The following is a 57,671-nucleotide window of genomic DNA, read 5'->3' on the forward strand; positions in this document are numbered from 1 at the left end:
TTTGCAGGATCAGCTGGATGAAATAGCATAACTGCAATGCCTGCCAGAACGTTTTTGGCGGTTCATGGGCGATCACATCGCAGTTTTCCGCCATGGTCAGCAGTTCATCTCGACGGCTGGTGCGGGTTTCCGTGGACGCCATTTTACGCGCCAGCGCGGCAAAGCGCTCAATGTGAAGACTGACGGCTTCCAGCACGATATCAATCGCTTTCAGGAACTGATCGCCATGGAGGTCTTCCAGACATGTCAGATTGATGCGGGAGCGACGTTCATCGACTTTGTGACGCAGGCCGTCGAGACCTTTTTCCAGCAGCAGCGGGAAGTTTACCGCCAGGTGTGCGTCGCCGGAGGTCATGTTACCTTCGGCTTTGATAATACCGGTTTCCAGCAGCCCTTTCTGCTCATCAGTGAACATCCCGTAGCAGCGATCCTGCACGGTTTGACCACGCCACCATGGGCACACCTCATGTAATACACGTTTGTTCTCTTCGCTTACCGCAAAGCCTGCGCCCGGTCTGTCGGCGAGGTCGTCGATCTCTTTTTCAATCCAGGAGACGGTGTATTCCGGGAAGATAGGCGCGGCACGCACTTCGCTTGCCTGGTTACCAATGATCAGTTCGTCATGTTTGATCCAGATGGTGCGTTCCGCCAGATGATGGGCTAGCGCCAGTGCGCGACGTACCGGGATAGGCTTATCCAGGTGTTGCTGATACATCTCGGTATAGTGCTGGGCGCGCTCGGTACAAACCGGTGGTTTCACGATGTGGATCAGGGCCGTTTTATGCGCTTTGATACGGTCGCTGAGTGTGTCCAGTTTCAGAGTGGTCATGGCAATTATCCTCGTAGGGTCGCAGTTAAACCTTTAAGGCTGGCGTACTGCTGGGCAAATTCGAGCAGTGCTGGCGCATCAAGCGGTTTATCCGGTGCGTTGTAGGGTTGACTGAGTAAGTGGTATTTGTTGATGCCCAGGGTGTGGTAGGGCAAAAAATGGATCTCACCGACGTGAAGCTCATCGGCGGCAAAATCGGTAATGGCCTGAATAGCGGCTTCGTCTGCGTTGAATCCCTGAATCAGCGGTACGCGGATAATCATTTTTTTACCGGCGGCAGCCAGTTTTTTTAGATTTTTCAGTACGCGAGAGGCACGCCCATCGGTCCATTGTTTAAACGGCGCATCTGCAACGTGTTTTAGATCTGCCAGAAACAGATCGACGTCAGGTAATGATGGTTCAATATACTTCCACGGGACATGCAAACAGGTTTCCACCGCGGTATGAATGCCTGCGTCGTGGCTGGCTTTGAGCAAAGCAGCTGCCAGCTCTGGCTGCATAAACGGTTCACCGCCGGACAGGGTGAGGCCTCCGCCACTGCGGTCGTAAAACGGTTTATCTCGCAATACGGTCGCCATGATATCGTCCACGCTTTTTACCTCTCCGCAGACGGTTAACGCCTGAGTCGGACAGCAGTCGGTCAGTACGGTGAGAGCGTCATCGGTCAGTTTTTCGCGATGAATAAGTAATCCGCCCAGCGCCCGTTCAATCACCGTGGGTGCAGCCTGAGCACAGAGATCGCAACCGTCGAGGCACAAACGCGCGTCATAAAGCAGGTCCTGCGTGCGGGCGCGGCTTTCCGGATTCTGGCACCACCGACAGCCCAGGGAGCATCCCTTAAGGAACACCACGGTACGAATACCGGGGCCATCATGCGTGGAGTAGCGCTGGATATTGAAAATCATAAGCGACCTCTTTTCTTTCGTATAAAGATTAAATTACTTTCGAATGAAAGTTATATTGACATGCGTCAACTAACCGTGAGGTTTCGCCGTGCTACCTTTTATTCATGCTAATTATTCGTTTGAGGAAAGGTTATGGAACTCTATTTAGATACGTCTGATGTTGATGCGGTAAAAGCTCTGGCGCGCATTTTCCCGCTGGCAGGGGTGACCACTAACCCGAGCATTGTGGCGGCAGGGAACCAGACGCTGGAAGTACTACTGCCGCAACTGCAGGAAGCGATGGGAGGGCAAGGGCGTCTGTTTGCTCAGGTGATGGCGACCACCGCCGAAGGGATGGTCAGCGATGCGCGTAAGCTGCGGGCAATCATTGCTGATATCGTGGTCAAAGTGCCGGTGACAGCAGAAGGTCTGGCGGCTATAAAATTGCTGAAAGAAGAAGGGATCCCGACGTTAGGTACTGCGGTATACGGTGCAGCTCAAGGGTTATTGGCTGCTCTGGCGGGTGCGGAATACGTTGCGCCATACGTTAACCGCGTGGATGCGCAAGGAGGGGATGGCATTCAGACGGTGGCCGACCTGCAGACGTTACTGAAAATGCATGCCCCGCACGCCAAAGTACTGGCAGCCAGTTTTAAAACACCGCGTCAGGCACTGGATTGTCTGCTGGCGGGCTGCGAGTCCATCACGCTACCGCTGGACGTTGCTCAGCAGATGATTAGCTCTCCGGCGGTTGATGCTGCCGTCGCGAAGTTTGAGCACGACTGGCAGAGCGCATTCGGTCGCACGTCGATCTGATGCTGTTGCCGGGTGGTGCTAACGCTTACCCGGCCTACGTTGGAGCTGTTGTAGGTCGGGTAAGGCGAAGCCGCCACCCGACTTTTTTACTGCCCGCAAACCTCACACCCCGGGTTGCGCATCAGCTTCATTTCGCGAAACTGGCAGGTCATGGCATCGTACATGACGATTTTTCCGGATGCCGGTTTACCGTAGTTTGCCAGTAGCTTAATGGCTTCCATCGCCTGTAACGATCCGATCACGCCGATCAGCGGGGCCATCACTCCGGCTTCTACGCAGGTCAGGGCATTTTCACCGAACAGACGACTCAGGCAACGGTAGCAGGGCTCACCGTCCTGGTATGTAAATACGGTAATTTGTCCTTCCATGCGAATAGCTGCACCGGAAACCAGCGGGACTCTGGCGGCAAAACATCCGGCATTCAACTGATTGCGGATGCTGACGTTATCCGTACAGTCCAGCACCAAATCGTGTTCGGCAATAAGCGCGTGAATCTCGCTATCGTCAAGCAGCGCATTCACCGGCGTAATGGCGATATAAGGGTTAATCCGCGCTAGCGCGTCACGGGCGGATAGCACTTTGGGTTGCCCGACGGTTGCATCGCTGTGCAGCGTCTGGCGTTGGAGGTTCGACACGGAGACCGTGTCAAAGTCGAGCAGGGTTAAATGCCCGACGCCAGCGCCCGCAAGGTACTGAGTTGCTGCGCATCCCAGTCCCCCCAGACCAACGACCAGTACCCGCGCATCTTTGAGCGCTTCCTGACCTTCGAAATCGAAGCCGCGCAGAATGATTTGCCGGTTATAGCGCATCATCTCCTGGTCGCTGAGTTCCGCCATTACAGGCCTCCAAACAGTGCGTTAAACGGCTCGACCTCAACCCATTCTCCAGCCTCAACGTTACCGCGATCGCGCTCCAGCACGATAAAGCAGTTGCCCTGGCTAAAGGAGCTAAAAATATGCGAGCCCTGGTGTCCGGTGGTGGTGACTTCCAGTTCGCCTTCCGCGGTACGCTGCAATACACCACGTTGAAAATCCAGGCGCCCTGGCGTTTTCTTCAGGCGTGAGGCTGTGCGCACGCGCTGGCGCGGAGGTAACCCACAGGCGGTGTTTCCGCTGAGTTTCGCCAGCAGCGGTTGCACCAGTTGATAAAAGGTGAGGGCCGCAGAAACCGGATTACCCGGCAGGCCGCAAAACCAGCTGTTGCTCAGTTTACCAAACGCGAACGGTTTACCGGGTTTGATGGCCAGCTTCCAGAAGGCAATTTCTCCCAGCTCTTCCAGAATGGTTTTGGTGTAATCCGCTTCGCCTACCGAAACGCCGCCAGAGCTGATGACGACGTCGGCCTGGCTGTCGGCTTCGATAAATGCGGCTCGCAGCGCGTTTGGATCGTCGCGAATAATTCCTAAGTTGATCACTTCGCAGCCCAGCTGCTGCAGCATCAGGTGAACGGTCAGACGGTTTGTGTCATAAATCTGCCCGTCGCCCAGCGGTTGACCCGGCAGTTGCAGCTCATCACCGGTGGAGAACAACGCCACGCGAACTTTGCGAACGACCGGTACTTCGGCAATGCCGAGCGAGGCCAGAACAGGAAGCTCGGCAGTTGTCAGACGAGTTCCGGTAGGGAATACCACCGCGCCGTTTGCAATATCTTCACCGCGCAGACGAATATTTTGTCCGCTGCGGACCTCGGCGGTAAAACGTACACCGTCGTCAGTTTGTTCCGTTTGCTCCTGCATCACCACCGCTTCACAACCGGCAGGCACCGGGGCACCGGTCATAATGCGGATGCAGGTTCCCGCAGGCCACTCGCCGTGGAATGGTTGACCAGCAAAGGCTTTACCAGCCACCGCAAGAGGCTGGTCTGATTGTAAATCGGCTAATCGCACCGCATAGCCATCCATTGCCGAGTTATCGAATCCCGGCACATCAATCGGGGAGATGACGTCGGTGGCCAGAATGCGGCCAAAGCATTGAACCAGCGGCAGCGTTTCGACGGCGGTGAGTGGGGTAATACGCGAAAGCATCTGAGAGAGAGCCGTTTCAAGCGGCATCAGTCCGGCGGTAAATTCCATGAGAAGACTCCTGCGGGGCAAAATCGAATCCGCTCATTATGTCAGAAAATGGACGCGGACAGTATGCTACCTCAGGCTTAGGATCCGATCTGAGACAGGTTTTCTGCCAGAGAATAGCGCTACAGGAAAAATGCAGTATAGACTCATTATTTCTGCTTTTTTCCAGGAGGCTAAATGGCTGCGACTATCCCGAATTCAATTCGACAACAGGTGAATGCCGCCAGTGCACTGATTGCGCGGATTATAGAGGGCGACCTGGTTGCTGTTCATTTATATGGCTCTGCTGTTGAAGGTGGCTTAAAGCCCCAAAGCGATATCGATTTACTGGTTACCATTAGGCAGCCACTGAATACCCGGCAAAGAAAAGATCTGATGCAGGGTTTTCTGGAAATATCAGCACCGCCTGGCAGCGTTGATAGCTATCGGGCGCTGGAAGTGACCATTGTGGTCTATTCACAACTTGTGCCGTGGCGATTCCCACCGTCAAGAGAAATGCAATTTGGCGAATGGTTGCGTGACGATATTCGCGCGGGAATTGTTGAACCGAGACAGGTGGATCCTGATCTTTCGATCCTGCTGACCCAGGCCCGGCGCGCCAGCGTAGCGTTGTTCGGTGAACCCGCTGAGACGTTATTCAACGTCATCCCTTTTAGCGATGTCTTGCAAACGTTTCGGCATATCCTTGATATGTGGCAGAAACCGGGCGATTTAGAGGGTGACGAGCGAAATATCATCCTTACTCTGGCGCGTATTTGGTACAGCGTAGTTACGGGCAATATTGTCGCTAAAGATGAAGCTGCCTCCTGGCTTATACCGCAATCACCCGATGAGTATGCTGATACGCTGCAAGCCGCACGTGCAGAATACCTGGGGTTAACCAAAAAGAACTGGGCTGCGTCTATGCCATCTGTTGAACGCTTTGTGTTTTATGCAAAAAAACAGATTGCCGATCGGCTTGAATAATATATTCAACGATGTTGGAAGATACTCTTTCTGTTTAACTCATCTAAATAACCTGATGGGATGGGGCGTGAGGTACGGGCCTTTACCTTTACATGACGTCTGCATCTTTCTATATTCAAAAATCGAATCAATAAGTCACAGAAATTCTGATATTTATAACCCCGGTACCTGCCACCTGATGGACGAAAAAAATGGGTAAAGCAGTCATTGCAATTCACGGCGGCGCAGGGGCTATCACCCGTTCGCAGCTGAGCCAGGAGCAAGAGTTGCGTTATATACAGGCGCTGTCGGATATCGTTGAAACCGGCCAGCGGATGCTTGAAGACGGTCGTAGCGCACTGGATGTGGTGACCGAAGCCGTGCGCTTACTGGAAGAGTGTCCGTTGTTTAATGCCGGAATTGGCGCGGTATATACCCGTGATGAAACCCATGAACTGGATGCCTGCGTGATGGACGGTAACACGCTGAATGCGGGAGCCGTCGCCGGAGTCAGCCATTTACGCAATCCGATTCTCGCGGCGCGCCTGGTAATGGAACACAGCCCACACGTCATGATGATCGGTGAAGGGGCTGAAAACTTTGCCATTGCGCAGGGTATGGAGCGCGTATCAGCGGATATTTTCTCGACGCCAGAACGCTACGCTCAACTACTGGCGGCGCGAACAGCGGGTGAAACGGTGCTGGACCATAGCGCGAGCCCGCTGGATGAAAACAACAAAATGGGTACCGTGGGGGCGGTCGCGTTAGATATGTTTGGCAATCTGGCGGCCGCAACATCGACCGGGGGGATGACCAACAAATTATCGGGGCGGGTGGGTGACAGTCCGTTGGTCGGCGCAGGCTGTTATGCCAATAACGCAAGTGTGGCAGTCTCCTGCACCGGAACCGGGGAAGTCTTTATTCGTGCGCTGGCGGCCTATGACATTGCGGCGTTGATGGACTATGGCGGCCTGAGTTTATCCGAAGCGTGTGAACGCGTAGTGATGGAAAAATTACCGGCGCTTGGCGGCAGTGGCGGTTTAATTGCTATCGATCATGAGGGCAATGTCGCCTTGCCGTTTAATAGCGAAGGCATGTACCGCGCCTGGGGATATGCAGGCGATACGCCAACCACCGGTATTTATCGGGAAAAAGGAGATAGCGTTGCCACACAGTGATGAGCTTGATGCCAGCGACGTGCTGGCAGTCAGCAATCTGAATATTGCCTTTGAACAGGAACAGCAACGTGTCAGCGCAGTGCGTAATCTGTCATTTCGCCTGAAGCGTGGCGAAACGCTGGCGATTGTTGGTGAGTCCGGTTCAGGAAAGTCGGTAACGGCCTTGTCGCTGATGCATCTGATTGAACAAGCAGGCGGCGAGGTAAGCTGCGATGAAATGCTGCTGCGACGCCGCAACCGGCAGGTTATTGAGCTGGGTGAACAGAGCGCATCACAAATGCGTCACGTGCGCGGTGCGGATATCGCGATGATCTTCCAGGAGCCTATGACATCGCTCAATCCGGTGTTTACCGTGGGCGAGCAGATTGCCGAGTCTATACGCTTGCACCAGGGCGCCAGTCATGAAGAGGCGATGGTAGAAGCGAAGCGGATGCTCGATCAGGTGCGTATCCCCGAGGCGAAGGCGATTTTATCGCGTTATCCACACCAGCTTTCCGGCGGTATGCGCCAGCGGGTGATGATCGCCATGGCACTGTCGTGTCGCCCTGCGGTTTTAATTGCCGATGAGCCGACGACCGCGCTGGATGTCACCATTCAGGCGCAGATCCTGCAACTGATAAAAGTGTTGCAGCAGGATATGTCGATGGGAGTGATCTTCATTACCCACGATATGGGCGTTGTGGCGGATATTGCTGACCGCGTGCTGGTGATGTATCAGGGCGAGGCGGTAGAAACCGGCAGCGTTGAACAAATTTTTCACGCTCCCCAGCATCCCTATACCAAAGCGCTGTTGGCAGCCGTGCCGCAGCTTGGGGCGATGAACGGGCATGAGCTTCCGCGCCGTTTCCCGCTCATTTCATTGCACGATCCCAGTCATGTAGAACCGCAGACCGAGCAGGACACCGTGGTTGAAGGCGAGCCTATTCTGCGGGTACGCAATCTGGTGACGCGTTTTCCTCTGCGCAGCGGCATTCTAAATCGCGTGACTCGCGAGGTGCATGCAGTGGAAAACGTCAGTTTTGACCTGTGGCCAGGAGAAACGCTCTCACTGGTGGGGGAGTCGGGCTGCGGGAAATCCACCACCGGGCGGGCGCTGCTGCGCCTGGTTGAGTCTCAGCGTGGGGAAATCATTTTCAACGGACAGCGTATTGATACCCTTGCTGCCAGCAAGTTGCAGCCGCTGCGTCGGGATATTCAGTTTATCTTCCAGGATCCGTATGCCTCGCTCGATCCGCGCCAGACCGTGGGATATTCCATTCTGGAGCCGCTACGGGTACATGGGTTATTGCAGGGCGATGCGGGATCAAAACGGGTTGCATGGTTGTTGGAACGCGTAGGCTTGCTACCTGAGCATGCCTGGCGCTATCCGCACGAGTTTTCCGGCGGTCAGCGTCAACGTATCTGTATTGCACGGGCATTGGCGCTCAATCCCAAAGTGATTATTGCCGATGAATCTGTCTCGGCGCTGGATGTTTCAATTCGCGGGCAAATCATCAACCTGATGCTCGATCTGCAGCGAGAATTGGGTATCGCATACCTGTTTATTTCCCACGATATGGCGGTAGTGGAACGGATCAGTCATCGTGTGGCGGTAATGTATCTGGGGCAGATCGTTGAGATAGGCACCCGACGGGCGGTGTTTGAAAATCCGCAACATCCGTACACTCGCAAGCTGATGGCAGCAGTTCCGGTCGCCGATCCATCCCATCACCGTCCCCAGCGCGTGCTGTTGTCGGACGATATCCCCAGCAATATTCGTAAACGTGGCGAAGAGATTTCCCCCGTATCACTCCAGTTAGTTGGTCCGGGGCATTATGTTGCGCGTCCGCTACCAGAAAATGCGCTTTCGCGTTTATAACAGGCAGGCAGGGTTTAAGGAGAATAACATGACAAAAATTGTTGCTCGAAAATGGCTGGTTGCTGTGGGAGTGGTCTCTGCACTGGCCGCATCGCCTGGCTGGGCCGCCAAAGATGTGGTGGTAGCCGTGGGGTCCAATTTCACGACGCTCGACCCCTATGACGCGAATGACACGTTGTCGCAGGCGGTAGCGAAGTCGTTTTATCAGGGGTTGTTTGGCCTTGATAAAGAGATGAAACTGAAAAATGTGCTCGCGGAGAGTTATACGGTTTCTGATGATGGGCTGACCTATACCCTTAAGCTGCGCCAGGGCGTGAAGTTTCAGGATGGTACCGACTTCAATGCCGATGCGGTAAAAACTAACCTCGATCGGGCCAGTAACCCGGAAAACCATCTGAAACGTTACAACCTGTATAAGAATATCGATAAAACCGAAGTCGTCGATCCGTCGACGGTGAAGATTACGCTGAAACAGCCGTTCTCTGCCTTTATCAATATTCTGGCGCACCCGGCAACGGCGATGATTTCTCCCGCCGCGCTGGAGAAATACGGTAAGGAGATCGGTTTCCATCCTGTGGGGACCGGGCCGTACCAGCTTGATACCTGGAATCAGACGGATTTTGTGAAGGTTAAGAAGTTCGCGGGCTACTGGCAGCAAGGGTTGCCAAAGCTGGATACGATTACCTGGCGTCCGGTGACCGACAACAACACGCGTGCGGCCATGCTGCAAACTGGGGAAGCGCAGTTTGCCTTCCCAATCCCTTACGAGCAGGCGGCGTTACTGGCGAAGAACAAAAACCTGGAACTGGTGGCCAGTCCGTCTATTATGCAGCGTTACATCAGCATGAACGTCACGCAAAAACCGTTCGACAACCCAAAAGTGCGTGAGGCGCTGAATTATGCCATCAACCGCCAGGCGCTGGTGAAAGTGGCTTTTGCTGGTTACGCAACGCCGGCAACCGGCGTTCTCCCCCCGTCGATAGCCTATGCGCAAAGCTATACGCCGTGGCCCTACGACCCGGCGAAAGCGCGCGAACTGCTGAAAGAAGCAGGTTATCCGAACGGTTTTACCACTACGCTATGGTCTTCGCATAACCACAGTACCGCGCAGAAAGTGCTGCAATTTACCCAGCAGCAGCTGGCGCAGGTGGGCATTAAGGCTCAGGTTACAGCGATGGATGCCGGTCAGCGCGCCGCGGAAGTTGAAGGGAAAGCGCAGAAAGAGAGCGGGGTACGGATGTTCTACACCGGCTGGTCGGCGTCTACGGGGGAAGCTGACTGGGCGCTGTCACCGCTGTTTGCATCACAAAACTGGCCGCCGACACTGTTTAATACGGCGTTCTACAGCAATAAGCAGGTGGACAGTGATTTAGCGGCAGCGTTGCAAACTAACGATCCGGCGCAGAAAGCGAAGCTGTACAAAGACGCGCAGGATATTATCTGGAAAGAATCGCCGTGGATCCCGCTGGTGGTGGAAAAACTGATTTCGGCGCACAGTACCCGGTTGACCGGGTTCTGGATTATGCCGGATACCGGATTTAGTTTTGATGATGCGGATTTAAAATAAGCTATGCATTCGGCCCCTTAGCACAGGGGCCGACGAAGGGAGCCTGATGCTTAACTATGTTTTCAAGCGCCTGCTGGGGTTGATTCCAACTCTGTTGATTGTTGCGGTGCTGGTATTTTTATTTGTTCACCTGCTACCCGGCGATCCGGCCCGGCTGATTGCCGGACCGGAAGCTGACGCCGAGGTTATTGAACTGGTGCGCAAGCAGCTGGGTCTTGACCAGCCGCTGCATGTTCAGTTCTGGCATTACATGACTAACGTGTTGCAAGGCGATTTTGGCACCTCGATGGTTTCTCGTCGCCCGGTATCTGAAGAGATAGCCAGTCGTTTTATGCCATCACTATGGCTAACTATTGCCAGTATGGCGTGGGCGGTATTGTTTGGTATGACGGCGGGGATCATTGCTGCCGTATGGCGAAATCGCTGGCCGGATAGATTAAGCATGACGCTGGCGGTCACCGGGATCTCGTTCCCGGCGTTTGCGCTTGGCATGCTGCTGATGCAGATATTCTCCGTTGAACTCGGTTGGTTGCCTACCGTGGGCGCAGACACCTGGCTTCACTACATCCTCCCGTCTATTACGCTGGGCGCGGCGGTGGCTGCGGTGTTAGCCCGATTTACTCGCGCCTCGTTTGTTGATGTGCTTAGCGAAGATTATATGCGCACCGCGCGGGCTAAAGGGGTGAGTGAAACCTGGGTGGTGTTAAAACATGGTCTGCGTAATGCGATGATCCCGGTGGTCACCATGATGGGACTACAGTTTGGCTTTTTGCTTGGTGGATCAATCGTGGTTGAGAAGGTGTTCAATTGGCCCGGGCTTGGGCGGCTGTTGGTGGACTCCGTCGAAATGCGCGACTACCCGGTGATTCAGGCCGAGGTGCTGTTGTTTTCTCTGGAATTTATTCTTATTAACTTAATGGTGGATGTGCTCTACGCTGCCATTAATCCGGCTATCAGGTACAAGTAAGGATGCGATTTTTTAACTGGCGCCGACAGGCGATTTTAAATGCGATGCCCCTTGTTAAGCCAGAGCAGATACGCACACCGTGGCATGAGTTCTGGCGTCGGTTCCGTCGACAGCACATGGCGATGGTCGCTGGGCTGTTTGTATTGCTCCTGATCGTGGTAGCGATTTTTGCCCGCTGGCTGACGCCATTTGATGCCGAGAATTACTTCGATTATGACCGTCTGAATGATGGGCCGTCGATGCTGCACTGGTTTGGCGTTGACTCACTGGGACGGGATATCTTTAGCCGCGTGCTGGTTGGGGCGCAAATCTCGCTGGCGGCAGGAGTCTTTGCCGTATTTATTGGCGCGGCGATTGGTACAGTACTGGGGCTGCTGGCGGGATACTACGAAGGCTGGTGGGATCGACTGATCATGCGAATCTGCGATGTGCTGTTCGCCTTTCCGGGGATATTGCTGGCGATAGCCGTGGTCGCTGTGCTGGGCAGCGGTATTGCTAACGTGATCATTGCCGTGGCCATTTTCTCCATTCCAGCCTTCGCGCGCCTGGTGCGTGGGAATACGCTGGTGCTGAAGCAACAGACGTTTATTGAGTCTGCGCGTAGTATTGGTGCCAGCGATGCGACCATCATCTTCAACCATATTCTGCCTGGAACGGTCTCATCGATCGTGGTCTTTTTTACCATGCGAATTGGCACGTCGATCATCTCTGCCGCAAGCCTGTCATTTCTGGGATTAGGCGCACAGCCGCCGACGCCGGAGTGGGGGGCAATGCTTAATGAAGCGCGCGCTGATATGGTGATCGCGCCGCACGTGGCGATTTTCCCGGCGGTAGCGATATTCCTGACGGTGCTGGCGTTTAACTTACTGGGAGATGGTCTGCGCGACGCGCTGGACCCGAAGATAAAAGGATAAACCGTAGGCCTGATAAGACGCTTCAGCGTCGCCATCAGGCATTGCCGGATGCGGCATAAATGCCTTATCCGGCCTACGTTGGGTTACGCTAATTAAACGCGGGTGCCCCACAGATCGTATTCATCTGCGTTTTCGACCTTCACGCGGATGATATCGCCAGGTTTCACCTTGGTTTCACCATTCAGGTATACCGCGCCGTCGATTTCTGGAGCATCAGCCATGCTACGACCAATTGCGCCTTCTTCGTCAACTTCATCAACGATAACCAGAATCTCGCGGCCCACTTTCTCTTGCAAACGTTCAGCAGAGATCTGCTGCTGCAATTGCATAAAGCGGTTCCAGCGTTCTTCTTTCACCTCTTCCGGGATTTGATCCGGCAGGTCATTAGCGCCAGCGCCTTCTACCGGGCTGTATTTAAAGCAGCCCACGCGATCCAGACGCGCTTCCTTCAGGAAGTCGAGCAACATCTGGAAGTCTTCTTCCGTTTCACCCGGGAAACCAACAATGAAAGTGGATCGCAACGTCAGTTCAGGGCAGATTTCACGCCACTGCTTGATGCGCGCCAGCTGTCTGTCCACGGAGCCCGGGCGTTTCATCAGTTTAAGAATACGCGGGCTGGCATGCTGTAACGGGATGTCCAGATACGGCAGGATTTTGCCTTCCGCCATCAGCGGGATCACATCATCAACGTGCGGGTAGGGGTAGACGTAATGCAGACGCGTCCAGATCCCCAGTTTTGATAACTGTTCGCACAGATCAACCATGCTGGTTTTGACCGGCTCGCCGTTATGGAAACCGGTACGATGCTTCACATCTACACCGTACGCTGAGGTATCCTGAGAGATTACCAGAATCTCTTTCACGCCAGCATCGACCAGACGCTTGGCTTCGCTAAGGACGTCGCCAATCGGACGGCTCACCAGATCGCCGCGCATGGAGGGAATAATGCAGAACGTGCAGCGGTGGTTACAGCCCTCGGAAATCTTCAGATAGGCGTAATGGCGAGGAGTCAGCTTGACGCCCTGCTCAGGAACCAGACTCTGGAACGGGTTGTGTTTTGGTTTTGGCACATAGTGGTGAACGTGCTCCAGAACCTGTTCATAGCTATGCGGCCCGGTGATTTCCAGCACCTTCGGGTGGACTTCACGGATCTGATCGACTTTCGCGCCCAGACAGCCGGTGACGATCACCTTACCGTTCTCGTTCAGCGCTTCGCCAATTGCTTCCAGGGACTCCTGAACCGCACTGTCGATAAAGCCGCAGGTATTAACGATAACCATATCCGCGTCGTCGTAGCTTGGCACAACATCATAGCCTTCGGTACGAAGTTCGGTCAGGATGCGCTCAGAATCGACGAGGTTTTTCGGACAACCTAGTGATATAAAACCAATTTTTGCCATTTTCTTATACTGTACATTGCTCGTAATCGGGGGATTATACAGATGCCTTCACGGTACATCTATATCTGATCAGCATAAGACGGAGAGAATAAAGAGCGATACCTATAAAGAGTAGATCGGTCAGTGAAAGGTGTTTAGTGAGTCTAATTCCGGCTTTAAGTGCCGCTTCTTGGCTATAGGCACTCATTATCGTAAATTTTATCTCGTCGAGCGTTACTAATGAGGTTAAATTTGAAAGATATTGTTTTGAAGTCGAAACTTGAAATGGCTAAAACTCTTTATGCTAATGGTGTGAGTTTATATTATATCTCGCTTGCCACAGGCTTAAGTTGGCGTGTATTAATGACAGAATTAACATTTATCGCCAGTCATGAAAATATTCGACAAAAAGCTAACGCTCACGTACCCAAACTTTAAATAATTCACCTGTCTATTACCATCCTGCAAAATTTGAAAGGTAACGTTAATATGTATATTTCGCCACTTCCGGTCGTCACGAACTCTGATGTTGATAAACTTAGAGATGATATTGCTAATAAACTTTTATTCATAATTGGCAAAGATCCCGCAATCGCCACGAAACGGGAGTGGCTTAATGCGACATTATATGCGGTACGCGATCGGATGGTCGAGCGCTGGCACCGTTCTAATCGGGCGCAATTCTCTCAGGATGCGCGCCAGGTATATTATCTGTCGATGGAATTTTTAATTGGTCGTACGCTATCCAATGCATTGCTCTCTTTAGGTATTTATGACGAAGTCAGAAGCGCGCTGGAGGCAATGGGGCTTGAACTGGAAGAACTGATTGACGAAGAAAACGATCCCGGATTAGGTAATGGTGGTCTCGGTCGTCTGGCGGCCTGCTTCCTTGATTCACTGTCGACGCTTGGGTTGCCGGGATGTGGATACGGTATTCGTTATAACTACGGTATGTTCAAACAAAATATCGTTAACGGTGTACAAAAAGAGTCGCTCGATTATTGGCTGGAATACGGTAATCCCTGGGAGTTTAAACGTCATAATACGCATTATAAAGTACGTTTTGGCGGGCGTATTCAACAGGAGGGGAATAAAACCCGCTGGCTTGAAACCGAGGATATTCTGGCCGTGGCGCATGATCAAATTATTCCAGGTTATGCGACGGACACGACTAATACGTTGCGCTTGTGGAACGTGCAGGTGAATAGCGAAGTTAATGCGGGCAAACTGAATCAGCAGGACGACTTTGCTACTGAAGTGGAAAACAAATACCACTTCGATCGTATCTCGCGGGTTTTGTACCCGGATGATTCCACCGATGCGGGGCGTGAATTGCGTTTACGCCAGGCCTATTTCCTGGCCTCGGCGACGATTCAGGATATTCTGAGTCGTCATTATCAGTTGCACAAAACTTACGACAATCTGGCCGATAAAATTGCGATTCACCTTAATGATACGCATCCGGTACTGGCGATCCCTGAGTTGATGCGTTTATTGATTGATCATCATCAGTTTAGTTGGGATAACGCGTTTGACGTGACTTGTCAGATTTTTTCTTATACCAACCATACGTTGATGAGTGAGGCGCTGGAGACCTGGCCAGTAGAAATGCTAAGTCGAATTTTGCCGCGCCATTTGCAGATTATTTTTGAGATTAACGATCGTTTTCTGAAGACCTTACAGGAACGTTATCGTAATGACAGCGATCTGCTAAAACGTGTGTCGTTAATTGATGAGTCCAATGGTCGTGTGGTGCGTATGGCCTGGCTGGCGGTAGTTGTCAGTCATAAGGTAAACGGCGTGTCGGCATTGCATTCAAAACTGATGACCGAATCACTGTTTGCAGATTTTGCGAATATTTTTCCCCTGCGTTTCACCAACGTAACCAATGGTGTGACTGCGCGTCGTTGGCTGGCGCTGGCGAATCCACCGCTTGCCAAAGTGCTGGACGAAAATATCGGTGACAGCTGGCGGACTAAATTAATGCAGTTGGGCGAGCTGAAGCAGTTTATAGATTATCCGTCGGTGAATGAGGCTGTGCATCGTGCGAAACGTAAAAATAAGCAGCGACTGGCGCACCATATTGCCACCCACTATGGCGTGGTGGTGAATCCTGATGCGCTGTTTGATGTGCAGGTGAAACGCATCCACGAGTACAAGCGGCAACTCATGAATGTGCTCCACGTTATTACACGCTATAACCGAATTAAAGCCGCGCCGGATGCCAACTGGGTACCGCGAGTGAATATCTTTGCCGGAAAAGCAGCCTCCTCTTATCACATGGCAAAACAAATTATTCGCTTGATTAACGATGTGGCGCAGTTAGTCAATAACGATCCGCAGATTGGCGGCAAACTGAAAGTAGTGTTTATCCCGGATTACAGCGTCAGTCTCGCTCAGCTAATTATTCCGGCAGCCGATCTGTCAGAGCAAATTTCCCTGGCCGGGACGGAAGCCTCCGGGACCAGCAATATGAAATTCGGTATGAATGGTGCGCTCACTATCGGTACGCTCGACGGTGCGAATATCGAAATGCGCGAATACGTTGGGGAAGATAACATCTTTATCTTTGGCAATACGGCGAATCAGGTTGAAACTCTGCGACGTGATGGCTATGACCCGAGGCACATCTTTGAAAAGGATGAGGAACTTCATCAGGTGCTGACGCAAATCGGTACGGGGATGTTTAGTCCGCAGGAGCCAGGGCGTTATAGGGAGGTGTTGGATTCATTGATTAACTTCGGCGACTACTATCAGGTGTTGGCAGATTACCGCAGCTATGTAGATTGTCAGGATGCGGTGGACGAGTTGTATCGTACTCCCCGGGAGTGGACGACAAAAACCATGCATAATATTGCTAACATGGGGTATTTCTCGTCGGACAGAACGGTTCAGGAATATGCCGACCATATCTGGCGCATAGCAAAAATTCGCGTGTAGCCAGTATTTCTAACGCTCAGCCTCTCTGGTTTTCATAACAGGGAGGCTGTTTGCAAATCAGCCAGAATAGGTGAGAGGATTTTGTGGGTATTACTTTCTTTGCGCGATGAGGCAAACACGCTAAATTGTGGCAAGGGAAACGGAGTGTTTATTTTTTTTAGTCCATACAGGTGAGCGTGTGTTTCAAATACCTTTTCCGGGATTACCCCTAAACAATGTGTATTGGACACAATCGTCAGAATCGCCGTAAACGATGAGGTAAGCAGGCAGCGTTCTCCGGTTCTAAATTTTTTATCTACAATACTGCGATGATAAATGATTTTCTCATTCTTAGTATTGTAACCGACCAGGTTAGCGTTTCTGAATTGAGCTTCACTGATGGTGTTACCATATAAAGAATTATTCTGCGAGGCCGCCAGCACCAGGCGCATATCGCATATTTTCTGGCATGAAAGACTTGCTGACTCTACAGAAAAGGTAGAAAAAACGGCATCTGCCTGACGCATATTCAGCAGTTCAATAATACTCTGTTCATTCAGGTCGGCGGTAAGGTGCAGGAGGCTGATATCGGCGTCAGTCTCGATTATTCTGGCGGTGACATCTGGAATAACGATAGGGGAAATAAAAGATTCCGTATAAAGCGTTAACCTTTTTTTGGTGGCAGGCGTGGAAAGCGGCATCAGCGTTGACAGCTTATCGATAATTGGGATTGTATTATCATACAGTTCATCAGAATAGACCGTCGGTAACAGTGCATTCCCGCTACGGACAAACAGATTATCCCCCATCATTTCGCGCAGTTTTCTTAATGACTGGCTGACGGCGGAAGGTGAGATGTTCAGCATGTCAGCGACTCTGGAAATGCTACCCACGCTATAGATCAAACAGAAAATGGTCAGCAGATTGAGATCTATTTTTGATAGTGTGCGTATCTTTTCTGCATCATTTGCTTTCGACATAGACCCCTCATCATCAACACCATGGCAGTAACCACATCAGGTATAGCAAAAAAAGTCAGGCGAGTCAGACACTGGGCGCTTTCGATAAGCGTACCGGATGAAGTTGTAACATTGTAAATTATGTTAATCAATTGGGCTTTATTGATGTAGGACATCTATTTGTTCAAAAAACAACCATACTATTAAGTTGCACCATAGTTGGAAAGAGGAGGAACAAAGTATGGTTGTTGACAGACTGAGAACCGATCTTCTCAACAAATTGATAAACGCCCGTATCGAACTTGCCGCTTATCTGCAGTTGAGAAAAGCGAAAGGCTACATGTCAGTTAGCGAGAGCGATCGCCTGCGTGATGTTTTTTTTGCACTGAATCGCGAATTGCACGAGCAATCACAGCTTCACGGTATGCATCTTGATCAGGAAGAGTGGAATGCCCTTCATCGTGCTGAAGGGGCGTTAGCCGCCGCCGCTGTTTGTCTTATGAGTGGACATCACGATTGTCCAACGTTTATCGCCGTTAACGCAGAGAAACTGGAAAACTGCCTGACAACGCTGACGCTAAGTATCCAGAGTTTGCAATCTTACCCAACGCTGGAACACGTCTGAATCAGGGGGAGGGCGCTCCCCCTTTTCGTCAAGATTATGTAAATGTAGCGGGATAATTCCCCTTGCTGGCTACGCTTTATGCAGAGCCATTAAGGAGGTGTTATGCGTCGACTCTTTCTCTGTGCTATTCCACTTGCGCTATTTTCCACTTATGCCGCCGCGGTAAAAGTGGAAGTGCTGCAAACTAAACTCGATCACCCATGGTCACTGGCTTTTTTACCCGATAACCGCGGTATGCTCATTACGCTCAAAGGTGGACAGCTTCGACTCTGGCAGCCTGATAAAGGGCTTTCCGACCCGCTGACCGGCGTACCCAAAGTTTGGGCAAATGGTCAGGGAGGACTGCTTGATGTGGCGTTAGCACCGGATTTTGCACAATCTCGCCGGGTATGGCTAAGCTTCGCTGAAGCCGACCGCGAAGGCAAAGCGGGCACTGCGGTAGGCTACGGGCGATTGAGTGACGATCTCAAACATCTGCAAGGATTTCAGACCGTTTTTCGCCAACAGCCAAAGCTTTCCACCGGAAACCATTTTGGTGGACGTCTGGTATTTGATGGTAACGGTTATCTGTTTATTGGCCTGGGGGAGAATAATCAACGCGCTACCGCCCAGGACCTGGATAAATTGCAGGGTAAATTAGTCCGACTGACCGACGAGGGAAAAATTCCGCCGGATAATCCGTTTGTGAACATGGCAGGAGCGCGGGCAGAGATTTGGTCGTATGGCATCCGCAACCCGCAGGGTATGGCGATGAATCCGTGGAGTGATGTGTTGTGGCTCAATGAGCATGGTCCACGCGGAGGCGATGAAATCAATATCCCCGAGAAAGGGAAAAACTACGGCTGGCCTATCGCGACCTGGGGTGTTAACTACAGTGGTTTGAAAATTCCCGAAGCAAAAGGTCAAATTGTTGCTGGCACGGAACAACCCATCTTTTACTGGGAAAAGTCGCCGGCGGTTAGTGGAATGGCTTTTTACAATAGCGATACCTTCCCGCAGTGGCGGCAGAAGTTGTTCATCGGCGCGTTGAAAGATAAAGAAGTGATCGTGCTGAGCGTTAAAGGGAATACGGTCACTGAGGATGGTCGTCTGTTGCAGGAAAGGGGGCAGCGGATCCGTGATGTGCGCGTCGGACCAGACGGTTATTTGTACGTGTTAACCGACGAGTCCGACGGGGAATTACTGAAAGTGAGTCCCTGATTTGGTTAGCTGACCGGGATCATCACGATTTTTTGAAACGCCGGGCGCTCGGTCAGTTGTTGATACCAGCGTTCCAGATGCGGGCGCGGGGTCCAGCTCAGACCAACGTTGAACAGGTTATAGATGAACGGTGCAACAGCGATATCCGCCGTGCCAAATTCAGCCCCGGAGAACCATGGCTGGTCTGCCAGCGCGTTATCCAGAATGGCAAACAGGTTATCGCAAACTTGTTTACTTGCCTCAATGGCCGCCATATCGCGCTGATCGGCAGGTGTTCTGACCAGACCAAATAAGATAACCCGGTGCGCAGGGCTTAGCGTCTGATTTGCCCAGTCCATCCATTTTTCACCGACGGCGCGCGCGGCCGGGGCGTCAATCCATAAACGTTTTTGTCCGTACTGAGCGGCCAGATAGCGGACAATGGTATTGGATTCCCACAGGACAACGTCTGTTTCATCATCGCGTAGCAGCGGGACCAGTCCGTTCGGGTTCAGTGCCAGATAGTCGGCATCGCGGTTACCGCCATGCTGCCCGCCCGCCAGAATTTGGTTATACGGCAGTTCCAGTTCCTCGAGCGTCCACAATACTTTTTTTACGTTGGTCGAGTTATTGCGACCCCACAGTGTAATCATAGTAACCCCGCAAATTAATTGAGCAGCTTTATGGCTGCAGATGCCATCTGACTAGCTCACATGGTGGGGTAAACCTAATATTTACGCAACAAAGTCTAAAAAAATCGTGCCAGGAGCAGCGCAGCGCGGCGTTATTGCATAAACTTTAAAAACTTTACCAACTTACGGTTTCTTTAAGCTCGTTAGTGCGTTATTACTCACCGCACTTATTTTACACGTCATCCATCAGACTTTTTCTGCATGGGTTGGTCGAGGTCGCTTGGCCGGTTTTGTGTAAACACGGTGTGGTATGACGTGGTTTTTTGGAATGGATACTCGGGTGGCATTTATGACGCAATACTTCTCTTCACTTCGCAGCTTTGCTGCAGGTTCTGCACTCTTAATCCTTTTGGCGCCGACCGTACAGGCGGCGGAGCAACCGACGGCCCCGCCGAGCGTGGACGCGCGTGCGTGGATTCTGATGGATTACGCCAGTGGTAAGGTGCTGGCGGAAGGTAATGCTGATGAGAAACTGGATCCTGCCAGTCTGACCAAAATCATGACCAGCTATGTGGTTGGGCAGGCGCTGAAGGCCGGAAAAATTAACCTCAACGACATGGTCACCGTGGGCAAAGACGCCTGGGCGACCGGTAATCCAGCCCTGCGCGGTTCGTCGGTCATGTTCCTCAAGCCCGGCGATCAGGTTGCGGTGTCCGATCTGAATAAAGGCGTTATCATTCAGTCAGGTAACGATGCCTGTATTGCACTTGCTGATTACGTTGCCGGCAGCCAGGAATCCTTCATTGGCCTGATGAACGGCTATGCGAAAAAACTGGGGCTGACCAACACGACTTTCCAGACGGTACACGGCCTGGATGCGGCAGGACAGTTCAGTACCGCACGTGATATGGCGTTGCTCGGGAAGGCGTTAATCCACGATGTGCCGGAAGAGTACGCTATTCACAAAGAGAAAGAATTTACCTTCAATAAAATCCGCCAGCCGAACCGCAACCGTCTGTTGTGGAGCACCAACCTGAACGTGGACGGTATGAAAACCGGGACCACTGCCGGGGCGGGATACAACCTGGTGGCCTCCGCGACCCAGGGCGATATGCGCCTGATCTCCGTGGTGCTGGGAGCAAAAACCGACCGCATTCGTTTCAATGAGTCAGAAAAACTGCTGACCTGGGGCTTCCGTTTCTTTGAAACCGTTACGCCGATCAAGCCGGATGCGACTTTCGTCACCCAGCGCGTCTGGTTTGGCGATAAGAGTGAAGTGAATTTGGGCGCCGGAGAAGGGGGTTCTGTGACCATTCCGCGTGGCCAGCTCAAAAACCTGAAGGCCAGCTTTACCCTGACTGAACCACAGCTAACTGCACCGCTGAAGAAAGGTCAGGTTGTGGGCACTATCGACTTCCAGTTGAACGGAAAATCCATTGAGCAGCGTCCGTTGATGGTGATGGAAGATGTGGAAGAGGGTGGTTTCTTTAGCCGCATGTGGGACTTTGTGATGATGAAATTCCACCAGTGGTTTGGTGGTTGGTTCTCTTAATCTTATTTATTGCCGGATGGCGCAATCGCCGTCCGGCAGTATCTGTTAGTACTTCAGCGTGATACGTTGTGCTTTAGCGTACTCAACAAACTCATCGTCAGGGCGGTTATCACTGATGATGGTATCAAAGCGTTTCAATTCCCCCATCCTCGCAGGTCGCACCTTGCCAAACTTGCTGTGATCGACCACCAAAACGTGATGCTGCGCCATCGACATCGCCCAGTGCTTCACCGGCAGTTCTTCCAGATTAAAACAGGTCGCGCCTTTCTCGATATGAACACCTGCCGCAGAATAAAAGGCGATATCCGGACAGAGGTTGTTCAGCGTTTCCTGGAAATCGAGTGGTTTAAAAATCGCGTTACTGGCATGGAATTCACCACCACACAGAATGACGCGGCACTGCGGTTTTTCCTGCAGCACCAGAAACGTATTCAACGAGTAGCAGATTGCGGTGAAGGGCAGTTCATTGTCGATCGCTTCAATGATCCACGGCGTGGTCGTACCGCAATCGAAAAAGATGGTCTGATGCGCCTGCACGAGACTCGCCGCCTGCTGGGCAGCGCGACGCTTTTCATCAACCAGACGGGATTTTTGATCGCTGATTAAATAGTGGTTAGCGCTGCGGGGTTCCAGAACAATATAGCCCCCGAGCAGCACGACGGGAGCATCATGATTATTCAGGTCGCGACGAATGGTCATCTCAGATACGCCCAGCAACGTCGCGGCTTCTTTGAGGTGTAATTTATCGCTGCGTTTCAGCGCCTGCAGTAATTGACCAATACGCTCGTCGCGTCGAGTTTCCATAGTTCCCCTGGAGAATAGAATAAGTGCTCAGTTTCGCGCTTAATACTACTCTTTTTACCGCGGGTTAGTCACGTACCCAACCTTTACGGATGGGGAGAGCGAAGCAGGTGCGATAGCACGTCTGCAAGCCGAGGTACAAGGTTGCGCCGAACCGTTGCCAGATCATCTGGGCGCTCAGGCAACCGATCAACCCGGCCAGTAATCCGCCCAGCATATCCAGCGGCCAGTGAACGCCAAGGTAAACACGTGACCAGGCAATCGCCACGGCGACAACCATCAGCAGAGCACCCGTCCACAAGCGATGCCAGAACAGGAAGGCCAGAGCAAAGGTGAAGATAACCGTACCGTGGTCGCTCGGGAAAGAGTCATCTGCCGCATGGTGCAGGAAGTTATAGCCGATGTGGTTAACGAACGGACGATCGTGGGGGAAAAGATGCCCCATCAGCCAGGAAATCGTCAGACCGACTACCAACGCAATGGCCATTTTGATGACCAACTGGCGCTGGAGCGTAACCTGACCACGAGGTCCCCAAAGCCAGAGCACAACGGCTAACAGCGGCACAATGCTGATCAGATCTTTGGCAATGAAAATGGCGAGCGAAATTGCCCATTGCGCAGAGTCGGGTGTTGCATTGATCAAGTAAAAAAGCGAATTGTTCAGATTTTCCAGCATAACGTCCAGACTCAGTGTAATCGTTAAAAAGACCCATTTTGGGAGAGCATAAAATTGCTTTCACGGGATAAAAAGCGGTCTTGTCTTATTTGCCTGTTAAATGACGATTTTTAAGACAATTAATGAGATTTATTGAGCATGATAGCGGTCTCAACTTAAATTAACCTTAAAGCAAAATGTTCTTGAGCAAATGAGTGTAAAAATGTGCGCATTTTGCTTTCAAATCACATAATTCACTATCACCAGTACGGCGCATTTATTACACTTTGCGCGATTTTTCTATAGTTAAGAGATTGCATGCAGAACCGTTTATCTTCAGGCGTCCGTTTGGGGCGTCAGGCATTACTTTTCCCGCTCTGTCTGGTGCTTTACGAATTCTCCACTTATATCGGCAACGATATGATCCAGCCCGGAATGTTGGCGGTGGTGGCGCAATATAACGCCGGATTAGATTGGGTACCTACGTCCATGACCGCCTATCTGGCAGGCGGCATGTTTTTGCAGTGGTTGTTAGGACCGCTGTCGGACCGTATTGGTCGTCGTCCGGTAATGTTAACCGGTGTGATCTGGTTCATCGTTACCTGCCTTGCAACCCTGCTTGCACAGAATATTGAGCAATTTACCTTCCTGCGTTTTTTACAGGGGATAAGCCTGTGCTTTATTGGTGCAGTGGGTTACGCCGCCATTCAGGAATCCTTTGAAGAAGCGGTCTGCATAAAAATTACCGCGCTGATGGCAAACGTGGCGCTGATTGCGCCACTGCTGGGTCCGTTGGTAGGCGCAGCCTGGGTACATGTTCTGCCGTGGGAAGGGATGTTTATCCTGTTTGCTGCTCTGGCGGCCATCTCCTTTTTTGGTCTGCAACGCGCGATGCCGGAAACGGCAACCCGGCTTGGTGAAAAGCTGTCCATTAAAGAGTTGGGCAAGGATTATAAGCTGGTGCTGAGGAACGTGCGCTTCGTTGCAGGCGCACTGGCGTTGGGTTTTGTCAGCCTGCCGTTACTGGCGTGGATTGCGCAGTCCCCGATTATTATCATCAGTGGTGAACATCTCAGCAGCTACGAATATGGTCTGTTGCAGGTGCCGATTTTTGGCGCGTTGATTGCTGGTAACCTGGTGCTGGCGCGTCTGACTTCGCGAAAAACCGTGCGTTCGCTCATTATCATGGGCGGCTGGCCAATCGCCGTTGGCCTGATTATTGCCGCTGCGGCCACGGTGGTGTCATCCCATGCATATCTATGGATGACGGCGGGTTTGAGTATCTATGCGTTTGGCATTGGCGTGGCGAATGCGGGGCTGGTGCGCCTGACGCTGTTTGCCAGCGAAATGAGTAAGGGTACTGTTTCTGCCGCAATGGGTATGTTGCAGATGCTGATTTTTACCGTCGGTATTGAGTTGAGCAAACACGCGTATCTGCTGGGAGGGAACGGCTTGTTCAGCCTGTTCAATCTGGCAAGCGGCGTACTGTGGCTGATTCTGATGGTTATCTTCCTGAAAGATAAAAGGGTAGGGAATTCCCGGGAAGGCTAAGGTCCGGATTTCCGCAATCCAGCGCAGATAAGCATAATGACGCCGATAAATTCATCATTATGTTGATAATAGAATCACGCTGTAGGCCGGATAAGCGAAGCGCCATCCGGCGGCCTGTAGCAAATTGCCGGATGGCGGCGTAAACGCCTTATCCGGCCTACCGCTCACCAAAGATCTTAACTGACCAGTATTACGGTTGTCTGGGCCTGGCGACAACTTAGTGGTGGTCGTCAATCTGATGTTCGATAACCATCCCTTCACCGACGCTTGCCACATGTCGCGCATAAGGATGTGCGCGATAGACAGGGGCCGGAGCAGGCGCTGGAGCAACATATACCGTTTGTGGTGCGGTAGTTACGCTGACCGCCTGCGGGACGCTGACGGAAGAGGGCACTACCACCACTTTATAACCGCTGGGGACATCAACGGTAACGCTCTGTGCAAATGTTGTCCCCGCAAAGCCCAGCAACAATGTCGCCATTAGTACACTTTTCTTCATGATCCGCTCGCCTGAAATATTCACTGGAAGTAATAATCCAGCGGGTTAATTTGAGGCGGATTATGAATAGATCATGCCATCATTTTGTTGCCGTCTGTGCTGAGCCGTTAATGCGTAAACGGTGCTTCATTCCTTAACACGCGGTCAATAATATCCAGAACGCCCTCTTCGTTGTTCGAGCCTGCGCGATATTTTGCCGCCTCGATCACCGGCTCATGGGCGTTGGCCATTGCAAAACTAAATCCTGCCTGGCGCAGCATCTCAATATCATTTCCGCCATCGCCAAACACAAGAACTTCATTGTCGTTAATATTCCAGCGTTGTTGCAGCAGGCGCAGACCGTTAGCCTTATGCACGCCGGGAATTATTAAGTCGATGCTGCCGTAGCCGGTATGCACCGGTACCATAATATCGCCAATCGCCTCGTGGAGGTCGGCCTGTACCTGTGGAATTCGGTCGTCGGAAATATTCAGCCCGAACTTGAAGAAAACGTCGTTAAGATTGTCAAAATTATCTACAAACTCGAGACGATGATAGTACATGGCGGAAACGTTCTTATGTTCATCACTGTACTGTTTCAATGTATAGGCGCTGTTTTTACCACAGGCAATAATGTCGATATCGGCGCGGGTCAGCAGATGATCTACGATGGCATGGAAATCGTCTTTAGCCAGTTCGCCGTTAAAGACATCTTCACCTTCACTGACTACCCAACCACCGTTTTCGGCGACAAATGAGATCTCATTGGCCAGTTCGGGGAAAAAGGAAATCAACTGATAATATTGGTTACCGCTGGCGACCACAAAGCGGATCCCTTGTTCTTTCATCTGGCGGTATTGCGCCATAAAGCGCTCGCGGTTATAGGTTTTTTGGTCGCTTAAAAATGTGCCGTCCATGTCGACCGCAATTAATTTGATACTCATTAGCTGTTCTCCATCACCGTAGTATTTTTGAGATCCGGTTTCGCTACCGCTTTCGCGACGGCGGCGGCGACAAGCACCAGCGCCAGCACCACCAACATAGCGCTGCGCAGGCCATAGTGTTCACCCAGATAGCCCAGCAACGGCGGTCCAACAAGGAACGCCAGGTAACCGGTGGTCGCCACGACGCTGACGCGGGTCGGTGCATCGGGGCCGGTGTCGCTGGCGGCTGAAATGGTCAGCGGGAAACCGAGCGATGCGCCGAGTCCCCACAGAATAACGGACACACCGGCCACCCAAGAGCTGTCGACAAAAATAATCAGGCTAATCCCGAGAGCGCCCATCAGCGCACTGGCGCGCACCACCGCAACGCGGCTGTAACGGTCGATGAACCAGCCGCCGGTAAATCGCCCAACGGTCATACCCAGCGTAAAACCGGCATAAATAAGCGAGCCTGATGTCGGGCTAAATCCATGTCCGTCCACCATTAACAGTGGAAGCCAGTCGTTGGCGGAACCTTCAGCAAATGCCATTGCCAGCACTACAACGCCGATCAGCAATAGCTGGATATCACGATAAAAAGGCAGTCCTTTTTCACCGGAGTGAGAACCGTCAGCGGCATTTTTGCCCGTGCCGTCAGGAATAGCTTTGATGGCGATGAAAATAGGTGTGATAGCAACCATTGCAGCCAAAAGAATATGCGCGGTAGCCGGGACGCTGAAGGCGGTAAGCATCATTCCAACTCCAGCCCCTGCCAACGTTCCCAGGCTGTAAAAACCGTGCATCATCGGCAGCACGGTTTTGTTCATTTCGCGCTCAACTGCCGCACCTTCGACGTTGATGGCAACTTCTGCCGCGCCAAAGCTGGCGCCAAATACGCTCAGGCCAAACGCGAAAAGCCATGCGGAATGCAGCCAGAGCGCTACGCTGAGGATCGCCATTCCGAGAACGGCACAAGACATGGTGGTGCGGATCACCTTACGCGTGCCAAATCGTTTCACCAGCCAGGCCGAACAAAGTATGCCACTCATCGAACCAATAGAGAGCCCAAACAACACCGCGCCCATTTCGGCAGTGGAGATGGAGAGGATATCTCTGATGGCAGGGGTACGCGTTGCCCAGGAGGCCATTAATAATCCTGGTAAAAAGAAGAACGTGAACAGCGCCCAGGTGCGACGTCTTAAGGCTTTGCGTGATGAGATGCCAGTCATGAATTCGAGCCAAAGAAAAGAGGGAAGGAGACAACATTAGCAAGACTGTGTACATTTGTACACAAATGCAAGAAGAGGAAATGTAGTGCGACGTGCAAACGATCCGCAGCGGCGGGAAAAAATAGTTCAGGCGACTCTGGATGCAGTAATAGCCCATGGTATTCATGGGGTTACACACCGTAAAATCGCTATGATTGCCGAGGTACCACTGGGTTCTATGACCTATTACTTTTCGGGAATCGATGAGCTTTTGATGGAGGCATTTGGCCGTTTTACTGACAGGATGATGCTGCAGTATCAGGACTTTTTTGCCGATGTTAAGGATGCGTCGCAGGCTTGCCATGCCATTACCGATATGATTTACGGCTCTCAGGTCACAACGCCTGATAATATGGAGCTCATGTATCAGCTGTATGCTTTTGCCAGCCGTAAACCAGCGTTGAAAACGGTGATGCAGAACTGGATGCTACGCAGCCAACAAACGCTGGAGCAGTGGTTTGACCCGGTTACGGCGCGGGCGCTGGATGCGTTTATTGAAGGAATGACGCTGCATTTTGTCACGGACAAAAAACCGCTGCAGCGAGAAGATATCTTGCTGATGGTGGAGCGTATTGCAGGGATACCCGCGACAGTCAGCTGTGCGTAGCGCCTCCGGTAATATTCACCACCGTCGCGGTCATGGCGCTGGCATGGTCTGAAGCAAGAAAGGTCATGACCTCAGCGATTTGTGCAAGCGTAGGCAGGCGCGCGAGCATGGTACTTTGCGCCGCACCCCCTAACCATTGATCGACGGTTAAACCCATTGACTGTGCTTTGGCGGAGAAAATTTCTCCGGTATAGGATCCAGCTGCAACAGCATCCACAATCGCATGCGAGCGCACGGCGACGACCCGGATATTTGCCGGTCCTACCTCGCTGGCGAGCGCTTTAATAAAAGCCTCTGTTCCTGCACAACCAACAATATGACCCAGATGACCAGGCATCGCCATCGGGGCCGCGGGGGCAACAACGCTGAGAATGACGCCCGCACGATTGCCGCCCATGTGCGGCGTTACGGCTTTTGCGATATTGAACTGCGCCGAGAGGAAAGGGGTTATACCGCTCATAAACTCAGAGAGGGATAATGCGTCAATGCGTTTGCCCTGTTCGTGCATAAATCCCGTTGTGTTAACCACCACATCTATTCCACCGGTTTGCTCTACAAGGCGGGTAACTTCCTTCGATGCGTTGTGCTCGTCGAGTACATCGGTGATAAAGGTTTCGACTGTACCACCTGCCGTTCGGATAATACTGGCCGTCCGATCAAGTTTTTCCTGGCTGCGAGCGCCCAGACATATATGGGCTCCTTCGCGCGCCATGGCCTGCGCAACCGCACTACCAATAGCCCCGCTGCCACCAAAAATTACTGCGACTTTGCCAGTAAGCAACATGACTAACCCCCATCCCCGATAAAGCACCGTTTTAAAGTATGTGCCATAACCGGCATGCTGCAAATTTGGGAGGAGTTTCAGAGGTGGAAGGCGATGAGCGCAAATTTCAGGCAACAAAAAACCCATCAACCTTGAACCAAAACGGCGGGGTTGATGGGCTCCACAAATTGGGGACATCAAAGAAAAGCAGTGGCAATAGTTATGACTGACGCCTTGAAGAAAAGTTCTGCTTACCTGCAAAAATTTTTCAATTAAGGGAAAATTTCAGCGCTAACCAAGGCCTGGCCAGACAATGACGATGAGTGTCCCCGCTAATGTCAGCAGAACGTTAGCAATCGCGTAGGTCCCGGCATAGCCTAACGCAGGGATGTTGCTGCGTGCGGTGTCGCTGATGATTTCCATTGCCGGAGCACAGGTACGTGCGCCCATCATGGCACCAAACAGCAGGGCACGGTTCATGCGCAATACGTAAGCACCAAACAAGAAACAGATGACAACCGGAACCAGGCTGACTACCAGACCGGCAATCAACATTTGACCGCCGACGGCACCCAGGCCATTACCAATGCCGCTGCCTGCGCTTAAACCGACGCCTGCCATGAATACCATCAGGCCAAACTCTTTCACCATATTCAGCGCACCCTGTGGGATATAGCCAAATGTGGGGTGGTTGGCTCGCAGGAAGCCCAGCATGATCCCAGCGAACAGCAGTCCAGCCGCATTCCCGATGCCGAAGCTGAAATTACTGAACTGGAAGGTGATCATCCCGATCATCAGACCGATGATAAAGAAGGCGCAGAAGGCCAGCAGATCGGTCACCTGACTGTGAATTGAAATGAAGCCGATACGATCGGCAATGGTTTTCACGCGACGAGCATCACCGCTGACCTGCAACACATCACCTTTATTGAGTACGACGTTGTCATCAATAGGCATTTCAATCTGGCTGCGGATCACGCGGTTCAGGAAACAACCGTGGTCGGTCAGTTTCAACTGGGCCAGGCGACGACCAACGGCATTGTGGTTTTTCACCACAATTTCTTCAGTGACGATGCGCATATCGAGCAGATCGCGATCGAACACCTCTTTACCGTTACGGAAGCTGGGATCGAGGCGAGCATGGGCGTCTGGATAACCCACCAGGGCTATCTCATCGCCCATTTGCAACACCGCATCACCATCCGGATTGGCCAGAATGCCGTTGCGGCGGATGCGTTCAATGTAACAACCAGTCTGGCGATAAATACCCAGTTCGCGCAGATTTTTACCATCGGCCCATGCCACCAGCTCAGGGCCAACGCGATAGGCGCGGATCACCGGGAGGTACACTTTACGATTGGCGTCGGTGTCCAGACCTCGTTCACGCGCGATTTGTTGGGCGCTGGTTTGCAGGTCCTGATGCTGGAGTTTCGGCAAATAGCGCGCACCAACAATCAGGCTGACCAGACCAATCAAATAGGTGAGGGCGTAACCTAGGCTCAGGTTATCGAGAGCGCTTGAAAGTTGTGTCCCTGTCATTCCTGAATGGCGCAAGGTATCACCCGCGCCGACCAGCACCGGCGTTGAGGTCATCGAGCCAGCCAGCATACCCGCCGTCAGGCCGATATCCCAGCCAAATAGCTTACCCAGCCCCAGCGCGATCAGCATTGCGCTACCGACCATCACCAGGGCAAGCATTAGATAATTTTTCCCATCGCGAAAAAAAATCGAAAAAAAGTTGGGACCGGCTTCGACGCCGACGCAAAAAATAAACAGCATAAAGCCGAGATTTAATGCATCGGTGTTAATACTAAAGTGCTGCTGACCTAATAATAGGGAGACCACTAAAACGCCAATGGAATTACCGAGTTGGACTGAACCCAGACGTAATTTTCCCAGACACAGGCCCAAAGCCAGGACCACAAATAATAACAGGATGTAATTCCCATTTAACAAATCTGCGACGTTTATATTCACGGAGACTAACTTCTTGTTTACTAGTAAGCTATTGAAAGAAATGGCAATTTACGCTAATGTTTTTGCCAGAAATTAAGGGGCGATAGCATCGTACACAGCCCCGAATAATGCAGCATAACAATATATGCGGTTAGTTTAATCTCATTACGTATCAACGGCTATAAGAATCGTGTGGGTGTGTTTTTGGCATGGAATGCCGAGTTACTTTATCTGACTGGACGCCTACGGGCGAAAAGAGTGTTCGATAGAGAATGTGTCAGGAGGAACGATTGAAACATAAGCAAAGTTGGGCGAGTGCGGTCTGCTGCTTTGTGCTCTTTATTGTGGTGTGTCTTTCATTAACGCTGAACGTGAAAGGGGCATTCAGAGCGGCAGGGCATCCTGAGGTCGGATTGTTGTTTTTTATCTTACCTGGTGCTGCGGCAAGCTTTTTTTCCCATCGTCGGGAAGTGCTCAAACCCCTGCTTGGTGCAATGTTGGCGGCGCCGTGCTGCCTGTTACTGATGCGGTTCGTTTTTATGCCGACGCGTTCATTGTGGCAAGAGCTGGCGTGGTTGTTTAGTGCGGTGTTTTGGTGCGCACTTGGCGCATTATGTTTTTTATTTATCAGTAGCTTATTCAATCAGCATCAACGGCGGAAAAAGAACTGATGACGCCCTCAAGGTGAGGGCGTAGAAACCGCTATCAGGCGAACAGATTCATGTTCTCTTTTGCCCAAGCTTCAAAATCCGTGCAGCCGCCGATGTGTTTTTGATCGACAAAAATCTGCGGAACGGTTTCAACTGGCTTACCTACCGTCTTTTCCAGATCTGCTTTGGTAATTCCTTCAGCATGGATATCAATGTAGCGGAAGTTAAAATCGTCATGCTCACTGCTTAATTTTTCTGCTAATTCTTTTGCGCGCACGCAATACGGGCACCCTGGGCGACCAAAAATAACGGCAAACATCTCTTTCTCCTCGAACTTATCAGGCCGGATGGCAATACTGGTTATGATGCCGCGATTTGTGACGGATGGAAAGCAGGTTCAGCCTGTTGCTTTGATATCCTCAAGCTATATCTGTTAAACACGGCAAGCCGGAACGTTTTATAATGGAAGCCATTTCGCCGGGAGGCCGCGTATGCGCACAATTGGTGTATTACCCAAAAGCGTATTGATGCTGGAAATAATTGGGATGGTTTTGTTATCGCTGGCGCTGCTATCGCTTAACGATTACCTCACCTTGCCCGCACCGCTTAACAGCCCGTTAGCCTGCGTGGTGATGATATTTCTGGGCGTACTGCTGATGCTCCCTGCTGCGGTGGCGTTGATGTGGCGTGTTGCTCAACTGCTGGCACCGCAACTGATGTCTCGCGCACCCGGTGATTCAACTGATTCAGACAGAGACAAAAGAGATGACTCCAACCATTGATTTACTCCGCAGCCACCGTTCTATTCGCCATTTTACTGATGATGCCATTTCGGATGCACAGCGTGAGGCGATTATTGCCGCCGCTCAGGGAACGTCAAGCTCCAGTTTTCTACAGTGCACGACGATCGTTCGCATAACGGATAAATCCCTGCGTGAATCACTGGCTACCTTATCTGGCGGCCAAAAGCATGTGGCTCAGGCCGCTGAGTTCTGGGTGTTTTGCGCTGATTTTAACCGTCATTTGCAGATTTGCCCTGACGCGCAACTTGGGCTGGCGGAACAGCTGCTGCTTGGCGTGGTTGATACTGCAATGATGGCGCAAAATGCGTTGACGGCGGCAGAGTCGCTGGGACTTGGCGGCGTGTTTATTGGCGGTTTGCGTAACAATATTGAGCCGGTCACCGAACTGCTGAAGCTTCCGCAACATGTTCTGCCGCTCTTTGGATTGTGCCTCGGCTGGCCTGCGGATAACCCGGATATCAAGCCGCGCCTGCCCGCGTCGCTTGTGGTGCATGAAAACCAATACCAGCCACTCAACAGTGATGTGTTGGCGCAATATGATGAGCAGCTCGCGCAGTACTATCTGACCCGAGGCAGCAATACCCGCCGCGACACCTGGAGCGATCATATTCGCCGTACCATCATTAAAGAAAGTCGCCCCTTTATCCTGGAATATTTGCATAAACAGGGATGGGCCACGCGCTAAAGATTTTAACCCAGTGTATGATACGCCAGCTTTTACCAGGTCATTCAGAGAGGTGCAGGGTGAAAATTGCCATTTTGTCCCGGGACGGAACGCTCTATTCTTGTAAACGCCTGCGTGAAGCGGCGATGCAGCGCGGTCACCTGGTTGAAGTTATCGATCCCCTTTCTTGCTATATGAACATCAGCCCGGCGGCATCCTCTATTCATTACAAGGGCCGTCAGCTTCCCCATTTCGACGCGGTGATCCCGCGGATTGGTTCCGCGATTACCTTTTATGGGACCGCGGCGCTGCGCCAGTTTGAGATGCTGGGTAGCTATCCGTTGAATGAATCGGTAGCGATTACGCGAGCGCGCGATAAGCTGCGTTCGCTACAGCTGCTGGCGCGTCAGGGAATTGATTTACCCATCACAGGAATTGCTCACTCTCCGGACGATACCAGCGACATGATTGACATGGTTGGCGGTGCGCCGTTGGTGGTGAAACTGGTTGAAGGCACCCAGGGGATTGGCGTGGTGCTGGCGGAAACGCGGCAGGCTGCAGAAAGCGTGGTAGATGCGTTTCGTGGGGTGAATGCCCATATCCTGGTTCAGGAATATATCAAAGAAGCGAAGGGTCGCGATATCCGCTGTTTCGTGGTGGGCGATGAAGTAGTGGCCGCCATTGAACGACGGGCTAAAGAGGGCGATTTTCGTTCTAATCTCCATCGCGGTGGTGTGGCGACTATTGCGAGTATCACGCCGCGCGAAAGAGAAATTGCGCTCAAAGCCGCCCGGACGATGGGCCTGGACGTTGCAGGCGTTGATATTCTGCGCGCTGATCGAGGGCCACTGGTCATGGAGGTTAACGCGTCTCCGGGGCTGGAAGGCGTGGAGAAAACCACTGGAATAGACATTGCCGCGAAAATGATCCAGTGGATCGAGCGCCATGCTACTCCTGAATTTTGTCTTAAAATCGGCGGCTAAGCGCAATATCGATTGCGATCGTGGTATGACACGCTCTTTTTGCGTAAGCTGTGCCGGTATTTTTTTCATCAATAGAGGTCGCACATTATTATGACATCACTGGTCGTTCCCACTCTGGATACGTTGCGTCAATGGCTCGACGACCTGGGCATGAGTTTTTTTGAATGCGATACCTGTCAGGCGCTGCACTTGCCACACATGCAGAATTTTGACGGCATCTTTGATGCAAAAGTTGATTTGGTCGATAACGTCATTCTGTTTTCTGCGATGGCGGAAGTCAGACCTTCTGCATTGCTGCCACTGGCCGCCGATCTGTCTGCGATCAATGCCAGTTCACTGACGGTGAAAGCGTTTCTGGATATGCAGGATGATAATCTGCCAAAGCTGGTGGTTTGCCAGTCTTTATCCGTTACGCCGGGCGTAACGTTTGAGCAGTTTGAATGTTTTGTTCGCCAGAGCGAAGAGCAAATATCGATGGTGATCCTCGAAGCCGGAGCGCATCAGCTGTTATTTAATGCTGAAGAAGATGCGCAAAACAGCACCGCTGAAATTCATTTCCTCCATTAATTCTTCCTGAATCTGGACATATATCGCGCAGCCGCTGCCAGAGCGGTTGCGTATTGCCTGTTTTTATTCTGCATTTAACCTTTCATTAAAGAATTATTCACCTCGATTCAGCGCCTTCCGCTTTATGTCATAGACAATTCCTGCATAAAAAATTGATAAAAGACGTTTTTTAATCTGGGCTATATCCACAATTCCTGGCTAAAGTTATTCTTGCGAAGCTTACCAACGTCATCATTTAAACAGCCCCTTGTGACCTGACCTGTGGCCACAATGTGTGTTGAATGCATAGGCGGATGCCAGCGAGCAACAGCGGCATGAGGAGAGGTCTCTCTTTTCATCGGTGCCGCATGAAAGAATATGCACGTTTCTTGCATATCATTAGAGTGTGACATTTTTGTTCGTTTGTTAACGAACTTTCAGAAGGAAAGAGATTATGACCGCCTTAAATAAAAAATGGTTATCAGGCCTGGTTGCGGGTGCTCTGATGGCCGTCTCTGCCGGCACGCTCGCTGCTGAACAAAAAACGCTGCATATTTATAACTGGTCTGATTATATTGCCCCGGATACGGTGGCTAATTTTGAAAAAGAGACCGGAATTAAAGTTATCTATGACGTATTTGATTCCAATGAAGTACTGGAAGGTAAGCTCATGGCTGGCAGTACCGGCTTTGACCTTGTCGTTCCTTCTGCCAGCTTCCTTGAGCGTCAACTGACTGCGGGCGTATTCCAGCCGCTGGATAAGAGCAAATTGCCGGGCTGGAAAAACCTCGATCCTGAACTGCTGAAGTTGGTGGGTAAACACGATCCGGACAACAAGTTCGCGATGCCGTATATGTGGGCTACGACCGGTATTGGCTATAACGTGGATAAAGTCAAAGCGGTGCTTGGGCCGGATGCGCCGGTTGATAGCTGGGATTTGATCCTCAAGCCAGAAAATCTGGAAAAACTCAAAAGCTGCGGCGTCTCTTTCCTCGATGCGCCCGAAGAGGTGTTTGCCACGGTGCTGAACTATTTGGGTAAAGACCCAAACAGTACCAAAGCGGATGATTACACCGGACCGGCAACTGACCTGCTGTTGAAGCTGCGCCCAAATATTCGCTACTTCCACTCCTCGCAATATATTAACGACCTGGCAAACGGTGATACCTGCGTCGCGATTGGCTGGGCAGGGGACGTATGGCAAGCGGCAAACCGTGCGAAAGAAGCGAAAAATGGCGTCAATATCTCCTTCTCAATTCCTAAAGAAGGTGCAATGGCGTTCTTTGACGTATTCGCGATGCCTGCCGATGCGAAAAACAAAGATGAAGCCTATCAGTTCCTCAATTACCTGCTGCGCCCTGATGTGATTGCGCATATTTCTGACCACGTGTTCTATGCCAATGCCAACAAAGAAGCGACAGCACTGGTCAGCCAGGAAGTTCGTGACAACCCGGGCATTTACCCGCCTGCGGATGTTCGCGCCAAGCTGTTCACACTGAAAGTACAGGATCCGAAGATCGATCGTGTACGTACCCGCGCATGGACGAAGGTAAAAAGCGGAAAATAAACCGATGTTTGGGACATGACCCGGCAGGATTTTTGCCTGCCGGGCAGCGTTGAGCCCGGACACATATAACCCGGCAATACGCACCGTTATGGTGCGTTATTTGCACCGTTTCTTTGTTTTATGCCGGAGAGCACCTGAGTGAATGATGCAACCCCACGCCCACAAGCGAAAATCCGCAAAGCGCTGACCCCGCTGCTTGAAATTCGCAATCTGACCAAGTCATTTGACGGTCAGCACGCCGTTGATGACGTCAATCTTACTATCTACAAAGGTGAAATATTTGCTCTGCTCGGCGCGTCCGGCTGTGGCAAATCGACTCTGCTACGGATGCTGGCGGGATTTGAACTGCCGACTACTGGGCAAATCATGCTTGATGGCGTCGATTTAGCGCATGTCCCGCCTTATCTGCGTCCGATTAATATGATGTTTCAGTCCTACGCTTTGTTTCCGCACATGACTGTCGAGCAGAACATTGCCTTTGGCCTCAAGCAGGACAAACTGCCGAAGGCTGAAATCGCCAGTCGGGTGAATGAGATGCTGGGACTCGTGCATATGCAGGAGTTCGCCAAACGCAAGCCACATCAGCTTTCTGGCGGCCAGCGTCAGCGCGTGGCATTGGCGCGCAGCCTGGCAAAACGTCCGAAACTGCTGCTGCTGGATGAGCCAATGGGGGCGCTGGATAAAAAACTCCGAGACCGCATGCAACTGGAAGTAGTGGATATCCTTGAACGCGTCGGCGTGACCTGCGTGATGGTGACACACGATCAGGAAGAAGCCATGACGATGGCGGGCCGTATTGCGATCATGAACCGTGGCAAATTTGTCCAGATTGGCGAGCCTGAAGAGATCTATGAGCATCCGACTACGCGTTACAGCGCAGAGTTTATCGGTTCGGTAAACGTTTTTGAGGGACTGCTAAAAGAACGCCAGGAAGACGGTCTGGTGATTGAGTCTCCTGGTCTGGTGCATCCGCTGAAAGTGGACGCCGATGCTTCTGTTGTCGATAACGTCCCGGTGTATGTTGCGCTGCGTCCGGAAAAAATCATGCTCTGCGAAGCCCCTCTGCCAGAGGGTTATAACTTCGCGGTAGGCGAAGTGGTGCACATTGCCTATCTGGGGGATTTGTCGGTGTACCACGTACGTTTGAAAAGCGGCCAGATGTTGAGCGCCCAGCTACAAAATGAACATCGTTATCGTAAAGGGTTACCAACCTGGGGTGACGAGGTCCGTTTATGTTGGGATGCGGACAGTTGTGTGGTGTTGACGGTTTAAGGAGCGAAGATGAGTACACTTGAACCTCCGGCACGCGTAGATAAAGCGGGGCGATTCACGCTGTTTATGTCGCGGCTGCAAATGAAGCACGGGCGCAAGCTGGTGATCGCGCTGCCGTATGTGTGGCTATTGCTCCTGTTCCTGCTGCCGTTTCTGATCGTCTTCAAAATCAGTTTGGCTGAAATGGCGCGCGCTATTCCGCCGTATACCGACCTCGTTTCATGGGCTGATGGTCAGCTCTCCATCACGCTCAACTTAGGCAATTTCCTGCAACTGACGGACGATCCGCTCTATTTTGATGCGTACCTGCAATCGTTGCAGGTGGCGGGAGTTTCGACTGTCTGTTGCCTGCTGTTGGGATACCCGCTGGCATGGGCGGTCGCGCACAGCAAGCCCTCGACGCGCAATATTCTGTTGCTGCTGGTGATCCTGCCGTCCTGGACCTCGTTTTTAATTCGCGTATATGCCTGGATGGGGATCCTGAAAAACAACGGCGTGCTGAACAACTTCCTGATGTGGCTGGGCGTCATCGACCAACCGTTGACGATTTTGCACACCAATCTGGCGGTCTACATCGGTATTGTTTACGCCTATTTGCCCTTTATGGTGCTGCCGATTTATACCGCGCTGACCCGTATCGATTACTCGCTGGTGGAAGCGGCGCTGGATTTAGGTGCCCGGCCGCTGAAGACCTTCTTTAGCGTGATTGTACCGTTGACCAAGGGCGGCATTATCGCCGGGTCAATGCTGGTATTTATTCCGGCTGTTGGCGAGTTTGTGATCCCGGAACTGTTGGGTGGCCCGGATAGCATCATGATTGGACGTGTGCTTTGGCAGGAGTTTTTTAATAACCGCGACTGGCCGGTGGCTTCTGCTGTCGCCATTATTATGCTGCTGCTACTGATTGTGCCGATCATGTGGTTCCATAAATATCAGCAAAAAAGCGTGGGGGAACACGGATGAATAACTTACCGGTCGTTCGCTCGCCGTGGCGTATTTTTATCCTGGTAGTGGGCTTTACCTTCCTGTATGCGCCGATGCTAATGCTGGTTATCTATTCGTTTAACAGCTCGAAGCTGGTGACGGTATGGGCGGGTTGGTCAACCCGTTGGTATGGTGAGCTTTTCCACGATAGCGCGATGATAAGCGCCGTCGGCATGAGCTTAACGATTGCCGCGGGAGCTGCAACGATGGCGGCAATTCTCGGTACCATCGCCGCCGTGGTAATGGTGCGCTTTGGTCGTTTTCGTGGTTCGAATGGTTTCGCCTTTATGATTACCGCGCCGCTGGTTATGCCAGATGTCATTACCGGTTTGTCGCTGCTGCTGCTGTTTGTTGCGTTGGCTCACGCCATCGGCTGGCCGGCGGATCGCGGCATGCTGACCATCTGGCTGGCGCACGTCACTTTCTGTACAGCATATGTGGCGGTGGTGATTTCTTCACGCTTGCGCGAACTGGATCACTCCATTGAGGAAGCGGCGATGGATCTCGGCGCCACGCCGCTGAAGGTCTTTTTCGTCATCACCCTGCCGATGATTATGCCGGCCGTGATTTCCGGTTGGTTATTAGCCTTCACGCTGTCACTCGATGATCTGGTTATAGCCAGCTTTGTCTCTGGTCCTGGCGCCACAACGTTACCGATGCTGGTGTTCTCCAGCGTACGTATGGGGGTGAACCCGGAGATCAACGCCCTGGCGACGCTGATCCTTGGTGTGGTAGGAATTATCGGATTTATCGCGTGGTATCTGATGGCGCGAACAGAAAAACAACGGATCCGCGATATCCAACGTGCAAGACGCGGCTGAAAAAACTAAAATCTGCCAACCTGTCTATACGGCGCAGCTGTGGTGGTTGCGCCGTTTTCATGGAAGACGACGCGTTGGGATTTTTTAAGAAATCATCCACATCACATGCTCGCTTAAACGTCCCTGCTTTGGTGCAGGTGGCGGCGCTGGCTATTATCATGATCCGCTGTCTCGATCTGTTGATGATTTTTAATACGCTTGGGTTTCGTGGAACCAGTGAGTTTATTCATCGCAGTGTGCAGACCTGGAATTTGACGCTGGTGTTTCTGGGCAGTCTGGTGCTGCTATTTATCGAAATTTACTGCGCATTTTCGCTGGTAAAAGGACGGAACTGGGCACGCTGGATCTATCTGTTGACCCAGATTATCGCCAGCGTCTATCTGTGGGCGGCTTCGCTGGGCTACGGATATCCAGAACTGTTCAGCATTGCGGGGGAGTCCAGACGCGAAATTCTGCATACGCTGGTGATGCAAAAACTGCCGGATATGCTGGTATTACTGCTGCTGTTTGTTCCTGCGTCCAGCAGGCGGTTCTTCCGTTTGCAATAACGTGTATAATCTTGGCCCCCGGTTAATTTGTAGGTCTTTGTATGCAGTGCGCACTATATGACGCCGAACGCTGCCGCTCCTGTCAGTGGATAACACAGCCTGTCGCCGATCAACTCTTCGAAAAAACAGCCGATCTGCAGAATCTGCTGGCCGAGTATCCGGTCGGAGAATGGTGCGCGCCGGTCAGTGGTCCGGAAAGCGCGTTTCGTAATAAAGCCAAAATGGTAGTCAGCGGCAGCGTGGAAAAACCGCTGCTGGGAATGCTGCATCGTGACGGTACGCCTGAGGATTTGTGCGACTGTCCGCTCTATCCTGAGTCTTTTGCACCCGTATTTGCCGCGCTTAAGCCGTTTATCGCTCGGGCGGGGCTGACGCCCTATAACGTGGCGCGCAAACGCGGGGAGCTGAAATATCTGCTGTTAACGGAAAGCAGATTCGATGGCGGTATGATGCTGCGTTTTGTCCTGCGTTCTGACGCAAAACTGGCACAGCTGCGCGCGGCGCTACCCTGGTTGCAGGCACAACTCCCACAGTTAAAAGTGATCACTGCCAATATTCAGCCGGTGCATATGGCGATTATGGAAGGGGAGACAGAAATCTTCCTGACGGAACAACAGGCGCTGGCGGAACGCTTTAACGATGTGCCGTTGTGGATCCGCCCGCAGAGTTTCTTCCAGACCAATCCGGTGGTAGCGGGGCAGTTATATGCCACGGCGCGTGACTGGGTGCGTCAGCTTTCGGTTAATCACATGTGGGATCTGTTTTGCGGCGTCGGGGGTTTTGGTCTGCACTGTGCTACACCGCAAATGAAACTGACGGGGATTGAAATCGCGCCAGAAGCGATTACCTGCGCGAAGCAGTCAGCGCAGGAGCTTGGGTTGCAGAATCTGCATTTTCAGGCGCTGGATTCAACCCAGTTTGCTACCGCTCAGGGCGAAGTACCTGACCTGGTGCTGGTGAATCCGCCGCGTCGGGGGATTGGAAAGCCGCTGTGCGATTTTCTCTCCCGCATGGCACCGCGTTATATCGTTTATTCCAGCTGTAATGCGCAAACCATGGCGAAGGATATTCGTGAGTTGCCCGGGTATCGCATTGAACGCGTCCAACTTTTCGATATGTTCCCACACACCGCGCACTATGAAGTGCTAACGCTGCTCAGCCGACAATAACTGCCATGCCGCCTGATGGCGCTTCGCTTATCAGGCCTACGGAGATATGCAAGGCTGTAGCAATGTAGGCTGGATAAGGCGCTTGCGCCGCATCCGGCAAATGCAACATGCGAAAAAAAAAGCCCGTACTTTCGTACGAGCTCTTCTTAAAATATGGCGGTGAGGGGGGATTGACTCGCTTTGCTCGCCCCTACGGGGCAGCCCGTTCGCTGCGCTCCCGGTCTGTCCAACTGGCTGCGCCAGTAGTCGAACCCCGGTCGGGGCTTCTCATCCCCCCGCAGATCTGCAACATGCGAAAAAAAAGCCCGTACTTTCGTACGAGCTCTTCTTAAAATATGGCGGTGAGGGGGGGATTCGAACCCCCGATACGTTGCCGTATACACACTTTCCAGGCGTGCTCCTTCAGCCACTCGGACACCTCACCATATTGTATTGCTGCCTGACCGCTTGGGGGCAACGGGGCGCTACTATAGGGAGTTGCGCTAAAACGGTCAAGCAGAATTTACGTGTTAACTCTCGTTTGGTTACGCAATATACATATTCCTCCGCCCAGGCAGGCGCGGAGGAAAGGATTAGCGCTGAGAGTCCAGTTTTTCGCCGCTGGTCACGACTTCCTGAGCTTTGCTGTAGCTTTCGATCAGCAACTGATAAGCCGGGAAGACTTTGGTATACACTTCCGCCCATTCGGCGGCGTCTTCACGGTTCCAAGTGCCCTGAATTTCAGAAGCGACTGCGGCGGTATCCATCGGCACGACGCCAGCCTGAACAACACGAGCCAGGGTGATTTCCTGCGCCATTTTGCTGTAAGTACCGGAAGCGTCGATCACAGCGAAAACCTTATAGCCTTCCGCAACCGCGCTGATAGCCGGGAAAGCCATGCACACGCTGGTAATTGTACCGGCGATAATCAGCGTTTTACGACCCGTTGCTTTGACCGCTTTCACGAAGTCTTCGTTATCCCAGGCGTTGATTTCGCCTTTACGCGCCACATATTGGGCATGCGGCGCATTGGCGTGGATCTCAGGGATCAGCGGGCCGTTAGGTCCCTGCGGTACGGATGCCGTGGTAATCACCGGCATCTTCGCCAGAGTCGCCATTTTAGCCAGCGCGGCGGCACGCGCACGCAGTTCTGGCATTGGCATGTCGCCGACGGTCTGGAACAGCCCGCTCTGATGATCGATAAGCAGCATGACGGAATCATTCACATCGATGACCGGACGTGAACCATTAAAGTTTGCAGGACTGGACATATTCTTCTCCTTCGATTCAGATTTGGCCAAAGCGGCCGGAGTTAAAATCGCGTACGGCTTCAGCGATTTCTTGTTTCGTGTTCATTACAAACGGACCGTAACCTACAATCGGCTCGTTCAACGGTTCTCCAGAAAGCAGCAGCACGCTGGCGTCGCTGGAGGCTTCAATATGCAGCGTTTTTCCCTGCTGGCTCAGCACCACCAGTTGCGCTTCGCTGGCAGACGTAGTGCCGTTTACGGTGATATTCCCTTTCAATACAACCAGGGCAGTGCTCCATCCTTCCGGCTGTGACAACGTGAGCTGATGATTACGTTGCAAACGCATATCCCAGACGTTCAGCGGCGAGAAGGTATGTGCCGGGCCTTTTGTATCCTGATAGCTGCCCGCAATCACACGAACGCTCCCTGCTTCATCAGGCAGGGCGACAGTGGGGATCACATCGCTGCTGATGCCCTGGTAACCCGGAACGGCCATTTTGTCTTTTGCTGGCAGATTGACCCACAGCTGTACCATTTCCAGTTCGCCACCCTGACGGGTAAATTCAGGTGAATGGAACTCTTCGTGTAATATTCCTGCTCCTGCGGTCATCCACTGCACGTCACCGGGGCCGATAATGCCGCCGCGACCGGTTGAATCACGGTGTTCAACTTCGCCGCTGTAAACGATGGTCACCGTCTCAAAACCACGGTGAGGGTGTTCACCTACGCCGCGTTTTTCGTTACCCGGCGTAAACGTATGTGGACCGGCGTAATCCAGCAGCAGGAACGGACTTAGCTGTTCAGCATGAGACTGGTAAGAAAACATCGAGCGAACCGGAAATCCATCGCCAACCCAGTGTGGGCGAGGTGCGGTGTAGACGCCTGTTACTTGTTTCATATGTGTCTCCTCTGTGGCGTTATCTTGATGTAAATAAGCTTATATTCATGACAGCGGGCTGAGTAGTAGCTAAAATAGTCCTCACTGTCTCATTAATAGGACAATAAAATGACAAAGCCGGATCTCAATGATTTTGCATGGTTTGTACATGTTGTAGAGGAAGGGGGATTCGCGGCGGCGGGTCGGGCGCTTGATGAACCGAAATCAAAACTAAGCCGACGGATAGCGCAACTGGAAGAGACGCTGGGAGTTCGACTGATTCAGCGAACCACCCGCCAGTTTAACGTGACGGAAGTTGGGCAAACCTTTTACGAACACTGTAAGGCGATGCTGGTGGAAGCGCAGGCAGCGCAGGATGCGATTGCCGCGTTACAGGTTGAACCGCGTGGCGTGGTGAAGTTGACGTGTCCGGTCACGCTGCTGCATGTGCATATCGGGCCAATGCTTGCCCGTTTTATGGCGCGTTATCCTGACGTATCAGTGCAACTGGAGGCCACTAACCGCCGCGTGGACGTGGTTGGAGAGGGTTTGGACGTGGCGATTCGCGTCAGGCCCCGACCATTTGAGGATAGCGACCTGGTGATGCGTGTGCTGGCGGACAGGGGGCATCGTTTGTATGCCAGCCCGCAGTTAATCGAGCAAATGGGAACGCTACATTCTCCGGCGGAGCTGACGCGTTGGCCGGGCCTGAGTCTGGCGACGGGTAAACATGTGCATCGTTGGGAGTTATTCGGGCCACAGGGCGCACGTGCGGAGGTGCATTTCACGCCGCGTATGATCACCACCGATATGCTGGCGTTACGTGAAGCCGCAGTTGCCGGTGTGGGGGTAGTTCAACTTCCGCAACTGATGGTAAAAGATCAAGTAGCCGCGGGTGAACTGGTGGCATTGCTCGACGGCTGGGAACCGAAGCGAGAAATAATTCACGCAGTCTTTCCATCACGCAGGGGATTATTGCCGTCAGTACGCACATTAGTGGATTTCTTAACGGAAGAATATGCGCGGATGATTGAGGATTAAATACCTGACCTTGGCCCACAAAAAAGGCCGGTTAAACCGACCTTTTATTATCTGGACGCCATTCGGGCGTTAAAAACAATCAGCGACTACGGAAGACAATGCGGCCTTTGCTCAGGTCGTACGGGGTCAGCTCAACAGTCACTTTGTCGCCCGTCAGGATGCGGATATAGTTTTTACGCATTTTACCGGAGATGTGTGCAGTAACCACGTGACCGTTTTCTAACTCTACGCGGAACATGGTATTAGGTAACGTATCGAGAACGGTACCCTGCATTTCAATATTGTCTTCTTTGGCCATCTAATCCTCTGGGGTATCACTACCGTAATTTGAACCGGCAAGATAATGCCGAAGTTCTTTTAATAAGTAAAGATTTGTGCGTTTAAAACACAGCAAATCGGGTTTGGCGCATTACTCTAACCACACACGGCAAAGCCGCACTTAAAGCGCAACGTGTAAGGGAACGAGGAGATAAACGATAGGCGTTGCCTGACGCGAACTGTTCCTTAACGGCGGCGGGGTAATGGGCTAAACCAACTCTGCGCGACAATTATAACACCCCGACAAAAAATGTGCCGAAAACATTCACCCCTGAGGCGAAAATAACGTCCTGGGAACCCAGAAATGGCTCGGTAGCCGCTGCTGGCGCAGTCTGCTCAGGTGTTCAAGGTACTCCCGACGTGGGGTTTCGACGGCGCCCAGCGAAGCTGTGTGGCTATTTAATACCTGGCAGTCGATTAATTTTCCGCCCTGACGGATAAATTCAGCGCAAAAAACAAGCAGTGCGGTTTTGGACGCATTTTCCTGACGGCTGAACATTGATTCGCCACAAAATAGCGTACCTTGCGCCACGCCATACATACCGCCCACTAATTCATTTTGTCGCCATACTTCAATGGAGTGCGCATGGCCCAGCTCGTGCAGGCGATGGTAGGCGTCCACTACATCATGCGTTATCCAGGTGCCTTCTTCCCGGTCGTTCGCGCAGCCTTCAATCACCTGACCGAACGCGTAATTGAGCGTCACGCGATAAGGTGAGTTTTTATGAAAACGTTTCATGCTGCGGCTGAGATGAAATTTCTCGGGCCAAAGAATGGCGCGTGGATCGGGCGACCACCAAAGGATGGGGTCGCCAGGTGAAAACCACGGGAAAATTCCGCGCTGGTAGGCCATTAACAGTCGAGCTGGACTGAGATCGCCGCCAAGCGCCAACAAACCGTTAGGCTCGCGTAAAGCGCCTTCCGGTGAAGGGAAGGCTATAGAATGGCGGGACAATTGCACCAGGCGCATGACAGCGAAACTCCACTACGCGAGTTTGATCGTTCAATAATAGCTTACAGACGTTGCTTAAACTGGTAATAACGCCCCTGCCGGGCTAACAAATCTGCGTGATTACCTTGCTCAATAATGTGTCCGTTGTCCATCACTATTATTTGATCAAAACGTGACAAGCCGCGCAGACGATGTGTCACCATCAGTACGGTTTTATCGCGCATGACATCGCCAATTAATTCAAGCATTTGGCTTTCTGTTGTGGCATCAAGCCCTTCGGTCGGTTCATCCAGCAGCATCAGTGGGGCATCGTGCAATAAGGCGCGGGCGATAGCCAGACGACGGAGTTCGCCGCCAGAAAGCTGACGACCGCCTTCGCCTAACCAGGCATTGAGTCCATCACCCTCTAGCAGTTTGTCCAGACCGACGCGGCACAGCATTGCGGATAATGTGTCATCACTGGCGTGCGGTGCTGCCAGCAGCAGGTTATCGCGAAGCGTCGCGCTGAACAGGTGCACGCGCTGTGGCACGACGCTGATGCTCTGGCGCAGCGTGGTTTCACTGAGGGCCGAAATCGGCTGCTCATTAATCAGAATTTCGCCGTGCTGCGGATCCCATGCGCGGGTCAGCAATTGTAGTAACGTTGACTTACCGCAGCCGGTGCGACCGAGAATCGCAATGTGTTCACCGGGCTGAGCCTGCAGCGAAAGGGTGTCGAGCGCTTTTTGTGCTTGCCCCGGATAGCTGAATGAAACATCGTGTAGCGTGAGAGTGACCTGCTCAGAAACTGGAGAACCGGCATCCGGGAAGGTGACTTCTGGCTGTTGTTCGGTCAGTTCGGTGATGCGCAGCGCAGAGGCAATAACCTGTCCGAGATGCTGAAACGCCCCGGTGACGGGTGCCAAAGCTTCAAACGCGGCCAGCGCACAGAAGACAAACAGCGCGATCAGTGCGCCAGGCTGGGTATTGCCACCCACGCCGCCGGAGGCCATCCATAACATCACAACCACTGCCAGTGCGCCGACTAACAGCATGACCGCCTGTGATAGCGCCGTTAATTCAGACTGACGTCGTTGGGCTTCATGCCACTGCAACTCGGTGGCTTCCATTTGGGCGCGGTAACGTTCACTGGCGCCAAAGATGGTCAGTTCAGCCTGGCCCTGCAGCCAGGATGTTAACTGCTGACGATACTGCCCACGTAAATGCGTCAAACTTTGCCCGGTGCTTTTACCTGCCTGATAAAAGAGTGGGGGCAGGATAAATAAGGTCAGCAGCATAATACCGCCGAGAGTGATAGCCAGCGTGAAATCGAGAACGCTTAGCCCCAGCGTGACCACCATGATGACGACAAAAGCGCCCACTAGCGGGGAGAGCACGCGCAAATAGAGATGATCGAGCGTGTCGACATCCGCCACCACGCGGTTAAGCAATTCACCTTGTCCATAACGGGACAGGCCAGCAGGGGAGAGCGGCAGCAGTTTGCTGAAGGTATAAATACGCAAATGTTGCAGCACGCGGAACGTCGCGTCGTGGCTGACCAATCGCTCGAAATAGCGGCCCGCGGTTCGGGTGATTGCCGCACCGCGCACCCCGGCAGCAGGGAGCATATAGTTAAAACTGTAAATCCCGGTGACACCCACCACAGCAGAAGCCGACAGGAACCAGCCGGAAAGCGTCAGCAAACCAATACTTGCCAGCAGTGTGACGATCGCCAGAACGATCCCCAGGGTTAACATCCATTTGTGACGTTTATACAGCGTCAGATAAGGTAGCAAAGCGCGCATTTAAATGTCCTCCTGACGATGAGCCAGTAATGTCGCAAACGCCCCGTTGGCTGCGCTAAGTTCGGCATAAGTGCCTTGTTCAACGATCTGTCCGTCCTGCATCACCCAGATAACGTCCCAGTCGGCAAGATCTTCAAGTTGGTGTGTCACCATCAGCGTGGTCTGGCGGCGTGATGCTGCTTTCAATGCCTGCATCACGCGTTGTTCGCTGTGTGCATCAAGGCTGGCGGCGGGCTCGTCAAGCAGCAACAACTGACATGGATTGAGTAAGGCGCGAGCCACGGCAACGCGCTGCGCTTGTCCGACAGAAAGTCGAGCAGCCTGATCGCCTACTGGTGTATCCACACCCTGTGGCAGAAGTGGTAAAAACTCACTGACCCAGGCGCTGTCGAGTGCGGCTTGCAGCTGTTCTTCGCTGGCATCGGGGCGAGCGAGCAGCACGTTATCGCGTAACGTGGCGGCAGGGAGCTGCGGATTTTGTCCAACCCAGGACAGCTGTTTGCGCCAGCAATCAGGTGACAGGTCGCGCAGCTCAAAGCCGTTAATCCGCAGCGATCCCTGATAAGAGAGAAAACCGGACAGGACATTGAGCAACGAACTTTTGCCGGAGCCGCTGCGGCCAACCAGCACCGCGCGTTGGCCCGCTGGCAGGGTAAAGTTGAGCGGACCTGCAAGCACTTTACCTTCCGGCGAGGTGATGACCAGATCTTCTGCTTCAATTGTAACTGCGTCTTTTGTTGTCAGCTCAATATCGCCACGCTCAGGATGTGCAAGCGGGGTTTCCATGAAGGTTTTCAGACTGTCTGCAGCACCAACGGCTTGTGCTTTGGCGTGATAGAACGTACCCAGATCGCGCAGGGGCTGGAAAAATTCCGGCGCCAGAATGAGCGCGAGGAAGCCAGCCGCCAATGTGACGCCCGTCCCGTAGTGGCCAAAATCGAGTTCACCGAGGTAGGAAAAACCGAAGTAAACCGCGACCAGTGCGATGGACAGGGAGGTAAAGAACTCAAGGACACCGGATGACAGAAACGCCAGGCGCAGGACTTCCATGGTGCGCTGGCGGAAATCCTGTGACGCTGCGCGGATGCTTTCTGTTTCGGCTTCACCGCGGCCAAAGATTCTTAGCGTCTCCATGCCCCGCAGGCGATCGAGAAAATGGCCGCTGAGGCGGGCAAGAGCCTGAAAGTTGCGGCGGTTAGCATCGGCTGCACCCATACCAACCATCGCCATAAACAACGGGATCAGCGGGGCAGTTCCAAGCAGAATAAGGGCAGCTACCCAGTTTGACGGGAATACCGCCGCCACGATCAATAAGGGGACGCATACGGCCAGCGCCATTTGCGGCAGATAACGTGCATAGTAATCATGCATGTCATCAATCTGTTCCAGGATTAGCGTAGCCCAGCTCCCGGCTGGTTTACCTTGTATCCAGGCTGGACCTGCTTGTTGCAGACGGTCAAGCACCTGGCGGCGAATCTCAAAGCGGATATGTTGGCCAGCATGAAACCCGACGCGTTCGCGTAACCAGACGACCCATGCTCGCAGGATGAAAATCAATACCAGCACAATGAAAGGGAGCAGAAGCGCCTCTCTGGGGATATTGTCCATGATCATATGGTCGAGAATTCGGGCCATGAGCCAGGCCTGAGCGACAATTAACAGGCCGCTCACGAACCCCAACAGGCGTGAAATGTTCAGCCATCGTTGGGAAATTACACTTTGCTGTTTTAACCAGCGGGTCAGCTCTTTTTGACGGGTTTTATTCATTGCACGCTTAGCAGGTGAGTTATTGGAATTTTTGGGCAGGACAATGTTACAACGAGGCAAAAATAAAGGCGACTTATAGTCGCCTTTTTTACTTTTGTTACTGATTTGTAAAACTTATTTGCAAGCGTCTGCCAGACCGTCGAGATAACGCTCTGCGTCAAGCGCAGCCATACAACCGGTGCCTGCTGAAGTGATCGCCTGGCGATAAATATGGTCCATCACGTCACCGGCGGCGAATACACCCGGAATGCTGGTTTGGGTGGCGTTACCATGAATCCCGGACTGAACTTTGATGTAGCCATTTTCCAGTTCAAGCTGACCGTCAAAAATGGCGGTATTCGGGCTGTGGCCGATAGCGACAAACAAGCCTGCAACGTCAAGTGACTCGACGTTGTCAGTGTTTTGCGTATCGCGCAGGCGCAGTCCGGTTACGCCCATTTGATCGCCGGTCACTTCTTCCAGTGTGCGGTGGGTATGCAGCACGATGTTGCCGTTTTCGACTTTATCCATCAAACGCTTGATCAGGATTTTCTCGGCGCGGAAGCTGTCGCGACGGTGAATCAAATGCACTTCAGATGCGATATTCGCCAGGTACAGCGCTTCTTCAACAGCAGTGTTGCCGCCGCCGATCACCGCAACTTTTTGGTTACGGTAGAAGAAACCGTCGCAGGTCGCGCAGGCGGAAACGCCACGGCCTTTGAAGGCTTCTTCTGAAGGCAGACCCAGGTAGCGTGCTGACGCACCGGTGGCGATGATTAGTGCGTCACAGGTGTATTCACCGCTGTCGCCGGTCAGACGGAAAGGGCGGTTTTGCAGATCAACTTTGCTGATATGATCAAAAATAATTTCAGTTTCAAATTTGGTCGCATGTTCGTGCATGCGTTCCATCAGCAATGGGCCTGTGAGATCGTGCGGATCGCCAGGCCAGTTCTCCACTTCTGTTGTTGTGGTCAACTGACCACCTTTTTCCATACCGGTAATCAGTACCGGTTGCAGGTTCGCGCGTGCAGCGTAGACCGCAGCGGTATACCCCGCAGGGCCAGAGCCCAGAATAAGAAGTTTACTGTGTTTGGTTGCGCCCATGAGATCCCCATAGTTGTTAGCAGGCAATGAGCAGGATTGTAGGGAATTTACAGGCGTAAAAAAAGAGTATGGCGATTTTGTTAACAATATGTGTAATAGCGGGAACCGATGAGCGGCAGAATTAGTCGTAATACTATAACGATTTCTACTTAAAATCGGTCAGTTATAAGGTGATAAAATGACGATTTTCCATCACTGCGAATGAATAACTGGCATGTTGTACTAAAAATCGATGTTTTGCTTTGACAATCCCCTGCTGTTTTGCGAAAACATTCAAGGAAGAAAAAAACTGTGTCATGTATGTGCTGCATAATCATGCATGTAGATACCATGTTTACCGTGTTAGCGAAATCTACGCATGGTGTGGACAGATGCCATTCGTGATGTCGATAGCCGCCGACAGGCAACGGTCTTCTCACCATAAACCCAGACATTGCGAACCGAAAATCCCTCTGGGTTGCGGTTTATTTTGATGGGTAGCGACTCTGAACAGTGATGTTGGTAGAGTCAGGCAGGAGTAGGGAAGGAATACAGAGAGACAATAATAATGGTAGATAGTAAGAAGCGCCCTGGCAAAGATCTCGACCGTATCGATCGTAACATTCTTAATGAGCTGCAAAAGGATGGGCGTATTTCTAACGTCGAGCTTTCTAAACGTGTGGGACTTTCACCAACGCCCTGCCTTGAGCGTGTGCGTCGGTTGGAAAGACAGGGTTTTATTCAGGGCTATACAGCGCTGTTAAACCCGCATTATCTGGATGCATCACTTCTGGTTTTTGTTGAGATTACTCTGAATCGTGGCGCCCCGGATGTGTTTGAACAATTTAACTCTGCAGTACAAAAACTTGAAGAAATTCAAGAGTGTCATTTGGTTTCCGGTGATTTCGACTATTTGCTGAAAACACGCGTACCGGATATGTCGGCATACCGTAAGCTGTTGGGGGAAACCCTGCTGCGTCTGCCTGGCGTGAATGACACACGTACTTATGTAGTAATGGAAGAAGTCAAACAGAGCAATCGTCTGGTAATTAAGACGCGCTAACACGGAACAGGTGCAAAATCGACGCAGTTTGATTACACTCCTGTTAATCCATACAGCAACAGTGCCGGGGCAACCCGGTGCTGTTGTCCGTTTTAGCATCGGGCAGGAAAAGCCCGAAACCTGGAGAGCCGTTTTTGAGCCAGGAATACACTGAAGACAAAGACGTCACATTGACGAAGTTAAGCAGCGGGCGCCGACTTCTGGAAGCGCTACTGATCCTTATTGCCCTTTTTGCCGTCTGGTTGATGGCTGCCTTACTCAGCTTTAACCCTTCGGATCCCAGTTGGTCGCAAACCGCGTGGCATGAGCCTATCCATAATCTGGGTGGAATACCTGGAGCATGGCTGGCGGATACGCTGTTCTTTATTTTTGGCGTCATGGCCTACACCATCCCCGTCATCATTGTCGGTGGCTGCTGGTTTGCCTGGCGATATCAGGCCAGCGACGAATACGTCGATTATTTTGCCGTCTCGCTACGCATTATTGGCGTTCTGGCGCTGATTCTCACTTCCTGCGGGCTGGCCGCAATTAACGCCGATGACATCTGGTATTTCGCCTCTGGCGGCGTGATCGGCAGTCTGCTCAGCACCACGCTACAACCATTGCTGCACAGCAGCGGCGGCACGCTGACATTGTTGTGCATTTGGGCAGCGGGATTAACGCTGTTCACCGGTTGGTCATGGGTGAGCATTGCGGAAAAACTGGGCGGCTGGTTACTCAATATCCTGACGTTTGCCAGCAACCGTACCCGCCGCGACGATACCTGGGTCGATGACGAAGAGTATGAAGACGAAGAAGAGTCTGTCGACGCCGCTGATGGCAAACCCCATGAATCGCGCCGAGCTCGTATCCTGCGCGGTGCGTTAGCGCGCCGTAAACGTCTGGCGGAGAAATTTACCAACCCGCTTGGTCGTCATACCGATGCGGCGCTGTTCTCCGGCAAACGCATGGATGATGAAGACGAAATTGAATACAGCGCCCGTGGCGTGGTTGCCGATCCTAATGATGTGCTGTTTTCCGGTAATCGCGCGACGCTGCCTGAATATGACGAACTTGATCCACTGCTTAACGGCCACTCGGTGACCGAGCCTGTGGCTGCAGCAGCTGCAGCTACAACAGCCGCTCAGGCCTGGAGCGCACCGGTCGATCCGTTACTGCAAACGTCACCCGTGACCAACACTGTTATGGAGCAACCGGTCCCAACTGTGGCCTGGCAACCCGTGCCTGGCCCGCAAACCGGTGATGCCGCGATTGCACCAGCGCCTGAAGGTTATCCGCAGCCAGCCCAGTACGCGCAACCTCCGGTGCAGCAGCCGTATGAGCCATGGCAACAACCGGTTGTGGAGCAGAGTCCGCAGCCGCAATATTACGCACAGCAGCCCGTTGAACCTGTTTATACGCAGCCTGTCGCGCCGCAGCCGGAAGCTGTTTATCAGCCGGAGCCCTTGCTGCAACCTGTCTATCAACAGGATCCGACCTCTCAACAGAACGCCGCATTCCAGCAGCCTGTTTATCAGCCGGAGCCTGTGCAGCAACCTGTTTATCAGCAGGATCCAACTTTTCAACAGAGCACTACGTTCCAGCAGCCTGTGGTTGAACAACCAACAGTGGTGGAACCTGAGCCGGTGGTTGAAGAAGTTAAACCGACTCGTCCGCCGCTCTATTACTTTGAAGAAGTCGAAGAGAAACGTGCGCGTGAGCGTGAGCAACTGGCCGCATGGTATCAGCCGATTCCAGAACCTGCTCAGGAGCCTGAGCGTGTTAAGCCGTCTACGCCATCTATGCCGGCGACTGCATCCATACCACCCGTTGAGTCTGTTGCTGCCGTTGCACCGCTGGCCGCTGGCGTAAAAAGCGCCGCGTTAGGGGCAGGTGCCGCTGCCGCAGCACCTGTCTTTAGCCTTGCAGGCAGCGGTACGCCGCGTCCGCAGGTGAAAGAGGGCATTGGCCCGCAGTTGCCGCGTCCGAATCGTGTGCGCGTGCCTACTCGTCGTGAACTGGCTTCATATGGCATAAAACTGCCGTCACAGCGTATGGCTGAAGAGAAAGCGCGCGAAGAGCAGCTTGATACAGACGCGTATAGTGACGATGAAATGGATGCAATGCAGCAGGACGAGCTGGCACGTCAGTTCGCTCAGTCGCAGCAGCATCGTTATGGCGAAGAGTATCAGGACGAAACCCACCAGACTGATGACGAAGATTCAGCCGCAGAAGCGGAACTGGCTCGCCAGTTTGCTTCTTCTCAGCAGCAGCGTTATTCCGGTGAACAGCCTGTCGGAGCGAATCCGTTCTCCCTCGATGACTTTGAATTTTCGCCAATGAAAACGCTGGTGGATGAGGGGCCGCATGAGCCGCTGTTTACGCCTGGCGTAATGCCGGAGCCCGCGCCGCAGTACCAGGAACCAGTTGCGCCGCAGCAGCATTATCAGCAACCGGCGCAGCCAGTTGCACCGCAACAGCACTATCAGCAACCGGCACAGCCAGTTGCACCACAGCAGCATTATCAGCAACCAGCGCAGCCTGTTGCACCGCAGCAGCACTACCAGCAACCGGTGCAGCCAGTTGCATCGCAGCAGCATTATCAACAGCCAGCGCAGCCAGTTGCACCGCAGCAGCATTATCAGCAGCCAGCGCAGCCTGCTACACCACCGCCGCAGGATAGTCTGATCCATCCGCTGCTGATGCGTAATGGGGATAGTCGTCCGGCGCACCGTCCAAGCACGCCGCTGCCATCGTTAGATCTGCTCACGCCGCCGCCGAGCGAAGTTGAGCCGATAGATACGTTCGCACTGGAACAAATGGCACGTCTGGTGGAAGCGCGTCTGGCGGATTTCCGCATTAAAGCCGATGTGGTGAACTATTCTCCTGGCCCGGTGATTACCCGCTTTGAGCTTAATCTGGCTCCAGGGGTTAAAGCAGCGCGTATTTCTAACCTGTCACGAGATCTGGCGCGTTCATTGTCGACCGCGGCGGTACGTGTGGTCGAGGTTATTCCAGGCAAACCGTATGTCGGACTGGAGTTACCGAACAAAAAACGTCAAACCGTCTATCTGCGAGAAGTGCTGGATAACGCTAAATTCCGTGATAACTCATCTCCGCTGACTGTGGTGCTGGGCAAAGATATTGCGGGCGAACCGGTGGTGGCCGATCTGGCTAAAATGCCGCACCTGCTGGTGGCAGGGACAACCGGTTCCGGTAAGTCTGTTGGGGTGAACGCCATGATCCTCAGCATGCTGTACAAAGCGCAGCCGGAAGACGTTCGCTTTATCATGATTGACCCGAAAATGCTGGAACTTTCTGTTTATGAAGGTATTCCACATCTGCTGACTGAAGTTGTGACCGACATGAAAGATGCCGCCAATGCCTTGCGTTGGAGCGTCAATGAAATGGAACGTCGCTACAAACTGATGTCGGCGCTTGGCGTGCGTAACCTTGCCGGTTATAACGATAAGATTGCTGAAGCCGCCCGTATGGGACGTCCGATTCCAGACCCATACTGGAAGCCGGGCGACAGCATGGATGTTCAGCATCCGGTGCTGGAAAAACTGCCGTATATCGTGGTGTTGGTGGATGAATTCGCTGACCTGATGATGACCGTTGGCAAAAAGGTGGAAGAACTAATCGCTCGTCTGGCGCAAAAAGCGCGTGCGGCGGGTATCCACCTGGTGCTGGCAACCCAGCGACCGTCAGTTGACGTTATCACTGGTCTGATTAAAGCGAACATCCCGACGCGTATCGCCTTTACAGTGTCCAGTAAAATTGACTCGCGTACCATCCTTGACCAGGGCGGCGCGGAATCGCTGTTGGGTATGGGTGACATGCTTTATTCTGCACCAAACTCGACGATCCCTGTACGTGTACACGGCGCCTTTGTACGCGATGAAGAAGTTCACGCGGTAGTTCAGGACTGGAAAGCGCGCGGCCGTCCACAATACGTTGATGGCATTACCTCTGACAGCGAAAGCGAAGGCGGCGGTGGCGGCTTTGATGGTGGCGAAGAACTGGATCCGCTGTTCGATCAGGCGGTGAACTTTGTTACTCAGAAACGCAAAGCCTCAATCTCCGGCGTCCAGCGTCAGTTCCGTATCGGTTACAACCGAGCGGCGCGCATCATCGAACAGATGGAAGCGCAGGGAATAGTCAGCGAACAAGGGCATAATGGTAATCGTGAAGTGCTGGCTCCGCCGCCCTTCGAATGATTGCAAAGTTAAGTAATTCAGTATTTTCTACTTTCCTCATGCTGATTTTTGGCCTGAAATGGATAGCAGAGGGATCTCCCCGTTGGGAGTGACGTATTTTGAGGAATAACGATGAAAAGAATCGCAATCACCTGTGCATTACTGTCTAGCTTTGTGGTGAGCAGCGTCTGGGCTGATGCTGCCAGCGACCTGAAAAGCCGTCTGGATAAAGTCAGTAGCTTCCATGCCAGCTTTACTCAGAAGGTCACGGACGGTAGCGGCGCGGCGGTGCAGGAAGGTCAGGGCGACTTATGGGTTAAACGCCCTAATCTGTTTAACTGGCATATGACGCAGCCTGACGAGAGCATTCTGGTTTCCGATGGTAAAACGCTGTGGTTCTTTAACCCGTTTGTTGAGCAGGCGACTGCGACCTGGTTGAAAGACGCTACGGGCAACACGCCGTTTATGCTGATTGCGCGTAACCAGGCCAGCGACTGGCAACAGTACAACATTAAGCAAAACGGCGATGATTTCGTGCTGACGCCAAAAACCAGCAGCGGTAACCTGAAGCAGTTTACTATCAATGTTGGGCGGGACGGGACGATCCATCAGTTCAGTGCCGTTGAGCAAGACGATCAGCGCAGCAGCTATCAGCTGAAATCTCAGCAGAATGGTGCGATTGAACCTTCGAAATTCACCTTTACCCCGCCGCAAGGTGTAACGGTTGACGATCAACGTAAGTAGAGGCGTGTGAGTGAGCAATCTGTCGCTCGACTTTTCTGATAATACCTTTCAGCCACTGGCCGCACGTATGCGGCCAGAAAATTTAGCGCAGTACATCGGCCAGCAGCATCTGCTGGCTGCGGGTAAACCCTTGCCGCGCGCCATCGAGGCCGGGCACCTGCACTCTATGATTTTATGGGGTCCGCCGGGGACGGGGAAAACCACGCTAGCCGAAGTTATTGCCCGTTACGCTAACGCCGATGTTGAACGAATTTCGGCGGTCACGTCTGGTGTAAAAGAAATTCGTGAAGCGATTGAGCGGGCGCGTCAGAATCGTAACGCGGGTCGACGTACGATCCTGTTCGTGGACGAAGTTCACCGTTTTAATAAAAGCCAACAGGATGCGTTTTTACCGCATATTGAAGACGGTACCATCACGTTTATTGGCGCCACCACTGAAAATCCCTCGTTTGAACTGAACTCGGCACTGTTGTCGCGGGCGCGTGTTTATTTACTGAAATCGTTAACCACCGACGATATTGAACAGGTGCTGGACCAGGCGATGTCAGATAATGCCCGTGGTTACGGTGGTCAGGATATCGTACTGCCACCAGAGACGCGTCGGGCGATTGCCGAACTGGTGAATGGCGACGCGCGGCGAGCGCTGAATACGCTGGAAATGATGGCCGATATGGCCGAAGTTGATGATTCCGGTAAGCGCGTATTGAAACCAGAATTGCTCACTGAAATTGCCGGTGAACGCAGCGCACGCTTCGATAATAAAGGCGATCGTTTTTACGATCTCATCTCCGCATTACACAAATCGGTTCGCGGCAGCGCCCCGGATGCGGCACTTTATTGGTATGCGCGCATCATTAGTGCAGGCGGTGACCCGCTGTATGTAGCCCGTCGCTGTCTGGCAATTGCCTCTGAAGATGTGGGCAATGCCGATCCTCGCGCCATGCAGGTGGCAATTTCCGCATGGGACTGCTTTACCCGCGTGGGACCCGCGGAAGGTGAACGAGCGATTGCTCAGGCAATTGTTTATCTGGCCTGCGCGCCGAAAAGTAATGCGGTTTACACCGCCTTCAAAGCCGCGCTGGCTGATGCCCGCGAACGTCCGGATTACGACGTGCCGGTCCACCTGCGCAATGCGCCAACTAAGCTGATGAAAGAAATGGGCTATGGTCAGGAGTATCGTTACGCCCATGATGAACCAAATGCCTACGCCGCCGGAGAAGAGTACTTCCCGCAGGAAATGGCACAAACGCGCTATTATCACCCCACAAACAGAGGTCTTGAAGGCAAGATTGGCGAAAAGCTCGCCTGGCTCGCCGGACAGGATCAAAATAGCCCTATAAAACGCTACCGTTAGTGTTATCGTTGCGGTAATGTTGTCTCTGTATCCCTGTGACCGCAGGCTGTGGTCACTTTCTCCTATTTTAATTCGATAAGCACAGGATAAGCATGCTCGATCCCAATCTGCTGCGTAATGAGCCAGACGCAGTCGCAGAAAAACTGGCAAGCCGGGGCTTTAAGCTGGATGTAGATAAGCTGCGCGCTCTTGAAGAGCGTCGTAAAGTTCTGCAGGTACAAACTGAAAACCTGCAGGCAGAGCGTAACTCTCGATCGAAATCCATCGGCCAGGCAAAAGCGCGCGGGGAAGATATCGAGTCTTTACGTCTGGAAGTGAACAAACTGGGCGAAGAGCTGGATGCCGCGAAAGCTGAACTTGATACCTTACAGGCCGAGATCCGCGACATTGCGCTGACCATTCCTAACCTGCCAGCGGACGACGTTCCGGTGGGTAAAGATGAAAATGACAACGTTGAAGTCAGCCGTTGGGGTACTCCGCGTGAGTTTGATTTCGAAGTGCGCGATCACGTTACCCTGGGTGAAATGCACACGGGTCTTGATTTTGCCGCTGCGGTTAAGCTGACCGGCTCTCGTTTCGTCGTGATGAAAGGGCAGATCGCGCGCATGCACCGTGCGCTGTCTCAGTTCATGCTGGATCTGCATACCGAACAGCATGGTTACAGCGAAAACTACGTTCCGTATCTGGTTAACCATGACACGCTGTACGGAACAGGGCAACTGCCGAAATTTGCTGGCGATCTGTTCCACACCCGTCCGCTGGATGAAGAAGCTGACAGCAGCAACTATGCGCTGATCCCAACGGCAGAAGTTCCGCTGACCAACCTGGTTCGCGACGAAATCATTGACGAAGATGCGCTGCCGATCAAAATGACCGCGCATACGCCGTGCTTCCGTTCTGAAGCAGGTTCTTACGGTCGTGATACCCGTGGTCTGATCCGTATGCACCAGTTCGATAAAGTTGAAATGGTGCAGATCGTTCGCCCGGAAGACTCTATGGACGCGCTGGAAGAGATGACCGGC

53 protein-coding genes and 1 tRNA gene (2 of these 54 cut by a window edge) are annotated in these 57,671 nt (G+C 52.5%); 31 read left to right on the plus strand and 23 right to left on the minus strand.

Annotated elements, in window-relative coordinates:
• Nucleotides 1-829 carry the 5' portion of a glycyl radical protein gene (locus OGY08_RS24580; protein WP_048235769.1) on the minus strand. The gene continues 1,604 nt to the left of window position 1, outside the view, so 829 of the gene's 2,433 nt are visible here — the first part of the coding sequence; the start codon lies at nt 827-829; its stop codon lies off the left edge, out of view.
• Between the two features lie 5 nt (nt 830-834).
• Nucleotides 835-1,734 carry a glycyl-radical enzyme activating protein gene (locus OGY08_RS24585; RefSeq protein ID WP_057067347.1) on the minus strand — a complete coding sequence of 300 codons (900 nt, stop codon included), beginning with the start codon at nt 1,732-1,734 and terminating at the stop codon, nt 835-837.
• A 132-nt stretch (nt 1,735-1,866) separates the two neighbouring features.
• On the opposite strand from OGY08_RS24585, the gene fsa reads away from it, so the two are divergent.
• The gene (fsa, locus tag OGY08_RS24590; RefSeq protein ID WP_032942786.1) at nt 1,867-2,529 is read left to right on the plus strand and encodes a fructose-6-phosphate aldolase; all 663 of its coding nucleotides are present in this window, start codon (nt 1,867-1,869) and stop codon (nt 2,527-2,529) included.
• An 86-nt stretch (nt 2,530-2,615) separates the two neighbouring features.
• Here fsa and moeB read toward each other — a convergent pair whose 3' ends face one another.
• Both moeB and moeA read right to left on the minus strand, forming a co-directional pair.
• On the minus strand, nt 2,616-3,365 hold the full coding sequence (gene moeB, locus OGY08_RS24595; RefSeq protein WP_057067348.1) for a molybdopterin-synthase adenylyltransferase MoeB: 750 nt from the start codon (nt 3,363-3,365) through the stop codon (nt 2,616-2,618).
• Nucleotides 3,365-4,600 carry a molybdopterin molybdotransferase MoeA gene (gene moeA, locus OGY08_RS24600; RefSeq protein ID WP_008784221.1) on the minus strand — a complete coding sequence of 412 codons (1,236 nt, stop codon included), beginning with the start codon at nt 4,598-4,600 and terminating at the stop codon, nt 3,365-3,367. Before moeA ends, moeB begins: the two co-directional genes overlap by 1 nt.
• A gap of 174 nt (nt 4,601-4,774) precedes the next feature.
• On the opposite strand from moeA, the gene OGY08_RS24605 reads away from it, so the two are divergent.
• The 6 genes from OGY08_RS24605 (at nt 4,775) to gsiD (ending at nt 12,026) form a co-directional block, all read left to right on the plus strand.
• Nucleotides 4,775-5,563 carry an aminoglycoside adenylyltransferase family protein gene (locus tag OGY08_RS24605; protein WP_125363321.1) on the plus strand — a complete coding sequence of 263 codons (789 nt, stop codon included), beginning with the start codon at nt 4,775-4,777 and terminating at the stop codon, nt 5,561-5,563.
• Between the two features lie 191 nt (nt 5,564-5,754).
• On the plus strand, nt 5,755-6,720 hold the full coding sequence (gene iaaA / locus OGY08_RS24610) for a beta-aspartyl-peptidase (protein ID WP_125363322.1): 966 nt from the start codon (nt 5,755-5,757) through the stop codon (nt 6,718-6,720).
• Entirely contained in the window at nt 6,707-8,578 is a 1,872-nt protein-coding gene (gene gsiA / locus OGY08_RS24615) for a glutathione ABC transporter ATP-binding protein GsiA (protein WP_057067350.1), read from the plus strand. The genes iaaA and gsiA overlap by 14 nt, the downstream gene beginning before the upstream one ends.
• A 28-nt stretch (nt 8,579-8,606) precedes the next feature.
• Nucleotides 8,607-10,145: a glutathione ABC transporter substrate-binding protein GsiB gene (gene gsiB / locus OGY08_RS24620; protein ID WP_125363323.1), complete on the plus strand. Its 1,539-nt coding sequence runs from the start codon at nt 8,607-8,609 to the stop codon at nt 10,143-10,145.
• Between the two features lie 46 nt (nt 10,146-10,191).
• Nucleotides 10,192-11,112, plus strand: a complete 921-nt coding sequence (gene gsiC / locus OGY08_RS24625; protein ID WP_125363324.1) for a glutathione ABC transporter permease GsiC — start codon at nt 10,192-10,194, stop codon at nt 11,110-11,112.
• Between the two features lie 2 nt (nt 11,113-11,114).
• Nucleotides 11,115-12,026 (plus strand): glutathione ABC transporter permease GsiD, encoded by a 912-nt coding sequence (gene gsiD, locus OGY08_RS24630; protein ID WP_032942798.1) that lies wholly within the window; start codon nt 11,115-11,117, stop codon nt 12,024-12,026.
• A gap of 92 nt (nt 12,027-12,118) precedes the next feature.
• Here the strand turns inward: gsiD and rimO are convergent, their stop codons facing one another.
• Nucleotides 12,119-13,426, minus strand: a complete 1,308-nt coding sequence (rimO, locus tag OGY08_RS24635; RefSeq protein WP_003831616.1) for a 30S ribosomal protein S12 methylthiotransferase RimO — start codon at nt 13,424-13,426, stop codon at nt 12,119-12,121.
• A gap of 231 nt (nt 13,427-13,657) precedes the next feature.
• On the opposite strand from rimO, the gene OGY08_RS24640 reads away from it, so the two are divergent.
• Together OGY08_RS24640 and glgP are read left to right on the plus strand one after the other, a co-directional pair.
• Nucleotides 13,658-13,843, plus strand: a complete 186-nt coding sequence (locus OGY08_RS24640) for a glycine cleavage system protein T (RefSeq protein WP_223240755.1) — start codon at nt 13,658-13,660, stop codon at nt 13,841-13,843.
• Between the two features lie 51 nt (nt 13,844-13,894).
• Complete coding sequence (gene glgP, locus OGY08_RS24645; RefSeq protein ID WP_125363325.1) at nt 13,895-16,345, plus strand: glycogen phosphorylase; 2,451 nt, start codon at nt 13,895-13,897, stop codon at nt 16,343-16,345.
• Nucleotides 16,346-16,377: 32 nt separating this feature from the next.
• Here glgP and OGY08_RS24650 read toward each other — a convergent pair whose 3' ends face one another.
• Nucleotides 16,378-17,304, minus strand: a complete 927-nt coding sequence (locus tag OGY08_RS24650; protein WP_048214596.1) for a LysR family transcriptional regulator — start codon at nt 17,302-17,304, stop codon at nt 16,378-16,380.
• Nucleotides 17,305-17,524: 220 nt separating this feature from the next.
• Here OGY08_RS24650 and bssR point away from each other — a divergent pair, with 220 nt between their 5' ends.
• The gene (bssR, locus tag OGY08_RS24655) at nt 17,525-17,908 is read left to right on the plus strand and encodes a biofilm formation regulator BssR (protein WP_008784229.1); all 384 of its coding nucleotides are present in this window, start codon (nt 17,525-17,527) and stop codon (nt 17,906-17,908) included.
• 102 nt (nt 17,909-18,010) lie between these two features.
• Nucleotides 18,011-19,108 (plus strand): PQQ-dependent sugar dehydrogenase, encoded by a 1,098-nt coding sequence (locus tag OGY08_RS24660; RefSeq protein ID WP_032942802.1) that lies wholly within the window; start codon nt 18,011-18,013, stop codon nt 19,106-19,108.
• Between the two features lie 5 nt (nt 19,109-19,113).
• Here OGY08_RS24660 and OGY08_RS24665 read toward each other — a convergent pair whose 3' ends face one another.
• Entirely contained in the window at nt 19,114-19,740 is a 627-nt protein-coding gene (locus OGY08_RS24665) for a glutathione S-transferase family protein (protein WP_003831628.1), read from the minus strand.
• A gap of 328 nt (nt 19,741-20,068) precedes the next feature.
• Between OGY08_RS24665 and dacC the strand changes: the two genes are divergently transcribed.
• A complete protein-coding gene (dacC, locus tag OGY08_RS24670; RefSeq protein WP_020996521.1) occupies nt 20,069-21,271 on the plus strand; it encodes a serine-type D-Ala-D-Ala carboxypeptidase in 1,203 nt (400 codons plus the stop codon).
• Between the two features lie 45 nt (nt 21,272-21,316).
• On the opposite strand, the gene deoR is transcribed toward dacC, so the two are convergent.
• Both deoR and ybjG read right to left on the minus strand, forming a co-directional pair.
• Nucleotides 21,317-22,075 carry a DNA-binding transcriptional repressor DeoR gene (deoR, locus tag OGY08_RS24675; protein ID WP_048214595.1) on the minus strand — a complete coding sequence of 253 codons (759 nt, stop codon included), beginning with the start codon at nt 22,073-22,075 and terminating at the stop codon, nt 21,317-21,319.
• Nucleotides 22,076-22,139: 64 nt separating this feature from the next.
• Nucleotides 22,140-22,748: an undecaprenyl-diphosphate phosphatase gene (gene ybjG / locus OGY08_RS24680; protein WP_125363326.1), complete on the minus strand. Its 609-nt coding sequence runs from the start codon at nt 22,746-22,748 to the stop codon at nt 22,140-22,142.
• A 297-nt stretch (nt 22,749-23,045) separates the two neighbouring features.
• On the opposite strand from ybjG, the gene OGY08_RS24685 reads away from it, so the two are divergent.
• The gene (locus OGY08_RS24685; RefSeq protein ID WP_008784235.1) at nt 23,046-24,278 is read left to right on the plus strand and encodes an MFS transporter; all 1,233 of its coding nucleotides are present in this window, start codon (nt 23,046-23,048) and stop codon (nt 24,276-24,278) included.
• Between the two features lie 217 nt (nt 24,279-24,495).
• Here the strand turns inward: OGY08_RS24685 and OGY08_RS24690 are convergent, their stop codons facing one another.
• The 3 genes from OGY08_RS24690 to OGY08_RS24700 all read right to left on the minus strand — a co-directional run bounded on the left by OGY08_RS24690 (nt 24,496) and on the right by OGY08_RS24700 (nt 26,908).
• Nucleotides 24,496-24,777, minus strand: coding sequence for a hypothetical protein (locus OGY08_RS24690; RefSeq protein WP_003831642.1), 282 nt, complete (start codon nt 24,775-24,777; stop codon nt 24,496-24,498).
• Between the two features lie 107 nt (nt 24,778-24,884).
• Complete coding sequence (locus tag OGY08_RS24695; protein ID WP_125363327.1) at nt 24,885-25,700, minus strand: Cof-type HAD-IIB family hydrolase; 816 nt, start codon at nt 25,698-25,700, stop codon at nt 24,885-24,887.
• Nucleotides 25,700-26,908 carry an MFS transporter gene (locus OGY08_RS24700; RefSeq protein WP_125363328.1) on the minus strand — a complete coding sequence of 403 codons (1,209 nt, stop codon included), beginning with the start codon at nt 26,906-26,908 and terminating at the stop codon, nt 25,700-25,702. Before OGY08_RS24700 ends, OGY08_RS24695 begins: the two co-directional genes overlap by 1 nt.
• A gap of 85 nt (nt 26,909-26,993) precedes the next feature.
• Between OGY08_RS24700 and OGY08_RS24705 the strand changes: the two genes are divergently transcribed.
• Nucleotides 26,994-27,554: a TetR/AcrR family transcriptional regulator gene (locus OGY08_RS24705; RefSeq protein WP_003831648.1), complete on the plus strand. Its 561-nt coding sequence runs from the start codon at nt 26,994-26,996 to the stop codon at nt 27,552-27,554.
• Here OGY08_RS24705 and OGY08_RS24710 read toward each other — a convergent pair.
• Entirely contained in the window at nt 27,541-28,338 is a 798-nt protein-coding gene (locus tag OGY08_RS24710; protein WP_125363329.1) for an SDR family NAD(P)-dependent oxidoreductase, read from the minus strand. The genes OGY08_RS24705 and OGY08_RS24710 overlap by 14 nt on opposite strands.
• A gap of 270 nt (nt 28,339-28,608) precedes the next feature.
• Nucleotides 28,609-30,294, minus strand: coding sequence for an aspartate:alanine antiporter (locus tag OGY08_RS24715; protein WP_003831652.1), 1,686 nt, complete (start codon nt 30,292-30,294; stop codon nt 28,609-28,611).
• A 269-nt stretch (nt 30,295-30,563) separates the two neighbouring features.
• Here OGY08_RS24715 and OGY08_RS24720 point away from each other — a divergent pair, with 269 nt between their 5' ends.
• Nucleotides 30,564-30,944: an inner membrane protein YbjM gene (locus OGY08_RS24720; RefSeq protein ID WP_003035356.1), complete on the plus strand. Its 381-nt coding sequence runs from the start codon at nt 30,564-30,566 to the stop codon at nt 30,942-30,944.
• Nucleotides 30,945-30,978: 34 nt separating this feature from the next.
• On the opposite strand, the gene OGY08_RS24725 is transcribed toward OGY08_RS24720, so the two are convergent.
• Nucleotides 30,979-31,242, minus strand: coding sequence for a GrxA family glutaredoxin (locus OGY08_RS24725; RefSeq protein ID WP_003035358.1), 264 nt, complete (start codon nt 31,240-31,242; stop codon nt 30,979-30,981).
• Between the two features lie 172 nt (nt 31,243-31,414).
• Here OGY08_RS24725 and OGY08_RS24730 point away from each other — a divergent pair, with 172 nt between their 5' ends.
• The 10 genes from OGY08_RS24730 (at nt 31,415) to rlmC (ending at nt 40,280) form a co-directional block, all read left to right on the plus strand.
• The gene (locus OGY08_RS24730) at nt 31,415-31,705 is read left to right on the plus strand and encodes a DUF1418 family protein (RefSeq protein WP_008784242.1); all 291 of its coding nucleotides are present in this window, start codon (nt 31,415-31,417) and stop codon (nt 31,703-31,705) included.
• Nucleotides 31,689-32,411 (plus strand): nitroreductase NfsA, encoded by a 723-nt coding sequence (nfsA, locus tag OGY08_RS24735; protein ID WP_008784243.1) that lies wholly within the window; start codon nt 31,689-31,691, stop codon nt 32,409-32,411. Before OGY08_RS24730 ends, nfsA begins: the two co-directional genes overlap by 17 nt.
• 59 nt (nt 32,412-32,470) lie before the next feature.
• On the plus strand, nt 32,471-33,373 hold the full coding sequence (gene rimK / locus OGY08_RS24740) for a 30S ribosomal protein S6--L-glutamate ligase (protein WP_003831660.1): 903 nt from the start codon (nt 32,471-32,473) through the stop codon (nt 33,371-33,373).
• A 90-nt stretch (nt 33,374-33,463) separates the two neighbouring features.
• The gene (locus OGY08_RS24745) at nt 33,464-33,940 is read left to right on the plus strand and encodes a type III secretion system chaperone family protein (RefSeq protein WP_003831662.1); all 477 of its coding nucleotides are present in this window, start codon (nt 33,464-33,466) and stop codon (nt 33,938-33,940) included.
• A gap of 433 nt (nt 33,941-34,373) precedes the next feature.
• A complete protein-coding gene (potF, locus tag OGY08_RS24750; protein ID WP_125363330.1) occupies nt 34,374-35,486 on the plus strand; it encodes a spermidine/putrescine ABC transporter substrate-binding protein PotF in 1,113 nt (370 codons plus the stop codon).
• Nucleotides 35,487-35,624: 138 nt separating this feature from the next.
• A complete protein-coding gene (potG, locus tag OGY08_RS24755) occupies nt 35,625-36,758 on the plus strand; it encodes a putrescine ABC transporter ATP-binding subunit PotG (protein WP_125363331.1) in 1,134 nt (377 codons plus the stop codon).
• Between the two features lie 9 nt (nt 36,759-36,767).
• A complete protein-coding gene (potH, locus tag OGY08_RS24760) occupies nt 36,768-37,721 on the plus strand; it encodes a putrescine ABC transporter permease PotH (RefSeq protein WP_043015734.1) in 954 nt (317 codons plus the stop codon).
• A complete protein-coding gene (gene potI, locus OGY08_RS24765) occupies nt 37,718-38,563 on the plus strand; it encodes a putrescine ABC transporter permease PotI (protein WP_008784246.1) in 846 nt (281 codons plus the stop codon). The genes potH and potI overlap by 4 nt, the downstream gene beginning before the upstream one ends.
• Nucleotides 38,564-38,622: 59 nt before the next feature.
• Nucleotides 38,623-39,111 carry a YbjO family protein gene (locus tag OGY08_RS24770; RefSeq protein ID WP_003035378.1) on the plus strand — a complete coding sequence of 163 codons (489 nt, stop codon included), beginning with the start codon at nt 38,623-38,625 and terminating at the stop codon, nt 39,109-39,111.
• A 41-nt stretch (nt 39,112-39,152) separates the two neighbouring features.
• Nucleotides 39,153-40,280, plus strand: coding sequence for a 23S rRNA (uracil(747)-C(5))-methyltransferase RlmC (rlmC, locus tag OGY08_RS24775; protein ID WP_125363332.1), 1,128 nt, complete (start codon nt 39,153-39,155; stop codon nt 40,278-40,280).
• A 336-nt stretch (nt 40,281-40,616) separates the two neighbouring features.
• Here the strand turns inward: rlmC and OGY08_RS24780 are convergent.
• The 3 genes from OGY08_RS24780 to OGY08_RS24790 form a co-directional block, all read right to left on the minus strand.
• Nucleotides 40,617-40,704, minus strand: a tRNA-Ser gene (locus tag OGY08_RS24780).
• Nucleotides 40,705-40,852: 148 nt separating this feature from the next.
• Entirely contained in the window at nt 40,853-41,530 is a 678-nt protein-coding gene (locus tag OGY08_RS24785; protein ID WP_003831673.1) for an isochorismatase family protein, read from the minus strand.
• Nucleotides 41,531-41,546: 16 nt separating this feature from the next.
• Nucleotides 41,547-42,407 carry a pirin family protein gene (locus tag OGY08_RS24790; protein WP_003831674.1) on the minus strand — a complete coding sequence of 287 codons (861 nt, stop codon included), beginning with the start codon at nt 42,405-42,407 and terminating at the stop codon, nt 41,547-41,549.
• A 108-nt stretch (nt 42,408-42,515) separates the two neighbouring features.
• Between OGY08_RS24790 and OGY08_RS24795 the strand changes: the two genes are divergently transcribed.
• Entirely contained in the window at nt 42,516-43,427 is a 912-nt protein-coding gene (locus OGY08_RS24795; RefSeq protein WP_003831675.1) for a LysR family transcriptional regulator, read from the plus strand.
• Between the two features lie 79 nt (nt 43,428-43,506).
• Here OGY08_RS24795 and infA read toward each other — a convergent pair whose 3' ends face one another.
• The 5 genes from infA to trxB all read right to left on the minus strand — a co-directional run bounded on the left by infA (nt 43,507) and on the right by trxB (nt 49,331).
• The gene (gene infA / locus OGY08_RS24800) at nt 43,507-43,725 is read right to left on the minus strand and encodes a translation initiation factor IF-1 (RefSeq protein ID WP_002211347.1); all 219 of its coding nucleotides are present in this window, start codon (nt 43,723-43,725) and stop codon (nt 43,507-43,509) included.
• A gap of 285 nt (nt 43,726-44,010) precedes the next feature.
• Nucleotides 44,011-44,715, minus strand: a complete 705-nt coding sequence (gene aat, locus OGY08_RS24810; RefSeq protein ID WP_032948928.1) for a leucyl/phenylalanyl-tRNA--protein transferase — start codon at nt 44,713-44,715, stop codon at nt 44,011-44,013.
• Nucleotides 44,716-44,759: 44 nt separating this feature from the next.
• The gene (gene cydC, locus OGY08_RS24815) at nt 44,760-46,481 is read right to left on the minus strand and encodes a heme ABC transporter ATP-binding protein/permease CydC (protein ID WP_125363333.1); all 1,722 of its coding nucleotides are present in this window, start codon (nt 46,479-46,481) and stop codon (nt 44,760-44,762) included.
• The gene (gene cydD / locus OGY08_RS24820) at nt 46,482-48,248 is read right to left on the minus strand and encodes a heme ABC transporter permease/ATP-binding protein CydD (RefSeq protein WP_079934667.1); all 1,767 of its coding nucleotides are present in this window, start codon (nt 48,246-48,248) and stop codon (nt 46,482-46,484) included. It lies immediately after the preceding gene.
• A 114-nt stretch (nt 48,249-48,362) separates the two neighbouring features.
• Nucleotides 48,363-49,331, minus strand: coding sequence for a thioredoxin-disulfide reductase (gene trxB, locus OGY08_RS24825; RefSeq protein ID WP_003831889.1), 969 nt, complete (start codon nt 49,329-49,331; stop codon nt 48,363-48,365).
• Nucleotides 49,332-49,878: 547 nt separating this feature from the next.
• Here trxB and lrp point away from each other — a divergent pair.
• The 5 genes from lrp to serS form a co-directional block, all read left to right on the plus strand.
• Complete coding sequence (lrp, locus tag OGY08_RS24830) at nt 49,879-50,373, plus strand: leucine-responsive transcriptional regulator Lrp (protein WP_002439523.1); 495 nt, start codon at nt 49,879-49,881, stop codon at nt 50,371-50,373.
• A gap of 134 nt (nt 50,374-50,507) precedes the next feature.
• Nucleotides 50,508-54,572 (plus strand): DNA translocase FtsK, encoded by a 4,065-nt coding sequence (gene ftsK, locus OGY08_RS24835; RefSeq protein ID WP_286566802.1) that lies wholly within the window; start codon nt 50,508-50,510, stop codon nt 54,570-54,572.
• A 111-nt stretch (nt 54,573-54,683) separates the two neighbouring features.
• A complete protein-coding gene (gene lolA, locus OGY08_RS24840) occupies nt 54,684-55,295 on the plus strand; it encodes an outer membrane lipoprotein periplasmic chaperone LolA (RefSeq protein WP_003831898.1) in 612 nt (203 codons plus the stop codon).
• Between the two features lie 10 nt (nt 55,296-55,305).
• Nucleotides 55,306-56,649 (plus strand): replication-associated recombination protein RarA, encoded by a 1,344-nt coding sequence (rarA, locus tag OGY08_RS24845; RefSeq protein WP_048214581.1) that lies wholly within the window; start codon nt 55,306-55,308, stop codon nt 56,647-56,649.
• A gap of 92 nt (nt 56,650-56,741) precedes the next feature.
• Nucleotides 56,742-57,671: the 5' portion of a serine--tRNA ligase gene (gene serS / locus OGY08_RS24850; protein WP_003831902.1), read on the plus strand. It continues 363 nt past the right edge of the window; only the first 930 of its 1,293 coding nucleotides appear in the window; the start codon lies at nt 56,742-56,744; its stop codon lies beyond the right edge, outside the window.

Origin of the sequence: Citrobacter sp. Cpo069, assembly GCF_030332785.1 — a bacterium.
Taxonomy (GTDB): Bacteria; Pseudomonadota; Gammaproteobacteria; order Enterobacterales; family Enterobacteriaceae; genus Citrobacter; species Citrobacter portucalensis.

Coding starts and splice junctions, on each gene's coding strand:
- dacC (WP_020996521.1), top strand. CDS start 20,069: ATGACGCAATACTTCTCTTCACTTCGCAGCTTTGCTGCAGGTTCTGCA.
- OGY08_RS24660 (WP_032942802.1), top strand. CDS start 18,011: ATGCGTCGACTCTTTCTCTGTGCTATTCCACTTGCGCTATTTTCCACT.
- OGY08_RS24665 (WP_003831628.1), bottom strand. CDS start 19,740: ATGATTACACTGTGGGGTCGCAATAACTCGACCAACGTAAAAAAAGTA.
- nfsA (WP_008784243.1), top strand. CDS start 31,689: ATGACTCCAACCATTGATTTACTCCGCAGCCACCGTTCTATTCGCCAT.
- bssR (WP_008784229.1), top strand. CDS start 17,525: ATGGTTGTTGACAGACTGAGAACCGATCTTCTCAACAAATTGATAAAC.
- OGY08_RS24795 (WP_003831675.1), top strand. CDS start 42,516: ATGACAAAGCCGGATCTCAATGATTTTGCATGGTTTGTACATGTTGTA.
- OGY08_RS24770 (WP_003035378.1), top strand. CDS start 38,623: ATGGAAGACGACGCGTTGGGATTTTTTAAGAAATCATCCACATCACAT.
- infA (WP_002211347.1), bottom strand. CDS start 43,725: ATGGCCAAAGAAGACAATATTGAAATGCAGGGTACCGTTCTCGATACG.
- rlmC (WP_125363332.1), top strand. CDS start 39,153: ATGCAGTGCGCACTATATGACGCCGAACGCTGCCGCTCCTGTCAGTGG.
- lolA (WP_003831898.1), top strand. CDS start 54,684: ATGAAAAGAATCGCAATCACCTGTGCATTACTGTCTAGCTTTGTGGTG.
- potF (WP_125363330.1), top strand. CDS start 34,374: ATGACCGCCTTAAATAAAAAATGGTTATCAGGCCTGGTTGCGGGTGCT.
- fsa (WP_032942786.1), top strand. CDS start 1,867: ATGGAACTCTATTTAGATACGTCTGATGTTGATGCGGTAAAAGCTCTG.
- gsiC (WP_125363324.1), top strand. CDS start 10,192: ATGCTTAACTATGTTTTCAAGCGCCTGCTGGGGTTGATTCCAACTCTG.
- OGY08_RS24710 (WP_125363329.1), bottom strand. CDS start 28,338: ATGTTGCTTACTGGCAAAGTCGCAGTAATTTTTGGTGGCAGCGGGGCT.
- OGY08_RS24790 (WP_003831674.1), bottom strand. CDS start 42,407: ATGAAACAAGTAACAGGCGTCTACACCGCACCTCGCCCACACTGGGTT.
- moeA (WP_008784221.1), bottom strand. CDS start 4,600: ATGGAATTTACCGCCGGACTGATGCCGCTTGAAACGGCTCTCTCTCAG.
- gsiB (WP_125363323.1), top strand. CDS start 8,607: ATGACAAAAATTGTTGCTCGAAAATGGCTGGTTGCTGTGGGAGTGGTC.
- gsiD (WP_032942798.1), top strand. CDS start 11,115: ATGCGATTTTTTAACTGGCGCCGACAGGCGATTTTAAATGCGATGCCC.
- OGY08_RS24685 (WP_008784235.1), top strand. CDS start 23,046: ATGCAGAACCGTTTATCTTCAGGCGTCCGTTTGGGGCGTCAGGCATTA.
- deoR (WP_048214595.1), bottom strand. CDS start 22,075: ATGGAAACTCGACGCGACGAGCGTATTGGTCAATTACTGCAGGCGCTG.
- OGY08_RS24650 (WP_048214596.1), bottom strand. CDS start 17,304: ATGTCGAAAGCAAATGATGCAGAAAAGATACGCACACTATCAAAAATA.
- OGY08_RS24730 (WP_008784242.1), top strand. CDS start 31,415: ATGCGCACAATTGGTGTATTACCCAAAAGCGTATTGATGCTGGAAATA.
- OGY08_RS24695 (WP_125363327.1), bottom strand. CDS start 25,700: ATGAGTATCAAATTAATTGCGGTCGACATGGACGGCACATTTTTAAGC.
- OGY08_RS24585 (WP_057067347.1), bottom strand. CDS start 1,734: ATGATTTTCAATATCCAGCGCTACTCCACGCATGATGGCCCCGGTATT.
- OGY08_RS24700 (WP_125363328.1), bottom strand. CDS start 26,908: ATGACTGGCATCTCATCACGCAAAGCCTTAAGACGTCGCACCTGGGCG.
- cydC (WP_125363333.1), bottom strand. CDS start 46,481: ATGCGCGCTTTGCTACCTTATCTGACGCTGTATAAACGTCACAAATGG.
- potH (WP_043015734.1), top strand. CDS start 36,768: ATGAGTACACTTGAACCTCCGGCACGCGTAGATAAAGCGGGGCGATTC.
- glgP (WP_125363325.1), top strand. CDS start 13,895: ATGTATATTTCGCCACTTCCGGTCGTCACGAACTCTGATGTTGATAAA.
- moeB (WP_057067348.1), bottom strand. CDS start 3,365: ATGGCGGAACTCAGCGACCAGGAGATGATGCGCTATAACCGGCAAATC.
- OGY08_RS24690 (WP_003831642.1), bottom strand. CDS start 24,777: ATGAAGAAAAGTGTACTAATGGCGACATTGTTGCTGGGCTTTGCGGGG.
- potI (WP_008784246.1), top strand. CDS start 37,718: ATGAATAACTTACCGGTCGTTCGCTCGCCGTGGCGTATTTTTATCCTG.
- OGY08_RS24785 (WP_003831673.1), bottom strand. CDS start 41,530: ATGTCCAGTCCTGCAAACTTTAATGGTTCACGTCCGGTCATCGATGTG.
- trxB (WP_003831889.1), bottom strand. CDS start 49,331: ATGGGCGCAACCAAACACAGTAAACTTCTTATTCTGGGCTCTGGCCCT.
- ybjG (WP_125363326.1), bottom strand. CDS start 22,748: ATGCTGGAAAATCTGAACAATTCGCTTTTTTACTTGATCAATGCAACA.
- OGY08_RS24725 (WP_003035358.1), bottom strand. CDS start 31,242: ATGTTTGCCGTTATTTTTGGTCGCCCAGGGTGCCCGTATTGCGTGCGC.
- cydD (WP_079934667.1), bottom strand. CDS start 48,248: ATGAATAAAACCCGTCAAAAAGAGCTGACCCGCTGGTTAAAACAGCAA.
- rimO (WP_003831616.1), bottom strand. CDS start 13,426: ATGGCAAAAATTGGTTTTATATCACTAGGTTGTCCGAAAAACCTCGTC.
- aat (WP_032948928.1), bottom strand. CDS start 44,715: ATGCGCCTGGTGCAATTGTCCCGCCATTCTATAGCCTTCCCTTCACCG.
- OGY08_RS24745 (WP_003831662.1), top strand. CDS start 33,464: ATGACATCACTGGTCGTTCCCACTCTGGATACGTTGCGTCAATGGCTC.
- lrp (WP_002439523.1), top strand. CDS start 49,879: ATGGTAGATAGTAAGAAGCGCCCTGGCAAAGATCTCGACCGTATCGAT.
- OGY08_RS24605 (WP_125363321.1), top strand. CDS start 4,775: ATGGCTGCGACTATCCCGAATTCAATTCGACAACAGGTGAATGCCGCC.
- iaaA (WP_125363322.1), top strand. CDS start 5,755: ATGGGTAAAGCAGTCATTGCAATTCACGGCGGCGCAGGGGCTATCACC.